General features: G+C 63.5%; 54 protein-coding genes and 2 pseudogenes (2 of these 56 cut by a window edge). 33 read left to right on the top strand and 23 right to left on the bottom strand.

Annotation, left to right across the window (positions count from 1 at the left end):
* The 4 genes in view from NKJ37_RS00535 to NKJ37_RS00520 are tightly spaced (at most 42 nt apart) and all read left to right on the top strand, a layout consistent with a single transcriptional unit that may run on beyond the window.
* On the top strand, positions 1–574 hold the 3' portion of the coding sequence (locus NKJ37_RS00535; protein WP_023808836.1) for a branched-chain amino acid ABC transporter permease. Its footprint begins 413 nt before the window's first position; only the last 574 of its 987 coding nucleotides appear in the window; its start codon lies off the left edge, out of view; it ends in the stop codon at positions 572–574.
* Complete coding sequence (locus NKJ37_RS00530; RefSeq protein WP_352772187.1) at positions 571–1,275, top strand: ATP-binding cassette domain-containing protein; 705 nt, start codon at positions 571–573, stop codon at positions 1,273–1,275. The genes NKJ37_RS00535 and NKJ37_RS00530 overlap by 4 nt, the downstream gene beginning before the upstream one ends.
* 2 nt (positions 1,276–1,277) lie before the next feature.
* Positions 1,278–1,979: an ABC transporter ATP-binding protein gene (locus tag NKJ37_RS00525; protein ID WP_023808838.1), complete on the top strand. Its 702-nt coding sequence runs from the start codon at positions 1,278–1,280 to the stop codon at positions 1,977–1,979.
* A gap of 42 nt (positions 1,980–2,021) precedes the next feature.
* Positions 2,022–3,191, top strand: coding sequence for a substrate-binding protein (locus tag NKJ37_RS00520; RefSeq protein WP_023808839.1), 1,170 nt, complete (start codon positions 2,022–2,024; stop codon positions 3,189–3,191).
* A gap of 44 nt (positions 3,192–3,235) precedes the next feature.
* Here NKJ37_RS00520 and NKJ37_RS00515 read toward each other — a convergent pair.
* A pseudogene (locus NKJ37_RS00515) lies at positions 3,236–4,880 on the bottom strand (acetolactate synthase large subunit).
* 86 nt (positions 4,881–4,966) lie between these two features.
* A complete protein-coding gene (locus tag NKJ37_RS00510) occupies positions 4,967–6,304 on the bottom strand; it encodes an aromatic ring-hydroxylating oxygenase subunit alpha (RefSeq protein WP_023808841.1) in 1,338 nt (445 codons plus the stop codon).
* A 128-nt stretch (positions 6,305–6,432) separates the two neighbouring features.
* On the opposite strand from NKJ37_RS00510, the gene NKJ37_RS00505 reads away from it, so the two are divergent.
* Positions 6,433–7,326: a LysR family transcriptional regulator gene (locus NKJ37_RS00505; protein WP_352440074.1), complete on the top strand. Its 894-nt coding sequence runs from the start codon at positions 6,433–6,435 to the stop codon at positions 7,324–7,326.
* 2 nt (positions 7,327–7,328) lie between these two features.
* Here NKJ37_RS00505 and NKJ37_RS00500 read toward each other — a convergent pair whose 3' ends face one another.
* Both NKJ37_RS00500 and NKJ37_RS00495 read right to left on the bottom strand, forming a co-directional pair.
* Complete coding sequence (locus NKJ37_RS00500; RefSeq protein ID WP_352772359.1) at positions 7,329–8,342, bottom strand: NAD(P)/FAD-dependent oxidoreductase; 1,014 nt, start codon at positions 8,340–8,342, stop codon at positions 7,329–7,331.
* Positions 8,294–8,599 carry an FAD-dependent oxidoreductase gene (locus NKJ37_RS00495; RefSeq protein WP_352772184.1) on the bottom strand — a complete coding sequence of 102 codons (306 nt, stop codon included), beginning with the start codon at positions 8,597–8,599 and terminating at the stop codon, positions 8,294–8,296. Before NKJ37_RS00495 ends, NKJ37_RS00500 begins: the two co-directional genes overlap by 49 nt.
* A 196-nt stretch (positions 8,600–8,795) precedes the next feature.
* On the opposite strand from NKJ37_RS00495, the gene NKJ37_RS00490 reads away from it, so the two are divergent.
* From NKJ37_RS00490 to NKJ37_RS00460, 7 genes are all read left to right on the top strand, one after another.
* Positions 8,796–9,788, top strand: a complete 993-nt coding sequence (locus tag NKJ37_RS00490) for a dipeptidase (RefSeq protein ID WP_023808844.1) — start codon at positions 8,796–8,798, stop codon at positions 9,786–9,788.
* 309 nt (positions 9,789–10,097) lie between these two features.
* Positions 10,098–11,657, top strand: coding sequence for an ABC transporter substrate-binding protein (locus NKJ37_RS00485; RefSeq protein WP_352440075.1), 1,560 nt, complete (start codon positions 10,098–10,100; stop codon positions 11,655–11,657).
* Positions 11,658–11,709: 52 nt separating this feature from the next.
* Positions 11,710–12,657, top strand: coding sequence for an ABC transporter permease (locus NKJ37_RS00480; protein WP_352440076.1), 948 nt, complete (start codon positions 11,710–11,712; stop codon positions 12,655–12,657).
* 28 nt (positions 12,658–12,685) lie between these two features.
* Positions 12,686–13,525: an ABC transporter permease gene (locus tag NKJ37_RS00475; protein WP_031212293.1), complete on the top strand. Its 840-nt coding sequence runs from the start codon at positions 12,686–12,688 to the stop codon at positions 13,523–13,525.
* The gene (locus NKJ37_RS00470) at positions 13,522–14,505 is read left to right on the top strand and encodes an ABC transporter ATP-binding protein (RefSeq protein WP_023808848.1); all 984 of its coding nucleotides are present in this window, start codon (positions 13,522–13,524) and stop codon (positions 14,503–14,505) included. The genes NKJ37_RS00475 and NKJ37_RS00470 overlap by 4 nt, the downstream gene beginning before the upstream one ends.
* Positions 14,502–15,479 (top strand): ABC transporter ATP-binding protein, encoded by a 978-nt coding sequence (locus tag NKJ37_RS00465; RefSeq protein WP_023808849.1) that lies wholly within the window; start codon positions 14,502–14,504, stop codon positions 15,477–15,479. Before NKJ37_RS00470 ends, NKJ37_RS00465 begins: the two co-directional genes overlap by 4 nt.
* A 49-nt stretch (positions 15,480–15,528) precedes the next feature.
* Positions 15,529–17,556 carry a CocE/NonD family hydrolase gene (locus tag NKJ37_RS00460; RefSeq protein ID WP_352440077.1) on the top strand — a complete coding sequence of 676 codons (2,028 nt, stop codon included), beginning with the start codon at positions 15,529–15,531 and terminating at the stop codon, positions 17,554–17,556.
* A gap of 19 nt (positions 17,557–17,575) precedes the next feature.
* On the opposite strand, the gene NKJ37_RS00455 is transcribed toward NKJ37_RS00460, so the two are convergent.
* Positions 17,576–18,478 (bottom strand): LysR family transcriptional regulator, encoded by a 903-nt coding sequence (locus NKJ37_RS00455; RefSeq protein WP_352440078.1) that lies wholly within the window; start codon positions 18,476–18,478, stop codon positions 17,576–17,578.
* Positions 18,479–18,580: 102 nt separating this feature from the next.
* Here NKJ37_RS00455 and NKJ37_RS00450 point away from each other — a divergent pair, with 102 nt between their 5' ends.
* The 3 genes from NKJ37_RS00450 (at position 18,581) to NKJ37_RS00440 (ending at position 21,119) form a co-directional block, all read left to right on the top strand.
* Entirely contained in the window at positions 18,581–19,570 is a 990-nt protein-coding gene (locus tag NKJ37_RS00450; protein WP_352440079.1) for a zinc-dependent alcohol dehydrogenase family protein, read from the top strand.
* Positions 19,571–19,764: 194 nt separating this feature from the next.
* Positions 19,765–20,064: a TFIIB-type zinc ribbon-containing protein gene (locus tag NKJ37_RS00445; protein ID WP_023808853.1), complete on the top strand. Its 300-nt coding sequence runs from the start codon at positions 19,765–19,767 to the stop codon at positions 20,062–20,064.
* A 68-nt stretch (positions 20,065–20,132) separates the two neighbouring features.
* Positions 20,133–21,119: a Tim44 domain-containing protein gene (locus NKJ37_RS00440; protein ID WP_023808854.1), complete on the top strand. Its 987-nt coding sequence runs from the start codon at positions 20,133–20,135 to the stop codon at positions 21,117–21,119.
* A gap of 41 nt (positions 21,120–21,160) precedes the next feature.
* On the opposite strand, the gene NKJ37_RS00435 is transcribed toward NKJ37_RS00440, so the two are convergent.
* Positions 21,161–22,261 carry a lactonase family protein gene (locus tag NKJ37_RS00435; protein WP_352722187.1) on the bottom strand — a complete coding sequence of 367 codons (1,101 nt, stop codon included), beginning with the start codon at positions 22,259–22,261 and terminating at the stop codon, positions 21,161–21,163.
* Between the two features lie 199 nt (positions 22,262–22,460).
* Between NKJ37_RS00435 and NKJ37_RS00430 the strand changes: the two genes are divergently transcribed.
* The 8 genes from NKJ37_RS00430 to NKJ37_RS00395 all read left to right on the top strand — a co-directional run bounded on the left by NKJ37_RS00430 (position 22,461) and on the right by NKJ37_RS00395 (position 30,029).
* A complete protein-coding gene (locus NKJ37_RS00430; protein ID WP_023808855.1) occupies positions 22,461–23,012 on the top strand; it encodes a MaoC family dehydratase in 552 nt (183 codons plus the stop codon).
* Between the two features lies 1 nt (position 23,013).
* On the top strand, positions 23,014–24,174 hold the full coding sequence (locus NKJ37_RS00425; protein WP_023808856.1) for a CaiB/BaiF CoA transferase family protein: 1,161 nt from the start codon (positions 23,014–23,016) through the stop codon (positions 24,172–24,174).
* Positions 24,171–25,340, top strand: coding sequence for an extracellular solute-binding protein (locus NKJ37_RS00420; protein WP_023808857.1), 1,170 nt, complete (start codon positions 24,171–24,173; stop codon positions 25,338–25,340). The genes NKJ37_RS00425 and NKJ37_RS00420 overlap by 4 nt, the downstream gene beginning before the upstream one ends.
* Before the next feature lie 26 nt (positions 25,341–25,366).
* Positions 25,367–26,554, top strand: coding sequence for an ABC transporter substrate-binding protein (locus NKJ37_RS00415; RefSeq protein ID WP_023808858.1), 1,188 nt, complete (start codon positions 25,367–25,369; stop codon positions 26,552–26,554).
* A gap of 66 nt (positions 26,555–26,620) precedes the next feature.
* Positions 26,621–27,358 (top strand): ATP-binding cassette domain-containing protein, encoded by a 738-nt coding sequence (locus NKJ37_RS00410; RefSeq protein WP_352440084.1) that lies wholly within the window; start codon positions 26,621–26,623, stop codon positions 27,356–27,358.
* Positions 27,351–28,109, top strand: coding sequence for an ATP-binding cassette domain-containing protein (locus tag NKJ37_RS00405; RefSeq protein ID WP_023808860.1), 759 nt, complete (start codon positions 27,351–27,353; stop codon positions 28,107–28,109). The genes NKJ37_RS00410 and NKJ37_RS00405 overlap by 8 nt, the downstream gene beginning before the upstream one ends.
* Positions 28,106–29,056, top strand: a complete 951-nt coding sequence (locus tag NKJ37_RS00400; RefSeq protein ID WP_023808861.1) for an ABC transporter permease — start codon at positions 28,106–28,108, stop codon at positions 29,054–29,056. Before NKJ37_RS00405 ends, NKJ37_RS00400 begins: the two co-directional genes overlap by 4 nt.
* A 1-nt stretch (position 29,057) precedes the next feature.
* Positions 29,058–30,029: an ABC transporter permease gene (locus NKJ37_RS00395; RefSeq protein WP_023808862.1), complete on the top strand. Its 972-nt coding sequence runs from the start codon at positions 29,058–29,060 to the stop codon at positions 30,027–30,029.
* Between the two features lie 9 nt (positions 30,030–30,038).
* Here NKJ37_RS00395 and NKJ37_RS00390 read toward each other — a convergent pair whose 3' ends face one another.
* Both NKJ37_RS00390 and NKJ37_RS00385 read right to left on the bottom strand, forming a co-directional pair.
* A complete protein-coding gene (locus NKJ37_RS00390; RefSeq protein WP_352609312.1) occupies positions 30,039–30,878 on the bottom strand; it encodes an amidohydrolase family protein in 840 nt (279 codons plus the stop codon).
* A gap of 65 nt (positions 30,879–30,943) precedes the next feature.
* On the bottom strand, positions 30,944–31,729 hold the full coding sequence (locus NKJ37_RS00385; RefSeq protein WP_023808863.1) for an IclR family transcriptional regulator: 786 nt from the start codon (positions 31,727–31,729) through the stop codon (positions 30,944–30,946).
* Positions 31,730–31,898: 169 nt separating this feature from the next.
* On the opposite strand from NKJ37_RS00385, the gene NKJ37_RS00380 reads away from it, so the two are divergent.
* The 8 genes from NKJ37_RS00380 (at position 31,899) to NKJ37_RS00345 (ending at position 39,194) form a co-directional block, all read left to right on the top strand.
* Positions 31,899–33,218, top strand: a complete 1,320-nt coding sequence (locus tag NKJ37_RS00380; protein ID WP_023808864.1) for an ABC transporter substrate-binding protein — start codon at positions 31,899–31,901, stop codon at positions 33,216–33,218.
* A gap of 133 nt (positions 33,219–33,351) precedes the next feature.
* Positions 33,352–34,248: a carbohydrate ABC transporter permease gene (locus tag NKJ37_RS00375; protein WP_023808865.1), complete on the top strand. Its 897-nt coding sequence runs from the start codon at positions 33,352–33,354 to the stop codon at positions 34,246–34,248.
* Complete coding sequence (locus NKJ37_RS00370; protein WP_023808866.1) at positions 34,248–35,114, top strand: carbohydrate ABC transporter permease; 867 nt, start codon at positions 34,248–34,250, stop codon at positions 35,112–35,114. Before NKJ37_RS00375 ends, NKJ37_RS00370 begins: the two co-directional genes overlap by 1 nt.
* Positions 35,115–35,118: 4 nt before the next feature.
* Positions 35,119–36,216, top strand: coding sequence for an ABC transporter ATP-binding protein (locus NKJ37_RS00365; protein ID WP_023808867.1), 1,098 nt, complete (start codon positions 35,119–35,121; stop codon positions 36,214–36,216).
* A 5-nt stretch (positions 36,217–36,221) separates the two neighbouring features.
* Positions 36,222–37,334: a mandelate racemase/muconate lactonizing enzyme family protein gene (locus tag NKJ37_RS00360; protein ID WP_023808868.1), complete on the top strand. Its 1,113-nt coding sequence runs from the start codon at positions 36,222–36,224 to the stop codon at positions 37,332–37,334.
* A gap of 9 nt (positions 37,335–37,343) precedes the next feature.
* The gene (locus tag NKJ37_RS00355; protein WP_023808869.1) at positions 37,344–37,673 is read left to right on the top strand and encodes an L-rhamnose mutarotase; all 330 of its coding nucleotides are present in this window, start codon (positions 37,344–37,346) and stop codon (positions 37,671–37,673) included.
* On the top strand, positions 37,666–38,742 hold the full coding sequence (locus NKJ37_RS00350; protein WP_023808870.1) for a Gfo/Idh/MocA family protein: 1,077 nt from the start codon (positions 37,666–37,668) through the stop codon (positions 38,740–38,742). Before NKJ37_RS00355 ends, NKJ37_RS00350 begins: the two co-directional genes overlap by 8 nt.
* Positions 38,742–39,194 carry a MaoC/PaaZ C-terminal domain-containing protein gene (locus NKJ37_RS00345; protein WP_128302349.1) on the top strand — a complete coding sequence of 151 codons (453 nt, stop codon included), beginning with the start codon at positions 38,742–38,744 and terminating at the stop codon, positions 39,192–39,194. The genes NKJ37_RS00350 and NKJ37_RS00345 overlap by 1 nt, the downstream gene beginning before the upstream one ends.
* Before the next feature lie 29 nt (positions 39,195–39,223).
* Here NKJ37_RS00345 and NKJ37_RS00340 read toward each other — a convergent pair whose 3' ends face one another.
* From NKJ37_RS00340 to NKJ37_RS00320, 5 genes and pseudogenes are all read right to left on the bottom strand, one after another.
* Positions 39,224–39,862, bottom strand: coding sequence for a GntR family transcriptional regulator (locus tag NKJ37_RS00340; protein WP_502895155.1), 639 nt, complete (start codon positions 39,860–39,862; stop codon positions 39,224–39,226).
* Between the two features lie 243 nt (positions 39,863–40,105).
* Positions 40,106–40,686: pseudogene (locus NKJ37_RS00335) on the bottom strand (hypothetical protein).
* A 1-nt stretch (position 40,687) separates the two neighbouring features.
* The gene (locus tag NKJ37_RS00330; protein ID WP_352772179.1) at positions 40,688–42,370 is read right to left on the bottom strand and encodes an SWIM zinc finger family protein; all 1,683 of its coding nucleotides are present in this window, start codon (positions 42,368–42,370) and stop codon (positions 40,688–40,690) included.
* A complete protein-coding gene (locus tag NKJ37_RS00325) occupies positions 42,367–42,771 on the bottom strand; it encodes a DUF3024 domain-containing protein (protein WP_245490483.1) in 405 nt (134 codons plus the stop codon). The genes NKJ37_RS00330 and NKJ37_RS00325 overlap by 4 nt, the downstream gene beginning before the upstream one ends.
* A 119-nt stretch (positions 42,772–42,890) precedes the next feature.
* A complete protein-coding gene (locus tag NKJ37_RS00320; RefSeq protein ID WP_245486006.1) occupies positions 42,891–44,321 on the bottom strand; it encodes a DHA2 family efflux MFS transporter permease subunit in 1,431 nt (476 codons plus the stop codon).
* Positions 44,322–44,716: 395 nt separating this feature from the next.
* On the opposite strand from NKJ37_RS00320, the gene NKJ37_RS00315 reads away from it, so the two are divergent.
* Positions 44,717–45,733, top strand: coding sequence for a Zn-dependent oxidoreductase (locus NKJ37_RS00315; protein ID WP_352772176.1), 1,017 nt, complete (start codon positions 44,717–44,719; stop codon positions 45,731–45,733).
* Positions 45,734–45,739: 6 nt separating this feature from the next.
* Here NKJ37_RS00315 and NKJ37_RS00310 read toward each other — a convergent pair whose 3' ends face one another.
* From NKJ37_RS00310 to NKJ37_RS00285, 6 genes are all read right to left on the bottom strand, one after another.
* The gene (locus tag NKJ37_RS00310; protein WP_023808878.1) at positions 45,740–46,444 is read right to left on the bottom strand and encodes a cyclase family protein; all 705 of its coding nucleotides are present in this window, start codon (positions 46,442–46,444) and stop codon (positions 45,740–45,742) included.
* The gene (locus NKJ37_RS00305; protein WP_352772173.1) at positions 46,441–47,379 is read right to left on the bottom strand and encodes an ABC transporter permease; all 939 of its coding nucleotides are present in this window, start codon (positions 47,377–47,379) and stop codon (positions 46,441–46,443) included. The genes NKJ37_RS00310 and NKJ37_RS00305 overlap by 4 nt, the downstream gene beginning before the upstream one ends.
* Complete coding sequence (locus tag NKJ37_RS00300; RefSeq protein ID WP_352440117.1) at positions 47,376–48,281, bottom strand: ABC transporter permease; 906 nt, start codon at positions 48,279–48,281, stop codon at positions 47,376–47,378. Before NKJ37_RS00300 ends, NKJ37_RS00305 begins: the two co-directional genes overlap by 4 nt.
* 61 nt (positions 48,282–48,342) lie before the next feature.
* Positions 48,343–49,833, bottom strand: a complete 1,491-nt coding sequence (locus NKJ37_RS00295) for a sugar ABC transporter ATP-binding protein (RefSeq protein WP_352772170.1) — start codon at positions 49,831–49,833, stop codon at positions 48,343–48,345.
* A gap of 13 nt (positions 49,834–49,846) precedes the next feature.
* Positions 49,847–50,923, bottom strand: a complete 1,077-nt coding sequence (locus NKJ37_RS00290; protein WP_352772168.1) for an ABC transporter substrate-binding protein — start codon at positions 50,921–50,923, stop codon at positions 49,847–49,849.
* A 62-nt stretch (positions 50,924–50,985) separates the two neighbouring features.
* On the bottom strand, positions 50,986–52,233 hold the full coding sequence (locus NKJ37_RS00285) for an enolase C-terminal domain-like protein (protein WP_352772165.1): 1,248 nt from the start codon (positions 52,231–52,233) through the stop codon (positions 50,986–50,988).
* A gap of 149 nt (positions 52,234–52,382) precedes the next feature.
* Between NKJ37_RS00285 and NKJ37_RS00280 the strand changes: the two genes are divergently transcribed.
* On the top strand, positions 52,383–53,144 hold the full coding sequence (locus tag NKJ37_RS00280) for a GntR family transcriptional regulator (protein ID WP_128302340.1): 762 nt from the start codon (positions 52,383–52,385) through the stop codon (positions 53,142–53,144).
* Positions 53,145–53,219: 75 nt separating this feature from the next.
* On the opposite strand, the gene NKJ37_RS00275 is transcribed toward NKJ37_RS00280, so the two are convergent.
* The 4 genes in view from NKJ37_RS00275 to NKJ37_RS00260 are tightly spaced (at most 34 nt apart) and all read right to left on the bottom strand, a layout consistent with a single transcriptional unit that may run on beyond the window.
* Positions 53,220–54,098, bottom strand: a complete 879-nt coding sequence (locus tag NKJ37_RS00275) for an SMP-30/gluconolactonase/LRE family protein (RefSeq protein WP_023808885.1) — start codon at positions 54,096–54,098, stop codon at positions 53,220–53,222.
* A 34-nt stretch (positions 54,099–54,132) separates the two neighbouring features.
* Positions 54,133–55,095, bottom strand: coding sequence for a 3,5-dioxohexanoate:acetyl-CoA acetone transferase (kce, locus tag NKJ37_RS00270; protein ID WP_023808886.1), 963 nt, complete (start codon positions 55,093–55,095; stop codon positions 54,133–54,135).
* Complete coding sequence (locus NKJ37_RS00265) at positions 55,092–56,039, bottom strand: 3-hydroxyacyl-CoA dehydrogenase (protein ID WP_023808887.1); 948 nt, start codon at positions 56,037–56,039, stop codon at positions 55,092–55,094. Before NKJ37_RS00265 ends, kce begins: the two co-directional genes overlap by 4 nt.
* A gap of 10 nt (positions 56,040–56,049) precedes the next feature.
* Positions 56,050–56,183: the final stretch of an SDR family oxidoreductase gene (locus NKJ37_RS00260; protein WP_292694483.1), read on the bottom strand. The gene runs 673 nt beyond the window's last position; the window shows 134 of its 807 coding nt (coding positions 674–807); its start codon lies beyond the right edge, outside the window — the gene reads right to left on this strand; its stop codon occupies positions 56,050–56,052.

Genomic DNA, 56,183 nt, shown 5'->3' with positions numbered 1-56,183 from the left:
CACCGGCGGCGACAGCGGCCTGATCGGCATTCCGCCGATCGAGTTCGATCTTGGCGGCCTGCATGTCGATCTGAGCCAGGATCTGCCCTCCTATATCTTCGTCTCGGCTATCGTCGCCGTGACGGTGCTGGCGCTGTGGTCGATCAGCCGCGGCCGCTGGGGCACGGTGCTGACCGCAATCCAGGACAATGAAGTCCGGGCGGCCGCGCTCGGCCACAATGCGCCGTTGCGGCTGCTCGTTACTTTCGTCTTGTCGGCGGCGATCGCCGGACTTGCCGGCGCGCTCTATGTCTGCATGGCAGGACTGGTGGCGCCCGACCTGTCCGGACTGCTCCTGTCGACGGAGGTGATCGTCTGGGTGGCGGTCGGCGGGCGCGGCACGCTGCTTGGGCCAGTACTGGGCGCCATCTTCATTCAGCGCGCGCAGCAGACGATCAGCAGCTTCAACCCGAGCCTGTGGCCCCTTCTGCTCGGCTGTGTCTTCGTCATCATCGTCTTCGTCCTGCCGGATGGCATCCTGTCGATCTACGCGCGGCTGAAAGGCCTGTTCAAGGGCGGGAGGCGCGCGCAATGAGCGACATCCTGCTGCAGGCCGAGAACGTCGGTATCCGCTTTGGCGGGCTGCAGGCGCTGGAGGCTCTGAACCTCACGGTGCGCGACAAGGAACTCTGCTGCATCATCGGGCCGAACGGCGCTGGCAAGAGCACCTTCCTCAACGTGCTGACCGGCACGCTGCGTCCGACCAGCGGCAGCGTGCGCTTCCTCGGCCACGACATAGCCGGCTTGCCGCTGCATCGCATCGCCCGGCTCGGCATTGCCCGCAAGTTCCAGATCCCCTCTGTCTTCCCGAGCCTCTCGGTGGAGGATAATCTCAAGGTCGCGCGCTGGGGGGCGCCTTCGCCTGCGCGCCCGGTTGGCGAACTCTTGGAGCTGGTCGCGCTGACCAACCGCGCCGCCACGTTGGCCGGCGAACTCGCGCATGGCCAGAAGCAATGGCTGGAGATCGGCATGGCGTTGGCGATAGAGCCGCGCCTGCTGTTGCTCGATGAACCCACTGCCGGCATGACGCCGCAGGAGACGCTGGCGACGGTGCAGATGCTGCTGCGACTCAAAGGTGAATTCTCGATCGTTGCCGTCGAGCACGACATCCGCTTCGTGCGGGCGCTGAACTGCGAGACGTTGGTGCTGCATCAGGGACGCCGGCTGCGCAGCGGTCCTTTCCATGACATCGAGACCGACGAGATGGTCCGCGATGTCTATCTGGGGAGGCGCTGATCATGCTGCGAACAATGGCGGTGTCGGCCGGCTACGGTCTGCTCCCCGTGCTGAACGGCATCGACCTCAGCGTCGCGCTGGGCGAAGTCGTGGGCTTGCTCGGCCGTAACGGCGCAGGCAAGACAACGCTGCTGCGCGTCATCTCCGGCGGCTTGCGGGCAAGCGGCGGGGCGGTGGTTCTCGGAGACAAGGATCTCACCAACGCGCCGGCTTTCCGCCGTGCGCGCGCAGGCATCGCGCATGTGCCGCAGGGGCGCGGGATCTTTAACCAGCTGACGGTGCGGCAAAACCTGGAGGTCGGCACCCGCGCTGCCAAGGACCGTGGCGACGGCGGCATTCCGGCCGACATCTTCGGCTATTTTCCAATCCTGCGCGAACGCGAAGCGCAGGTCGCCGGCACGCTTTCGGGCGGCCAGCAGCAAATGCTGGCGATCGGCCGCGCGCTCTGCGGCCTGCCCTCGGTGCTGCTGCTCGACGAGCCCTCGGAAGGCATCCAGCCGAACATCGTGCAGTCGATCGCCGAACTGGTGCCGCGCATCGCCCGCGAGCGCGGCATCGCGATCATTCTTGTCGAGCAGAATCTCGATCTCGTTCTCAAGGCATCGGACCGCTGCCTGGTGATGGAGAAGGGCAGGATCGTCCACGAAGGTGCGCCTGAGACCTTCGCCGACGAGACCCTGCTGAAGGACCTGTTGGCTTTGTAAGGCGTGCATGGGGCGCGCCTGGGACTGGAAGGGAACACAACAATGATAAGCAGAAGAACTGTCTTGAAATCGGGCGGCGCTGCCGCCGCCTTCGCCATAGTCGGCGCGCCGTCGATCCTGCGCGCCGCCGACACCGTCAAGGTCGGCCTGTCGATCCCGATCACCGGACTGCAGGCGATCCTCGGCGAGACGTTGCTCAATTGCTACAAGCTCGCCGCCGCCGAACTCAACGCCGCCAACGGCATTGGCGGGCGCCAGGTCGAACTCATCATCGAGGACAACCAGACCACGACCAAGGGCTCCATCGACAAGGCGCGCAAGCTCATCAACGAAGACAAGGTCGACGTGATCATGGGCACGATCATTTCGCCTGAGCGCAGCGCCACGCTGTCGGTCACCTCGAAGGCCAAGAAGCTGTTCTTCTACCCGACCAATTTCGAAGGCGGCGAATGCAACCGCTACTTCGTCGCCACCGGCCCGATCCCGATGCAGCAGGTCGACCCGATGATGCCATGGGTGGCAGAGAACCTCGGCAAGACGATCTATGTCATGGCTTCGGACTATGCCTGGCCGCAGAAGATGACCGAGGCGATCACGGCGGCCTATGAGAAGGCCGGCGGCAAGATCATCGGCGCCGATTACTATCCGTTCGGGACCACAGATTTCGGCCCGGCCTTCCAGAAGATCAAGTCGCTGAAGCCCGATGTCGTCTGGTCGATGGTGGTCGGCAACGACGCCGTCACCCAGCTCAAGCAGTATCGCAGCTTCGACATCAAGCAGCCGCTGATCGCCCCGCTCGACGAGGTCTTCAACAAGGACGCGCTGCCGCCCGGCGTTGCGGCCGGCACCTATGCGCCGCAGCCCTACTGGATGGCGCTGGACAATCCGGTCAACAAAAAGTTCATCTCCAGCTTCCGTGAGAAATTCGGCCAGGAGAAGATGGTCAACGGCATCGGGGAGGCCGGCTACAACGGCCTGCATCTCTACGCGCTGGCCGCGGAGAAGGCGGGATCGCTGAAGGACGACGATGTATTGGCCGCGCTGCCGTCGATCGAGTTCGACGCACCGCAAGGCAAGATCCGCGTCGACGCCACCAACAACCACACACTCTGCCATTCCTATGTAGGCAAGGCGGCGGCCGACGGCATCGGCTACGAGATCGCTAAGGATTTCGGCACCATCGCGCCGGTAACGCCTTACTGCAAGGTGTAGGGTCTTCCGCCCAAGCAATCCTGACGGCGGCTTTGTCGCTGCCGTCAGGGCGTCTGCGGCGCAGGCAGACGCTCGCGCAATTCGTCGACGAGCACCCTGGTGTTTTCGGAATAGTCGATAGGCACAACGACGAGATGCACGCCGCCGCCGGTGAAGGCCTGTTCCAGCGCCGGCCGCAAGTCGGCGATCTCTGCAACCCTGGTTCCCTTGGCGCCATAAGCCTCGGCATACTTGACGAAATCGGGATTTCCGAAGGTCATGCCGAAATCCGGAAATTCGTCAACCGCCTGCTTCCAGCGGATCATGCCATAGGCATGGTCCTCGAGCAGCAGGACGACGAGGTTGAGCTTGAGCCTGACGGCGGTCTCCAATTCCTGGCTGTTCATCATGAAGCCGCCATCGCCGCAGATGGCCATGACACGGCGCTGCGGATAGAGCAGTGCCGCCATCATCGCCGACGGCAAGCCCGCGCCCATGGTGGCCAGCGCATTGTCGAGCAGGATCGTGTTTGCCATGCGCGTCCGGTAGTTGCGCGCGAACCAGATCTTGTACATGCCGTTGTCGAGGGCGAGGATCCCGTCGGCCGGCATCACGGCGCGCACGTCGTGCACGATGCGCTGCGGCGTGAAGCGATCTTCGGTGGCCCGCGCGGCGATCCGGCTCAGAATGCCTTCCCGCAGCGGCAGCAGGACCTGCGCGTTGGGGATCTTGCCCTCGATGCGGTCGGCCAGCAGCGCCAGCGAAGGGCCGAGGTCGCCGACGATTTCGGCTTGCGGGAAATAGACCTGCTCGACATCGGCTGATTGGTAGCCGACATGAATGACCTTCGGCCCCTTCGCCCCCATGATGAAGGGCGGCTTCTCCACGGTGTCGTGACCGATGGTGATGATCAGATCGGCCTGCTCGATGGCCTCGTGCACGTAGTCGCGCTCCGAAAGGGCTGCCGTTCCCATATAGAGCTCCGTGCCGCCGGGCACGGTGCCCTTGCCCATCTGCGTGGTGAAATAGGGAATTTGCGTCCGCAGCACGAACTGCGCGACGTCGGGGGTCACGCGCGGTCGCGACGCCGCCGCGCCGAACATCAGCAGCGGGCGCCTGGCTTCCAGGATCATACGGGCGGCGCGATCAAGCGCGCCTGGACTGGCCAGCGGCAGTTCGACCGGGTGCGTCGGCACCAGCGCGATCGGTTCGCACTCGGCCGCCGCAATGTCTTCCGGCAGTTCCAGATGTACGGGACCGGGACGCTCTTCCTGGGCGACACGGAAAGCTTCGCGCACCAGCGAGGGGATCATCTTCGGCGAGACGATCTGGCGCGACAGCTTGGTCAGCGGCTTCATCGCCGCGACGATGTCGACGATCTGAAAGCGCGCCTGCCGGGATGACAGGATGCCCTTCTGGCCGGTGATCATGATCATCGGCATCGCGCCGAGCAGCGCATAGGCCGAACCGGTCGAAAGGTTGAGCGCCTGGGCCAAGCGTGGTGATACACACACCCGGCTTGCCGGTAAGCCTGCCATAGGTGGCGGCCATGAAAGCGGCTGCCTGCTCGTGACGGGTCAGGATCAACTGGATCGAGGAGCGGCGGATGGATTCGACGATATCGAGATTTTCTTCGCCCGGAATGCCGAAAATCCGTTCGACCCCTTCGTTCTCGAGGGCCGCGACGAACAGATCCGAACCTTTGGTCATAAACTGTCTCTCCCGCAACATTCCGTCGGCCCCCCTTCATATGGCATCGGAATGCGACGCCTCAAAGAGGCATCTTCGGCCGCGGGTCAGAGGCGCGTGTTGCAACTCGCCGCTTTCGGCGAAGCGAAAAGTTCCTTCGGCGCAGACCATTGGCTGACGGTCGCGCCGCGCGTGCCGGTGATCAGCGAGCGCAGTTCCGACAGATAGGTCTGCACGAAGAACGAGGTCTGGCTTTCCAGCGGCGTATAGGGCCCCGGCCGGTAGGCGCGCGACATGATGCCGTCGGCATTGTCTTCGGTGATCTTCTTGTCCTGCACCGTGGTGATGTCCCACATCCAGCTGATCGCATCGGCGTCGACGTCGTTATCGGCATCCTTGTCGACGAGCCAAGTCAGGATGACGTCTGTTTCCATGGCGTTGCGCGGTATCATCTGGAACAGCGTGACATAGTCATTGGCAGCACTTGCAAACGACAGGCGTCCGAGGCGAAAGCCGCTTTCGCCGCCATCATAGGCACGACGACCACCCATCAGGCACGAGACCCCCTCGCCCGTATTGGACAGCGTGTTACGGCCGGAGCCGATCGGCTTGCGGTGCATGGCGAACGGCATCGTGTCCAGGTCGCCAGCCTGCCACGCGCCCTTGTGGAACTCGGCATCGCCGATGACGCTGTGCCAGGCCTCGATTTCGTTCTGCCACTCGACCGCCTTGTCGGCATCGCGGGTCGCGGTCACTTTGACATGACCGTTGACGCGGTAATATTCGGGGTGAGCCGGACGGCAGTGATAGCATTCAAGGAAGTTCTCGAGCACCAGCTTCCAGTTCGCCTTGGTCAGGTAATTCCTGCGCGCAACGATGCGTGCGCGGTCGAGGCCGTTCTCGCGCAAGCCACCGGTCAGCCCGTCCGCGACAGGCTGGATGTCGGGCAACGACTTGGCATCGAGGCCGCAGAATACCAGGCCGCCGAAACTCTTGCAGGGCACCCGGTGCAGGCCGAGCGTTTCCGGATCGGCGCTTGTAGGAAGGTCCTGCCGCGACTGCAATTTGCCGGTCAGCCTGAACGACCAGGCATGATATGGGCAGACCAGAAGCTTGCCGCGACCATCCTTGGCGCAGAGCCGCGAGCCGCGATGGGTGCAGACATTGTAGTAGGCCGCGATGTCCTCCTCGCCATCGCCGAAGCGCACGACGATGATCTCTTCGTCGAACAGCTGGCGCACGATGTAGCGGCCCTTTTCAGGGACCTCGCTGGCATGGGCGACAAGCATCCATTGGCGCGGAAACCACAAGTCACGTTCCAGCGCGAAGATCGTAGGGTCGGCATAAAAGGCCTGTTCCAGCGACCAGTCCGGACGTTGCCGGTCGATCAGCCTGACGGTCTCGCTTCTGTCGATAGGCTGGCTGTTCGGTGTATAGGCCTGCACTGCAACACCTTTCTGCTCGCTGGCGTTAGGATGACGTTTCGATAGGAATGTGCGATGCGGAAAGGCTTGCGGCAAACACAGAAATGATAGACCTTCATATCGAAAAGGCATGAAGGCAGGTTTGGATTGTGAAAACCCTCAAGACATCGCTTCCCCTGCTGAACGCCATGGTCGTCTTCGAGGCTGCCGCCAGGCATGGCGGGCTGACGTTGGCCGCTCAGGAGCTGAACATCGCCCAATCGGCGGTCAGCAGGCACGTCGCCAATCTCGAGCGCCAGCTGTCGGTCGAGCTGTTCGCGCGCAAAGGCAACCGCGTCGCCGTCACCGGGGCCGGCAACACGCTAGCCGAAGCGATCCGCGAGGGTCTCGGCACCATCAGGCAAGCGGTCGAGGATTTGACCGCGCACGACAGCGATACATTCGTGGTCGGCTGCAGCCACGACTTCGCGCAGGCATGGCTGATGCCGCGCTTCGGCCTCATCACATCGCAGGTTGCCGATGGCCGGGTGCTGCTGCAGACATCCACCGACTACAGGGATTTCGACCAGCCTGAAGTGGCGCTGTCGATCCGCTTCGGCGAAGCCGGGCAATGGTCCGAATTCGTGACCGAAAAACTGCTCGACGGTGAATGGTTCCCGGTCTGCGCACCGGCGTTCCTGGCGCGTTATCCGGCGCTCGCCTCGGAAGACCCAGAGGCTTTCATAGCAGTGCCGCTGCTGCATCAGGTGACGCCGCCGGGCGCGATCGACAGCTGGCAATCGTGGATCGGAACCGACCGGAAACTCGATGGACCTCGGTTCACGGGCTACATGTCGATGATCCACGAAACCATCGCCGGGCGCGGCGCCGCGCTCGCCTGGGCCGGGTTTGCCGACGAGCATCTGCGCCGCGGCCAGCTCGTCCGGCTGACGAAGACCTCGCGTCGTCACGCCGGCTCCTTCCACATCGTCACGAGGAAGAATGCCGGCCCGGTGGTCAGGGCGGTGGCGCAGGCGCTGCTCGGCAGCGTCGACGACTGCTGACATCAAGCCTCGCGGCCAAATCGCGACGCCTCATGACGCGCGCCCCAGGCCGGCATGGCGGCCTCGATCTCTGCTTCCGACTTGAAGGCATCGGAGGCGTAGCGATCGACACGGAACCGCTCCGCGGAAACGAATGGGGTCTGCCCGAGGACCAGTTCGCAGGAGAGCCGGCCAAGACCCGGCCCATGGGTGACGCCGCTCTCATTATCGCCGCCGACGACCACGATATTGTCGCTGCCGGGGACCTTGCCGACGATAAGACCGTTGTCGGGCGTGTAGCACGGCACACCTTGCGCCCAACTCGCGATCGTCGAACCGCGCAGCGGCGGGAACACCGTCTGCAGCTCGGCAAGCTCCTGCTCGAATGTCTCCTGCATCAGTTCGAGATTGTGCGGTTGGCCGGGTTCGATTTCGCTGTCATTTGTTTTGTACAGGGGTTTGTAGTGCCGGCCGGTTCCCCACATGACGGCCCCGAATGTCTCGCGCAGCCACAGCCGCAATTCGCGGCACTGGACGGTGGGGATGGTCGACGGCAGCCCGCGATCATCGGTGACGATGCGTGTCGCGACGACCCGCAGCAGCGGCAACTTCCAGCCGAGGCCCGATATGATCTGGTTGTCCCATGCGCCAGCGGCAACGATCACGCCGTCAGCCTCAAGGCTGCCCTGATCGGTCTCGATCGCCACCCGGTCGTCGGCATCATGGACGGCCGTCACGCGTGTGTTGCTGCGGAATACGCCGCCCAGCTCGCTGATCTGGCCGGTCAGCACACCCATTGCCAGCTTGGTGTCGAGCTGGATGCCATGCGGATTGTAGGCCGCCGAATGGACCCGCGCCGGATCGATGAGACCTTGCATCTTCTGGCCGATCTGCGCGGCGTTCAGATCCTGCATTTCCGTCGGGGCATAGGAAGAGTCCAGCACCGGGCGGACAAAACGCTCGCGCCCGTCCTCGGTCAGCGCCATGATCAAGGTGCCGTTCGGCCGATAGCCGATCTCGACGCCGACCTCGTGCAGCCGGCGATAGAAATGAGGCCATATTGCTGCAGCTGAAGACCCTCTTCGCCAAGCGGAATCATGCCGGCGGACCAATGCGAGACAAATCCCGCGCCGGCGCTGGTGGTCGCGGCACCCGGCTGACCCGCATCGATGACCGTCACCCGGCGCACGCCGGACCGCAGCAGATGGAAAGCCGCGCTGCAGCCGATGATGCCGCCGCCGATTACCGCGATGTGCCTGCTATCGCTCCCGCCATGGCTTCCGTTTGAACTCATCTTTGTTCTCCCTTTTGCCGATGGTCCGATCGGAGCGACATGCAGCGACGGCGACCATACAGGCCCGTTCGGAGCTGTATAGACACATGTGTCTGTGGCCTGATACTTGATGCGTACTGCATCTGGATCACACGTCCGGAACGCCGCTTGATCCGGCCTTCCGTCGTGTTGGCGTTGCCAAGAGAGTGAGAAAAAAGTGAGCGTTTCGACTGCCGCCAAGGCCATTTTCGACAGTGAAATCATATGGGACGCGCATTCCGGCTTCATGCCGGACCCGGCTGCGGACCTGAACAATCTGCAGATCTGGCGCGACGCCGGCATCGACTATCTGTCGATTGATGTCGGCTTCGACCTGTTGCCCTGGGAGCAGACAGTGCGGACGCTCGCAAATTTCCGCCACTGGATCCTTGCCAATCCCGAGCACTACACGCTGGTCTCCTCGGTAGAGGAAATCCGCAAGGCAAAGCTTGAGGGCAAACTGGCAATCACCTTCGACGTCGAGGGCATGAACGCGCTCGACGGCCGCATCGAAATGGTGGAGTTCTATCACCATCTGGGTGTGCGCCAGATCTTGTTTGCCTACAACAGGAACAACCTCGCCGGCGGCGGTTGCCACGATGTCGAGACCAGCCTGACGGCGTTCGGCCGCCAGGTCATCGACGAGATGAACCGTCTCGGCATGTTCGTCGACGTCACCCACACCGGCTATCGCACCTCGATGGAGGTGATGGAATATTCCAACCGGCCGGTGATCTTCTCGCACTCCAACGCCAAGGCCTTGTGCGGCCATGGCCGCAACATCACCGACGAGCAGATAAAGGCCTGCGCGCGCACCGGCGGCATCGTCGCGATCGTCGGGCTCAATCGTTTCCTGGGAGAGGGACGCACGGACTCGGACAGGTTGGCCGACCACATCGAATATCTTGTCGATCTGGCTGGCCCAGATCATGTCGGCATCGGGCTGGACTACGCCTTCCCCGTCGACATCAAAGGCATCGACCGTATCATTTCCGACAACCCGCAATTCTGGCCCAGGAGCGAGTATCCGGAAGGGGCGACGACCTACGCGGCTCCCGGCCAGATGAGCGAACTGACCGATGTGCTTCTGCGCCGCGGCCAGTCCGAGCAGACCGTGCGCAACGTCCTGGGCGGCAATTTCGTGCGCCTGGCGGCCGAAATCTGGAAGTGATCGGCCGCGGAGAGGCGCATGTCCGCTACAGCTCTTGATCCAGGCCCCACCGAATGGCGGGCCAAGCCGCGCCGTGTGGGCGATCACATTTAGCCCGCGTAGGGCCCAAGCCGACGCGCTGGCGCGGTCGGAACAGATGTCGATATTTCCGCAAGATCGTCCGTATTCAAGATTCGGACATGCCGGCAAAATTTTCGCTAGACATACATGTCTATTATTAGCAGTTTTAGCTGACAGACACATTCGGCCCGGCTTGGAGAATGGCCAACGGCCGGAAACAAGACAACGAAAACAGCAGAGGGGTAGAGCATGTCCATTCTAGCCGACACCAGGGTTTCGCGCCGCAGCCTGCTCGCCGGAGCCGGCGCTTTCGGCCTCGCCTCAATGGTCAATCCAAAAGTTTCCTGGTCGAGCGACGGGCCGATCCTCAAGGTGCGCTCCTACGCCGACATCCAGACGCTCGACCCTTGCTTCCGGCTGGCGGCACCCGAAGGCGACATCACCAGCGTCATCTTCGCCGGCCTCGTCGTCACCACGCCGGGCGACAGCTGGGGCTGGCGGCCGATGGCGGCGGAGACGATCAAGCAGCTCGATCCGCTGACCGTCGCCTTCCAGCTGCGCGACAATATCGGCTTCACCGATGGCTACGGCCAGATGACGGCCGAAGACGTCAAGTTTTCGATCGAACGCATCGCCGATCCCGCCAACAAGAGCCCCTACTCCGGCGACTGGGCGACGCTCAAAGAGGTCGAAGTCAAGGACAAGCTGTCGGGGCTGATCCACCTGAAGCAGGCCTTCGCGCCGCTGTGGACGTCGACCTTGCCGACGCCTTCCGGCACCATCCTGTCGAAGCGCGCCATCACCGAGCTCGGTGGCAAGATGGGTGTCAAGCCGGTGGCCCAGTCGGGGCCCTACATCCTGAAGGAATGGCTGCCCAAGCAGCGCACGGTGCTGGTGCGCAATCCCGACTGGAAGTACGAGCAAGGTGCCTTCGCGGAGATCCACATCCATCCGATCGAGGATGAGAAGACCGCCGAACTCGGCTATGAGGCCGGCGACCTGGATTACACCTGGACCGCGGTCTCCTCGATCTCGCGCCTGAAGCAGACACCGCCGCCAAAGACGACCGTGGTCGAGAAGCCGTCGCTGGCCTTTGTCTGGCTTGGCATGAACCAGGATGTCGCGCCTTTCAACAATCCGAACATGCGCCGCGCGGTTCAGTACGCCGTGGACCGCAAGGCGGTGGTCGATGCCGCCTATTTCGGCGCCGCCGCCACCGCCACCGGCATCATCGCGCCCGGCCTGCCCGGCCATCGCGAGAAGAACCTGTTCGATTTCGATCCGGACCGCGCCCGCGACATGATCGCCAAGGAAGGACTGGCCGGCGCGACGATCACGCTCGACATCCTCAACAAGACCGAGCGCCTGACCGCGGCGCAGGTCGTGCAGTCGAACCTGCAGGATGTCGGCCTCACTGTGGAGATCAAGCAGAACGACAGCGGCACCTTCTGGACGCTGGGCGCCAAGGAAGGCGACTACTACAAAAAGCTGCAGATGATCATCAGCCGCTTCTCCATGCAGCCGGATCCGAGCTGGGCCACTGCCTGGTTTACCCGCGACCAGATCGGTGTCTGGAACTGGGAGCGGTTTTCCAGCGAGGAATTCGACAAGCTCAATGCCGAAGGCATGGTCGAGCTCGACCCGGCAAAACGCGATGTCATCTACAAGAAGCTGCAGGACCTGATGGAGGAGAACGGCAACTACGTTTTCCTGACGCATGAGGTCACCGGCATCATGAATCGATATACGCTTGTGGCCGGCCTGAAGCCGAACGGCGAACCCGTGTTCACCGACTTCAAACCCGCATGATATCGGCGGGCGGGGCTCGTCCCCGCCAAAGACCGTCCGACAGGTACTGGAAATGATCCGCTACGCCCTCAAGCGTCTGTGGCTTGGCGCCATCATCATCAGCGTGGCCATGATGATGATGTTCGCCATGGTTTACCTCATTCCCGGCGACCCGGCCTCCGTTGCGCTGGGGCCGCGCGCGACGCCGGAGATGATGGAGGCGCTGCGCGTACGCATGGGCCTCGATCAGCCGGTGTGGCGGCAGTTCCTACATTTCTACGGATCGGTCCTGCGCGGCGATCTCGGCACAGAGGTGCTGTCAGATCGGCCAGTTCTGGACGTGGTGATGGAACAGCTTCCGTTCACGCTGGCGCTGGTGGTCGGCGGCATCACGTGGTCGGTGGCGCTCGGCATTCCGCTTGGCTGCATCGCGGCGGTGCGGCGCGGCGGCTTTGTCGATCAGGTGATCGGGGTGCTGTCGGTGGCGATGATCGCCGTGCCGTCCTTCGTCGTCGCCATCTATTCGCTGCTGGTGTTTGCGGTCGCCCTGCAATGGCTGCCGGCGATCGGCGCCGGCGAACCGGGCGACCTCGCCAGCCAGCTCCAGCACCTCATCTTGCCGTCGCTGGCGGTTGGCCTTGGCTGGATCGGCTATATCTCGCGCATGGTGCGCGCCTCGATGCTGGAGACGCTGGAAGCCAGCCATATCCGCACGGCGCGCGCCTTCGGCCTGACCGAGCACAGGATCGTCTACACCTACGCCCTCCGCATCGCCGTGCTGCCGACGATCACCTTGCTCGGCGTCGGCATCGGCCACATGCTGTCGTCTTCCGTCTTCGCCGAAATCGTCTTTGCCCGTCCCGGCATCGGCAAGCTGGTCTATGAGGCGATCTCGGTGCGCAACTATCCCATCGTCTCCGGAGCCGTGCTGGTCACCACGGTCTTCTTCGTTCTCGTCAACGTAGCAGCCGACATCCTCGTCGGTATCTTGGATCCCCGTGTCAGATCAAGTTTCAACTGAGCTGCCATCCCGCAGCTTCCGTCTCGGCATGATATGGCGCACCTTGCGCCGCATCATGCGCGAGCCGCTCGGCGCGATCGGCCTGACGCTGGTGACGGTCGTGGTGCTGTCGGCGGTCTTCGCCAGCCTCCTGACCAGCTATGCGCCGAGCAAGATATCGCCGGCCGAACGCTTCGCTTCGCCGAGCCTCCTGCATCTGCTCGGCACCGACCATCTCGGCCGCGATCTTCTCACCCGGGTGCTCTATGGCGGACGCGTCGCGCTTTTGATCGCGCTGGGCGCGACAGCGGTGTCGCTGGTTGTCGGCGTCGTGCTAGGGCTGATCGCAGGCTATGGGCCGCGCTGGCTCGACAATGTGCTGCTGCTGATCTTCGACGCCGTGAAGAGCTTTCCCACCGTTATGCTGGCGCTGACGCTGGTCACCCTGTTCGGCCCCTCGCTCTACGCGGTGGTGCTGGTGGTGATGCTGGTCAATGTGCCGGGTTATGCGCGCATCATCCGAACCCAGACGCTGGTGCTCAAATCGGCCGAACACGTCATGGCGGCGCGCTCGATGGGGGCAAGCGCCGGCCGCATCCTGCGTGTCCATATCCTGCCCAACATCATCGGCCCGATCCTGATCCTGATCTCGATGGACATTCCCGTGGTGGTGGCGATCGAGGCGGGCATGAGCTTCCTCGGGCTCGGCGTGCGGCCGCCGACGCCGAGCTGGGGTGCGATCCTCAATGACGGCTTCGCCAACATCCGCGATTCCTACTGGATCGTGATTGCCGGCGGCCTGCCGATCGTGCTGACCACGCTCGGCTTCACCTTCTTCGGCGAGACGCTACGCGACCTCTTCGATCCCAGGCTGAAGGGACGCTCATGACGGTTCTCGAGGTCAAGGATCTGAGCGTCGCCTTCCACACCGAGGCCGGGCGACTGGAGGCGCTGAAGCAGGTGAGTTTTTGCGTGCCGGCCAACCGCAGCGTCGGCGTGGTCGGCGAATCCGGCTGCGGGAAATCGACGCTCATCAACGCCATTCTCGGCCTGCTCGCCGACAATGGTGAAATCACATCGGGCGAGATCATCTTCGAGGGCGACAAGGACCTTGCCCGGCTCGACCCGACCGCGATGCGCGGCCTGCGTGGCCTCAGGATCGCCACTGTGTTCCAGGATCCGATGGGCGCGCTCAACCCGGTGCTGTCGGTGGGGCGGCAGATGCGCGACATTCAGTATCGCTCGGGTCTGTCGAAGCGGGACAAGGATGCACGCTCCGTCGCCATGCTGCGCAAGGTTCGCATTCCCGATCCGGGAAGCCGGCTGACGCAGTTTCCACACGAGTTCTCCGGCGGCATGAAGCAGCGCATCGCCATTGCGATGGCGCTGATGATGGAGCCGGCGCTGCTGATCGCCGACGAGCCGACGACGGCACTCGATGCGACGCTGGAGGTGGCCACCATCGAACTGCTCAAGGATCTGCAGCGCGACATCGGCTGCTCGGTGCTGTTCATCTCGCATCATCTGGGCGTGATTGCCGAACTCTGCGACGAGATGATCGTGATGTATGCCGGCGAAGTAGTGGAGAGCGGCACGACCCGCGAGATATTCCACGATGCGCGTCATCCCTACACGCAGAAGCTTTTGGCTTGCGATCCCGCCCGGCTGTCGCAGCGGGTTGCTCGCCTGCCGACCATTGCCGGGACCTTGCCGGATTTGCGCCGCCGGCCGAGCGGCTGCGTCTTCCAGCCGCGCTGCGATCGCGCCGACGCCCAATGCCTGACGACGCCTCCCAGCGCAGTCCTCGGTGGGTCTCACATCGCCCACTGCTGGCATGCGGACATTCCCTTGGGAGCGATGAACGCATGAGCTCCGAAGACCTGCTCAGCGTCAATGATTTGCGCGTCGCGTTCCGCGCTGGCGGCCTGTCCGCCAGGCTCGCGGGGCGGGCCACCGAGATCGAAGCGGTCTCCGGCGTCAGCTTCACGCTTCAACGAGGCAGCACCTTCGCGCTGGTCGGCGAATCCGGCTCGGGCAAGACGACGCTGGCGCGCACGCTCAACGGTCTTCAGCCGGTGAAGGCGGGCACGATCCTGTTTGAAGGGCAGGAACTGCAAGGCCTGTCTAACACCGCCATGAAACCGGTGCGGCGGCGCATGCCGATGATGTTCCAGGATCCTGTGGGATCGCTGTCACCACGGCTCAGCGTGCGCTCGCTGCTGTCTGAGCCTTTCGTCATTCACGGCTTGTCCGATCGCGATCTCAACGCCGAAGTCACACGGCTTCTTGCGCTGGTCGGGCTGCCGCGCGATTTCGCCGACCGCTACCCGCACCAGCTTTCCGGCGGCCAAGCGCGCCGCGTCGGTGTGGCGCGGGCGATCGCTCTGGACCCGGTGCTGGTCGTCGCCGACGAGCCGACCGCCGGCCTCGACGTCTCCGTGCAGGGAGAGGTGCTGAACCTGCTCAACGACCTGCGCGACCGAATGGGCCTGTCGATGCTGATCATCACCCACAATCTGCATGTCGTGCGCCAGATCGCCGACCGCATGGCGGTGATGTATCTCGGGCGCTTCGTCGAGCAGGGTGAAACCGAAGCGATCTTCCGCGCGCCGCATCATCCCTATACGGCGGCCCTTCTGTCCGCCAATCCCGAGCCGGACCCAGATCGGGTGCACCAGCGCATCACGCTGCCGGCCGACGTTCCCTCCCTGCTGGCGCGCCCTTCAGGCTGCGAATTTCACACACGCTGTCCGCAGGCCCAGCGCTGCTGCGCGGTGGATGTCCCCATCCCGGTCGCGGTCGGAAACGGCCGCCTGACCTGCCATTTCCCGCTGAACACATAAGGATCGCCACCGGCGCAAGTTGTCGGCCGGGGCGTCGAGAGGAGCCGCCATGCAAGATATCCGCGTCGTCACCGATTTCCCGCGCAAAATCCGCGAGATCGAGAATTTGTGGATTCCGATGCCTGACGGCGTCAAGCTGGCGGCGCGTGTCTGGCTGCCGGAAGACGCGGAGGCCGATCCGGTGCCGGCGATCCTCGAATATTTGCCCTACCGCAAGCGCGACGGAACGGTGGAGCGCGATGCGCTGACGCATCCCTATTTTGCCGGTCACGGCTATGCCGGCGTGCGGGTCGACATGCGCGGCTCAGGCGACAGCGAGGGATTGTGCAAGGGTGAGTATCTGAAGCAGGAGCAGGATGACTGTCTGGCGGTCATCGAATGGCTGGCCCGGCAATCCTGGTGCTCGGGTAGTGTCGGCATGATCGGCATCAGCTGGGGCGGCTTCAACGGGCTTCAGGTCGCCGCGCGGCGACCGCCAGCATTGAAAGCGGTTGTCTCGCTGTGCTCCACGGATGATCGCTACAATGATGACGTGCATTATCTCGGCGGCGCCATGATGTGCGACAATCTGATGTGGGGAACCACCGCCTGGGCCATCGCCATGACCCCGCCCGACCCGTTCATTGTCGGCGATCGCTGGCGCGATCTTTGGGAGCAACGGCTGAACGGCAACGGCATCTGGATGCAGGACTGGTTCGAACACCAGCGCCGCGACGATTTCTACAAGCACGGCTCGATCTGCGAGGACTATTCCGATGTCGAAATCCCGGTCTATGCCGTCGGCGGCTGGGCCGACGGCTATCCCAATCCGATCTTCCGGATGCTGGAAAAACTGAGCGGTCCTCGCAAGGGCCTGATCGGACCCTGGGGCCACAAATATCCGCACTTCGCCATGCCCGGCCCGCGTATCGGCTTCCTGCAGGAGTGCCTGCGCTGGTGGGATCAATATCTCAAGGGCATCGACACCGGCATTGCCGACGAGCCGATGCTGCGCGCCTGGATTCAGGACCCCGCACGGCCGGCGGCGATCTATGACGAGCGGCCCGGCCGCTGGGTGGCGGAGCCGGCGTGGCCGGGACCAGGCGTTGGCGAAAAGGTGCTGAACCTTGCGCCGCATGTGCTGAGCGAGGCCAGGGGCGAAGATACGATCCTGGAGATTTCGTCGCCGCAGACGGCCGGCCTGTCGTCCGGCGCCTGGTGCGGTTATGGCGTCATGCCGACTTTGCCGGTCGACCAGCGCACGGAGGAAGGCAATGCCCTGATCTTCGAGACCGCGCCGTTGACCGAAGCCATCGAGATCCTTGGTTTCCCCGAATTCGAGGTCAGGCTCTCCTCTGACAAGCCCGTCGCCCTTCTGTCCGCCACGCTGTCGCAAGTGTTCCCTGAAGGTGCTGCCTCGCGCATCAGCTATGGCATCCTCAACCTGAGCCATCGCAACGATGATCTGGACATCGCACCCATGGTGCCGGGCCAGGCGGAAACGGTGCGCATCAAGCTGCGCTGCTGCGGGCAGCGTTTCGAGGTTGGCGAGCGTATCCGGCTGGCACTGGCGACATCGCATTGGCCCATCGTCTTCCCGACCGCCGAGCAGGCGACGCTGTCGATCCATTGCGGCGACAGCCGGCTGATCCTGCCGGTGCGCCCACCGCAGAAGCTGGACGACACGCTGGGGGCTTTCCTGGCTCCGGAAAGCGCTGTGCCGATGGAGCAGGAGGTTCTGGCCAAGGGCGACGGCTTCCGGCGCTCGGTTTCGACGGACCAGGACACCGGCGAGACCGTTTATCAGGTCGTCAATGATGGCGGCACGGTGCGGCATCCACATACGCAGATGACCGTTGCGGCGAGGCATGTCGACCGGTTCACCATCCACCCCGACGATCCGAACTCGGCGGTCGGCACCTGCACCTGGGAAAAGTCCTATGGCCGCGGCGACTGGCAGGCGCGCCTTTCGGTGAAAGCGACCGTGCGCGCGCTGCGCGATGTCTGGCGGATCGAGACCCACATCACTGCCCATGAGGGAGATGAAGTGGTCGTCGATCGCAGTGAGGTCAAGGAGTATCCGCGCGACCTCAACTGAAAGCGGCTGCGATTGGCAATCAGGCCATCGATCTCGGCAAGGCGGCAGCCAGCGCATCGACGGCCAGCCGCACCTTCAGCGGCAGATGCGGCGTCTGCAGCCAAAGGGCATGGCAGTCGTAGAGATATCGCGGCTGGTCCGGCAACAGTGCGACCAGCGCGCCGGCTTCAATGCGCTCGCGCACCAGCCACCAGGGCAGCCAGGCAAGCCCCATGCTCTCAACAGCCGCATCGGCGATGGCATCGAGATCGTCGAGCCGCAGCCGCCCGGTTGGCGTAATCTCCTGTACGGATTGCCCCTCGCGCGCAAACAGCCACGGCTGAACGACTTGGCCGAGCCGGCGGTAGACAATCGCCTGATGATCAGCGAAGTCTTCGATACGCTGCGGCTCGTCATGAATTCTGAGATAGGAGGGTGCGGCGCAGACGACCATGTCCTGGCGCGCGACGCGGCGTGCGATCAACCCCGCCTTGTCGCCCAGAGCACCGGTCCGAATGGCGAGATCGTATCCGTCTTCGGCAAGATCGGCGAAGCGGTCGGTGAGCGACAGGTCGAGCTCCAGCATCGGATATTGCCGCGCCAGCCGCAGCAGCACGGGTGCAACGCAATGGCGGCCGAAATGCGCCGGCATGGTGACCCGCAGTTTTCCACGTGGTTCGGAGAACTGGTCGGCGGCGAGCGCATCGGCGGCTTCGGCCTCGGCCAGCACCACCCGGCAGCGTTCATAGTAGGCGCGCCCGAAGTCGGTCAGGCTCTGCCGCCGCGTGGTCCGGTTGAGCAGCCGCACGCCCAGCCGCTCCTCGAGGAACCGCACATGCTTGCCAACCATTGGTCCGGACAGATCGAGTGCGACTGCGGCGGCTGCGAACGAGCCGAGGTCGACGGCCCTGACGAACACGGACATGCTCTCAAGCCGATCCATATTCAAAACTCCTGGTTTCTACTGTTCTTCCCTTACAGCCATTTATCCCCGGCAAGCCTAGCTGCATAGCTCATTCGGTTCAGATGATTTGGAGTATCCCGAATGACACGCGTAGTTCGCTTTCACCAGCATGGTGGCCCGGAGGTTCTGCGCATCGAGGATGTCGCGCTTTCCCCACCGGGGCCGGGCGAAGTTCAAATCCGGGTCAAGGCACTCGGCCTCAATCGCGCCGAAGCGCTGCTGCGCGCGGGCGCCTATATCGAGACGCCGACGCTCCCGGCGGGGCTTGGTCTTGAAGCGGCGGGTGTCGTCGAGACTATTGGCGACGGCGTGAAGGATTTCGCGCCAGGTGACAGCGTCAGTGTCATCCCGCCGCAATCGATGATCCGCTGGCCGGCCTATGGCGATCTTGCCACCTACCCCGCCCGACTTATCGTCAAGCATCCGCAGTCGCTTGACTGGCAAACGGCAGCGGCGGTCTGGATGCAATATCTCACCGCTTATGGCGCGCTGATCGACATCGCCGGGCTGCACAGCGGAGACGCCGTCGTCATCACAGCAGCATCGAGCAGTGTCGGGCTTGCGGCGATCCAGATCGCCAACAAGGTCGGCGCGACCGCGATCGCGGTGACGCGGACATCGGCGAAGATGCGGGCGCTGCTCGAGGCCGGCGCGGCCGACGTCGTGGCCTCGACGGAGGAGGATCTGGCGGCGCGATTGAACCAGATCGCCGGGCCGCGAGGCGTGCGCGTCGTGTTTGATGCGGTCGGCGGCCCGATCTTCGAGCCGCTGACGGCGGCCATGTCGCATAGCGGCATCCTCATCGAATATGGCGGACTGAGCCACGCGCCGACGCCATTCCCGCTGCCAGCGGTGCTGAGCAAGACGCTGACACTGCGCGGCTACCTCGTGCACCAGATCACCGGTAACCCGGTAAAGCTGGAGGCCGCCAAGGCGTTCATCGTCGAAGGCCTGCAGAGTGGGGCACTAAGACCGATCATCGACCGGACCTTTGCGTTCGACCAGATCGTCGAAGCGCATCGGCATCTGGAATCAAACGAGCAGTTCGGCAAAATCGTGGTGATGATTTGAGCGGAGTTGACAAACAAATCGTTCCTGGGGGCGATATCGCTCTTGAAGGCGCCGAGTTGCATTCCTAACTGTCTCACGCGGGCCGGGCCCCTCTGACTATCGCTTTTGGCGATCGTGATGTCGGACCGCTTTAACGGGCCCCTTTCCATGTTTTCGGTCAAGCGGGCTCAATCTTTTTCGGTTTGGAGCCCCGTATGACATCTTCTCTTCTTGGCATGACTTGCCCCTCCTGCCGCGTTGCGCTCGTGATGAGCGAACGCCAGGGTATCGAAATCGACTACTGTCCGCAGTGCCGCGGCGTCTGGCTTGATCGGGGAGAACTCGACAAAATCATCGAGCGTTCCGGCAGGGAAGCGGCGCCCGCGCCGCAGCCACAGCCGGCAGCATTCTCCCAGCCGCAACACGGCCAGGGCCGCGACGACGATTATTCCCGCTCCCACGGCCACCGCTATCCGAAGCGGAAGAAATCATTTTTCGAAGAGTTGTTCGATTGACCGCATGACGCCGGCACCCGGCGGCGGCTGAAAACTTCCGAAACCGCAGAGACAAAGGTTCATCTCCGATGACTTCCCGTACAAGCCGATTTGCAGCCCTCTTTGCAGGACTGTTCCTGGCGTTTTCGATGGTTGCGATAGACCATGCCGAGGCGCGCCGCGGCGGCAGTTTCGGCAGTCGTGGCATGCGCACGTTCCAATCGGCACCGCCGACCAGGACCGCACCGGCCCCGACCGCTCCAGTCGAGCGTTCGATGACGCCCAACACCGGTGCGAACAACGCGGCCCAGCAGCCGCAGGCCGGCCCGCAGAGGCCCGGCTTCATGAGCGGTTTCGGTGGAACGATGATGCGCGGCCTGCTGCTCGGCGGCCTGATCGGCCTGCTCGTCGGCCAAGGCTTCGGCGGCCTGGCCGGCATGTTCGGTTTCCTGCTTCAGGCCCTGCTCATCGGTGGCACGATCATGCTGGCTATCCGCTTCTTCCGCTCGCAATCGGCGCGTGGTCCTGCGCCAGCGCTCGCCGGTGTCGGCAATGCCCAGGCTTCGAGATTTGAGAACCGCGCAACGGCAGGGCAGCAGACTGCAGGCTCCTTCACAATTCCTGGCTTTGGCGGTGTTTCGGGCGGAAGCTCTCCGGCCATCGGTTCTGATGAGATCACGCTGGCTCAGACCGACCTCGACGCATTCCAGCAGCTGTTGACCGATGTCCAGGAAGCATTCGGGCGCGAAGACCATGCCGCTCTGCGCCGGGCTGTTACCCCCGAAATGGTGTCCTATCTGTCGGAAGAGCTGGCCGACAATGCCCAGAAAGGTCTCAGGAACGAGGTAACGGACGTCACGTTGCTGCAGGCCGACGTCGCTGAAAGCTGGCGTGAGGATGACCGCGACTACGCCACGGCCGCATTGCGCTACGAGTCTCGTGACGTGACGCGCGAACGGGCCAGCGGCAAGGTCGTCGCGGGCGACGATGATCATCCGACAGAGACGACCGAGCTGTGGACATTCGTGCGTGAGAATGGCTCGAACTGGAAGCTCTCGGCAATACAACAGGCTTGAGCCCAGGGCGATTTTGTCCAGGGCTTCACAGTTGTGGGCGTTCAGCGCACGATCTTGATGCACATCGGCGTGCCGATCTCGATGGCGCGCCCGGTGTCGCTGAGCATGCCGGTCTCGGCGTCGCGAGCGAAAATCGAGATGCGGTCGGCATTCTGGTTAGCCGAGAACAGATGGCCGCCTGAAGGCGTCAGCGCCAGGTTGCGCGGCGTCGCACCGCCGCAAGGGACATAGCCGACGAGGGCCAGCGAACCTGTCTGCTGATCGACCGCCATGATGACGACGCTGTCGTGGCCACGGTTGGAGCCGTAGACAAAACGGCCATCCGGCGAAATCTGGATATCGGCGCAATGGTTGCTGTCGCGCGCCTCGGCCGGCACCGCCGGCTTTGCGTCGATGATGGACAGCTTGCCTGATGCCTCGTCCAGCGCCATCGAGACAATTGTCGAATCCAGCTCGTTCATGACAAAGACGAAGCGTCCGTTCGGATGCAACGCAAGATGGCGCGGACCGGCGCCCGGCGGCAGAGCGGATTCAGCGAGCTTGCTGAGCTCGCCATCTCGCCCGATGCGGTAGGACACCAGCCGGTCGATGCCGAGGTCGGCGACGATAGCCATGCCACCACCGGCAATGGTTTCGGTGACGCTGTGGGCATGCGAGCGTTCCTGCCGCGCCGCATTCGGGCCGGTGCCGGAATGCGATACGCTGGCCAGCGGCGCCGACAGCGCGCCGTCCTTTTCGAAACCATAAACCGCCACGGCACAATCCGGACCGCCCTCGCCCATGCCATAGTTGGCGACCAGCAGCCTCGTCCCGTCGCGGGTGATGGTGTTGTGGGCGGTGATGCTGCCGAGCGACGGCTGCTTGTTCAGATAAATGAGCGTACCAGAAGCTCGATCGAAGCTGTAGGCGGAGACGGTGCCCTCGCGCCAGGTGAAGACTTCCGAATTGGCATAGATGTGCGAGCCGTCTGGCGTCACCGACAGGAATGTCGGATTGTCGACATCGTTGGTCTCGGCCAGTTTTCGTGTTTCCAGCGTCGTCTCGTCAAAGCTGTAGACGCCGAGACCGACGCCCCGAGCGCCCTGAAAATACGGCGCCTCGCGGTTCAGGCTGCCGACAAAGACCAGACAATCCTTGCGCATGATTTCCTCCCCTGCCCGCCTGCGCTTCGGCGCGCGGGAGCAGCCAAAATTTCGCCTGTTCACGCTTGCAACGCAACCCCATATGTGAAAATACTATTTACAAAAGAAGATTGACGGGAGGAGACGTCTTGCATTTCGACGCCTTGATGCGTTTTCCGGCAGCTGTGACGTGCCCCATACAAGGCTGGCGGTGCCGGCCATGAACGATTTCGCGCCCACCGTCGGTGTCGCCTCGACGCATCCCAAGAACATGCCTGGGGATCACGCCGCGCTGCCGGTGTGGAACGCCGAAAACTGGTTCTATGAGGATTGGCCGGTCGGGCAGAAGATCCGCTCGTTGCGACGGACCATGGCCGAAGGCGATAGCCATTTGTTCAACACGCTGGTGCTCGACATCCACCCCTATGTGCAGGACCAGATATTTGCCGAGAGCGAAGGCGTTTTCGGCAAGCGGCTGATCGCCGGCGCCTTTGTCTTCTCGGCTGGCCTCGGCCTGGTCGCCACCAATTGCGTCAACGCCTTTTCCTATGGCTACGACAAGCTCCGTTTCATAAAGCCTGTCTTCATTGGCGACACGATCTATTCGATCCGCTCCAACCTCGACAAGAAGCCCCGCTACAAGGAGATGGGGCTGATCCGCGCCAGCTATGAGGTTTTCAAGGGCGAAGGCGAGCTCGTTCTCTATTGCGAGCATCTGCAGACGGTGAAGTACCGCAACCCGGCCGACTTCGTCGGCAAGACGGAGAAATAGCATGCCGGCAGCAGCCGAATTGCCGCTCGCCGGTCTCGTCGTCGTCGACATGAGCCAGTTCCTGTCGGGCCCGTACTGCTCACTCAGGCTGCTCGATCTCGGCGCCCGCGTGATCAAGATCGAGCGTCCGGATGGCGGCGACCTGTCGCGCCGGCTCTATCTCAGCGACACCGAGATCGGCGGCGATTCCACCATCTTCCACGCCATCAACCGGGCCAAGGAAAGTCTTGCCATCGACCTCAAGAACGAGGCCGATCTCGAAGCGTTGCGCGGCCTCCTGGCCAGGGCTGACGTGCTGATCCAGAATTTCCGGCCGGGCGTCATCGAACGGCTCGGCCTGGACTATGAAGCGGTCCGCAAGATCAACCCGCGGCTGGTCTATGCTTCGATCAGCGGCTATGGCGAGGATGGGCCATGGGTCAAACGGCCCGGCCAGGATCTCTTGGCGCAGGCGCGTTCCGGCGTGATGTGGCTGAACGGCGACGAGGATCAGGGACCGGTGCCGTTCGGCCTCGCCATCGGCGACATGCTGGCTGGTGCCGCCTGTGCGCAGGGCATTCTGGCCGCACTGGTGCGGCGCGGCATCACCGGTCAGGGCAGCCATATCGAAACCAGCCTGCTGGAAGCGCTGGTCGATTTCCAGTTCGAGGTGCTGACGACGCATCTCAATGACGGCCGCCGGCTGCCCAGGCGCTCCAGCTTCCGCAGCGCGCATGCCTATCTGTCGGCGCCTTACGGTGTCTACCCGGCCAAGGACGGCTATCTCGCCATCGCTATGACGCCGATCCCCAAGCTGGCCGACCTCTTGTCGCTCAGCGAGTTGGCACCCTATCGCGACAAGCCTGCATCGTGGTTCACCGCGCGCGACGACATCAAGGCGATCATCGCGCAGCGGATCGCCACCAAAACCATCGACGAATGGCTTGATATCCTCGAGCCGGCCGACATCTGGTGCGCCAAGGTACTGACCTGGCCCGAGATGCTGGCAAGCGAGGGGTTTCAATCGCTCGATATGCTGCAGACGGTGACGCGCGAGGATGACGTCTCGATCCTCACGACGAGTTCGCCGCTCCGGGTCGATGGCATCAGGGCCAAGGTCGATCGGGCGGCGCCGCGCATCGGCGAGCACAGTGCCGCCATCCGCGCGGAGTTCGGCCTGTGAGCGTGCCCAAGCTCAAAGGCATGACCTGGAGCCATCCGCGTGGCTACGATCCGATGGTCGCCTGCTCGGCGCTGTGGCAGCAGAAGACCGGTATTGCCATCGAATGGGACAAGCGCTCGCTGCAGGATTTCGAATCCTTCCCGGTCGAGGAACTGGCGCGCGCCTATGATCTCATCGTCATCGACCATCCGCATGTCGGCCAGATCACGGCCGAAGGCTGCCTGGAGCCGCTGGATGTCGCCGGACGCGAGGCGGAACGCACGGCCCTTGCCTCGGGCAGCGTCGGCCAGTCCTATCCGAGCTACAACTGGCAAGGACGGCAATGGGCTTTCCCGATCGATGCGGCAACCCAGGTCCAGGCATGGCGGCCGGATGCGATCGAGGCGCCACCGGCGCGCTGGAGCGAGGTGCTCGATCTCGCCCGGCAAGGCCGTGTGCTGCTGCCGCTGCGGCCGCCTCACGTGTTGATGGTGTTTTACACATTCGCAGGCAATCTCGGCCGTCCTTGCACCACCGATCCATCCCACGATCTCATCGATGTTGACGCCGGTAGCGAAGTGTTTGAAGCAATGCGCGAGATTGCAGCGCTCGTTGATCCGGCTTGCTTGGAGATGGATCCGATTGCCGTCTCGGAGCGCATGGCGGAGGCCGGTTCCAGGTTCGTCTGCGCGCCACTGATCTATGGCTATGTTTCCTATGCGACGACTGGCTTTCGGGCGAACCGGCTGGCCTTTGCCGATGTTCCGGTCATCGGTTCCGGCGGCCCGATCGGTTCGGCGCTCGGCGGCACCGGCATAGCCGTATCAGCCTTTTCCAAAGCCAGGGATGCCGCGATCAACTTTGCCTATTGGGTCTCGAGCGGCGATGTCCAGCGCGGCGCCTATGCCGCCGCCGGCGGCCAGCCCGGCCATGCAGCGGCCTGGGAAGATCAGGCCGTCAATGAAGCGACCGGCAATTTCTACCGGGACACGCGCGCGACACTGGCGGGTGCATGGGTGCGGCCGCGCCATGACGGCTACATGGCGTTCCAGCAGGCCGCGTCCGAACGCATCCTTTCCGGCATGACCTTCCGGCATCAAGCCCGACAGGTCGTTGCCGATCTCAATCGCCTGTTTCGGGAGAGTTCCCCGGTGCAGGTGTCCGGCGCTGCCGGTGGAGGAGCCTGAACCAAACCGAACGGAGGAGAACAAGAATGACAGGAATGATCCGCGGCCTGCTGGCCGCAACGGCGCTTGCCTCGCTTGCAACGGCCGCCTTTGCACAGGATGTGCAAGGCGTCATCGGTGGACTGCCGACCGAACTCAAGGCGCAGTATGACGGAGCGCCCCAGAAGGTATTGCCTTCGGCCTGGGAGAATTTCAACGCGCCGCCAAAGCCGTGGAAATGGTGCCACTCGGAATCCTACCAGGGCAACCCGTGGCGGGTCACGGTGACCAAGGAGTTGAAGCGTCTTGTCGACGGGCTGATCGCCGACGGCACCGTCTCCAGCTTCGAGGTGTCGGATTCCAACAATGATGCCAGCCAGCAGATCAACCAGATCCGCGCCTTCATCGACAAGAAATGCTCTATCATCACGTCGGTGCCGGGCTCGGCGACGGCGCTCGACGATGCCATCGACGCTGCCGCCAAGGCCGGCATTCCGTTCATCACCGCCGCCGGCTCGGTGACCAGCCCGAACGCCATCAATGTCGATTCCAACTATGCGCGCTGGGGCTATGACATGATGACGGCGATCGGCAAGGCGCAGCCGGACGGCGCCAGCATCCTTCTGGTCGAAGGCATCGCCGGCCACCCGATCGTGGTCCAGGAACGCCAGGGCGCGGACAAGGCGCTGGCGGAAAATCCGAAGCTGAAGATCTCGCGCAACGTCAACGGCAACTGGACAGCCAACGTCACCAAGACCGTGGTGCTGCAGGCGATCGCCACCAACCCGGCGCCGATCGATGCGGTGTGGACGACAGGCAGCGAAAGCCGCGTCGTCGCCGAAGCCTTCGCGGAAGCCGGCCGGCCGGCGCCATTGATCACCGGCTCGATCACCGGGGACGCGCTGGGCTACTGGAAGGCCAACCCCGACAAGTACCGCTTCGAAGGCCATGCGGTGCTGCCGCACTGGACCGCGCAAACACTGTTCCGCGTCGGCGAGCGCATGCTCGACGGCCAGAAGCCGAAGCTGAACACGCTGCTGATCCCGATCCCGCCTGTCCACACCGCCGATCTCGGTGCCTGGTACAAGGACTGCATGACGACGGATGCCGTGTCGATCTTCCCGATCCCGCCGAAAGATCCGATGCCGGAGGAATGGCTCGACGCCTATTTCTCGAACCCGGCGCCGACCAAGGGCTGGGATTATTCGAAGGTGCCCGATGCCTGTGCAAAGTGACGCCTGCTAGTCTCTCAGCAGGCCGGCTCCTTTCAGGGAGCCGGCCTGCCAGCATCGAAACGCGACATGCTTGAAATCAAAACCATATCCAAACGCTATGGCGAGACGATCGCGCTCGCGGACGCATCGATCGCGTTTCGGGCGGGAACCATCCACACCATCCTGGGCGAGAACGGTTCGGGCAAGAGCACGATGGTCAAGCTGCTGTCCGGCATCGTCCAGCCGGACAATGGCGCGATCCTGCTGCACGGCAAGCCGTTTTCGGGTGCCAAGCCCTCGGCCTTCCAGGCGCAAGGTTTTGCCACGGTGTTCCAGGAGGTGCTGATCGCGCCGGACTGCAGCGTCATCGATAACATCCTGCTCGGCCTCGACGGGCTGGTCCGGCGCGCTGTTCCCCGCAACGAGCGCCGTGACCGGGCGAAAGCCGCGCTGAAGCGCTTCGCGGTTACCGACGTCCCCCTCGACAAGCCAGCCGGCCTGCTGCCGCTTGCCGCGCAGCAATTGGTCGTTCTCGCCCGCGCGATCGTGCGCAACCCAAAGATCCTGATCCTCGACGAGGTCACCGCCGCGCTCGACTTCGCCGATCGCGAATCCGTCTTTTCCCTGATGCGCGCGCTGGCCGGCGAAGGCTGCCTGATCCTGTTCATCACCCACCGCATGGACGAGGTGATGTCGCTGTCGGATCGCATCTCGATCCTGCGCGGCGGCAGCGTCGTGCGCACCGAGGAGCGCGGCGCTTCGACGCCGGCTGAACTTCTCAAGGCGATGGCGCCACGCACGGCGGCGGAGCTGCAGCATGGCTGATCGCGCCGCCCTCGATTTTGGTGGTCTTGCCGTTCGGGACCTTGTCATCGCGCCCGGCGCCAGCCCGATCACGCAGGCAATCGCTCCGGGTGAGATCGTCGGGCTTGCCGGTCTCGATGGTCATGGCCAGGAGCTGTTTCTCAAGATGCTTGCCGGCCTGGAACCGCCCCATGGCGGCTCGATCGAACTCGGTTCATCGGATGCCTCCCGAAAGATTACCGGCTTTCGCAAGGCTGTCGCCAGCGGCATCGCCTATTTGCCGCGCGACCGACGCGCCAACGGCATTTTCCCGACACAGTCGGTGCTCGACAATTTCGCCGTCTCGACCTTGTCGCGCGACACGCGGCTCGGGCTAATCAGCCCGTCGGCACGCAAGGCGCGCTACGACTTCTATCGCGAAAAACTCTCGATAGTGGCGCCCCGGCCCGATGCGCCGATCACCACTCTTTCGGGCGGCAACCAGCAGAAGGTGCTGTTGGCGCGTGCCTTGGCGCTGGAGCCCGCGATCCTGCTCCTCAACGATCCGACGCGTGGCGTCGACGTGGCGACGCGGCATGTGCTCTACGACGTGTTTCGCGGGCTGGCGTCCGACGGCATGGGGCTCGTCATCCTATCCAGTGAAATCGAGGAGATTCTTCTCCTGTGCCAGCGCGTGCTGGTGTTCCGTGAGAATGAAGTCGCGGCCGAGATCTCTGGCGACGCGCTCACCACCGACAGCGTGATATCAGCCATGTTCGGACGTGCGGCATGAACCCTGTTGCGCGCCTCCTGTCCCTTGGGCGAAATTTCGGCTTCGCGGTGGTGCTGCTGGTCGTGCTGCTTGCGATCAATCTTATCCTCAGCCCCGGGCGGTTCCAGCCGGGTTCCTGGGGCGCGCTGGTCGGATTGGCGGCGCCCTTGATCGGTGCGGCCATTGCGTCCACGCCTGTCATCCTCGCCGGGCGTGGCGGAATCGACATCTCGGTCGGGCCATTGATGGGCTTCGTCAACGCTTTGACGATCCAGGTGCTGTTCCTCGGCACCGGCATCTCATCGCCCCCGGTGCTCGTTCCGGCTGCATTGCTCGTCGGGGCGCTGGTGGGTGCTGCGAACGGCTTTCTGGCGACAATCGTGCGCATTCAGCCGATCGTCGCGACGCTCGGCACCTATCTGATCCTCACCGGCGTGACGTTAACAATCCTGCCGGCGCCGATCGGTCCCGCACCGGCCTGGCTCAAGGCACTGTCCGGTCCGCTGTCGATGCTGCCGCTGGCGGCGATGTTCATCGTCTGGTGGCTGGTGCGGCGCACCCCTTACTACGACCAGCTTATGGCGGTGGGCAGCGACGACCGTGCCGCCTACACCGCCGGCGTCGATGTCACGCGCGTGCGCTTCATCGCCTATATCATGACCGGCATCCTTGGCGGCTGCGCCGGATTGATGCTGACCGCGCTGATCGGCTCCGCCGATCCGAACATCGGGCCAACTTACACACTGATCGCCATCGCCGCGGTAGCGCTCGGCGGCGTCAGCCTTGCAGGCGGCCGTGGTGGGGTGGCGGGTGCCGCCATCGGCGCCATCGACATCTTCCTGCTGCAAAGCGTGCTGACGACGTTCAACGTCTCGACCTTCGTGCTGCAGATCGCCTACGGCGCGATCCTGGTGCTGGCCGTGATGCTGACAGCGCTGCAGGAACGTCTTGCTATGGGGAGACGCTGACATGGTTTTGCGCCAAAACCTCTTCGCCACAACCAACGCTCGCGTCGTCGGCGCCTTCTGCGTCGCCGCCCTTCTGCATCTCGCCGGCACGATCCTCATTCCTGGCTACTCCGCGCCGTTTGCCATACGCGCCATGCTGGTGCTCGCCTCGCTGCTCGCCGTGGCCTCGATCGGGCAGACGCTGGTCGTCATCATGGGCGGCATCGACCTGTCGATCCCTTTCGTCATTGGCTTTGCCAATGTCGTGGCGGCGCAGCTTTATGGCGATGGCTGGCATTTTGTCCTGGTCTGCGGCCTCGTCGGCGTACTGGCGATCATCATCGGCGGGCTGAACGGGCTGATCTCGCGCAGCCTCGACATCCAGCCGCTCATCGTCACGCTCGGCATCGGCATGGTCGTGCAAGGGCTGGTGCTGTTGTGGACGGCGGGTTTCCCGTCAGGCTCCGCACCGCAAGCGGTATCCAGCTTCGTCTCGATCGGCGGATCGGCCGGACCGCTGCCGGTGCCGTGGCTGGTGCCGAGCCTTGTCGTGCTGGCGGCACTCGTCGTCCTGGTGCTGGAGCGAACGCCCTATGGCCGCCGGCTTTACGCGCTGGGCAGCAATCCGGGCGCGGCGCCGCTGGCGCTGATTGACCCGGTTCGCATGTGGGTCATCACCTATGCGGCAAGCGCTTTCTTCGCCGCCGTGGCAGGAGTGCTGCTGCTCGGCTTCACCGGTTCGGCCTATGGCGATGTCGGCCAGCCCTATCTGTTCCAGACCATCGCAGCCGTTGTCGTAGGAGGTGCAGCACTTGTCGGCGGCCGGGGAAGCTATCTCGGCACGATCGCCGGCGTGCTGGTGCTGACCGAGATCAACACGCTGCTGATCGGCCTCGGCTTCCAGCCCGCAGCGGTGCAGGCCGCGCTCGGCTTCGTCATCGTGCTGCTGGTTTCGCTCTATGGCCGCGAACGGCACGTCTCGACAACCATCTGAAAGGACCAGTCAGTCGAGCCGCCACAGCTTGCGGGCATTGCCGGACAACAGCCTGTCGCGCTCGGAGATGCTGCAGCCCGAGAGCAATGCATGGGTCGCCGCCACCCAGGTCGACAGACCGCCGCCTAGCGTGCAGACCGGCCAGTCGCTGCCCCAGACGACACGGTCCCAGCCGAATGAATTGATGGTGTGCTCGACGTACGGCCGCAACGTCTCAACCGTCCAGCTGCCGGCATCGGCATAGGCGACGACACCGGAGATTTTGGCCATGACATTCGGGCGCCGGGCGATGTCGCTCATATGCTCGCGCCATGGATGTTCGCTCTTGCCTTTGATGTCGGGGACGCCGCAATGGTCGAGGACGAACGTCACATCGGGTGCCAGGTCGGCAAGCACGATCGCCCTGGGGATCTGGTGCGGCAGCACGACGAGATCGAAGGTCAGGCCGGTGCCGCCAAGCCGCTTTATGCTGGCGCGAAACACCGCACCTTCCGAGAGCTCGTCGGGCACGACGTGGAGGACGCGGCGAAAGCCTTTTACGAACGGGTTTGCCCGCTGCCGTTCGAGATAGGCCGCGAAGTCCCCTTCCTCAGGACGGCAGGACGCGATCACCCCGGCCAGCATGCTGCTGGGCTGCCGTGACAGGCCTTCGACCCGAGCGGTTTCAGCCTCGATGTCGGCCGCATCGACATCGACCTCCATATGCAGCACGCGCTCGACGCCGACACGCTGCGCCTCCACGGCGTAGTCCTCATAGGAGAAATCGCGGTTGAGCGCCGGCACGCCGGCGAGCCAGGGATAGCGCAGGGCCGAGCGATCGATGAGATGCAGATGGGTATCGATGATCATGGTGAGGCTCCTCCCTCTGGCTTTTCAAATCATCTCACCGGGGAATTCTTCATTCAAATAAGAATTCACACCGATGAGCCTACTGCTGATCCAGCAAGGTGCGACAGCTTTTCACACGTTGCCAGCAACAGTTCGATCGTCCTGGTGATGTCGGGCGCGGAAGGCGCGTTGACCACCGTGATGTAGGGAATCGACAGCGCGGCGATCGCCTTGCCGTCGGAACTGCGCACCGGGGCGGACAGGTTGAAGACGCCGGCTGTCTGCATCGAGGCCATCATCTCGTAGCCACGGTCGCGGATCTGGTCGAGACGGGTGAAGAACTCGGTCGATTGCGCCGTCTTGTCGGTGCTGCGGACGTGTTCGGAAATCATCATCTGGCGCTCTTCCGGTGAGCGGAAAGCGAGCAGCACATGTCCCGAGCCGGTGTCGAACAGACTGATATGGGAGCCGACCCGGATCGATATGCCCCAGTAGTTCGGTGCTTCTTGCTGGCCGATGACGACGGCAGAACCGCGATCAAAAACAACGAGTTGGTTGGCCTGCTGCGATGTCTCGGCAAGCTCACGCATCAGCGGCGTCGCATAGGAGACCAGCCGCCGAACCGGCGCGTGCAACTGTGCCAGACCGAACAGCTTGAGCGTCAGCGAATAGCGGTCGCCGTCGAGCCTGGTGACATAGCCGCGCCGCACCAGCCGGTCGAGCATACGGTAGAATTCGTTGGGGCTGCGGTCGAGTTTCTTGGCGATTTCTGCCTGGGTCAGGCCGCCGTCGACGCCCGCCAGCAGTTCAAGGATATCGAGCCCCTTGTCGAGCGCCGGCGCGCGATAGCGCTCGTCTTCGCTGTCGTCCATGGGCTCATCCTCCAGTGAATTTCACCCTTCATATATGCAGGAACGTGCGCGGCGGAAACAAATTTCGCCTTGACGTGTCTATGAATGTTTTGTTTGTATATGAATGTAGCACTTCTTGTCATCAGACGAGTTGCGGTCGCCGCGGAGGCGGCACCAAGGGAGGATACCGATGAACAGACTGCTGTCCGGCGTGTGCGCCGGTGCATTGTTGCTCGCGTCAGGTGCGGGCGCTGCCCTTGCCGGCGACCTGCCCGGCAAGTTCGAAGGCGTGACCGTCGACGTGAAGCTGATCGGCGGCCAGCAATATGAAAAGCTCTACGAGCGCATTCCCGAATGGGAGAAGGCGACCGGCGCCAAGGTCAACATCCTGACCAAGAAGAACGGCTTCGACATCGACAAGGAGCTCAAGTCCGACATCGCCTCGGGCAGCACCAACTGGTGCGTCGGCTGGAACCATTCGTCCTTTGCGCCGCAATATACGGGCCTTTACACCGACCTCAGCAAATTGCTGCCCAAGGAAGAGATCGACGCTTTCGTGCCGTCGACGATCACGTCCGCAACCATCGACGGCAAGCTGGAGATGCTGCCGCGTGCGCAGTTCGACGTTTCGGCGCTCTACTACCAGAAGAGCCTGTACGAGAACGCCGACAACAAGACCAAGTTCAAGGCGAAGTACGGCTATGATTTGGTGCCGCCGGACACCTGGAAGGAAGTGACCGACCAGGCCCAGTTCTTCGCCAACCCACCCAATTTCTACGGCACGCAGTTCGCCGGCAAGGAAGAGGCGATCAACGGCCGCTTCTACGAGATGGTTGTCGCTGAAGGCGGCGAGTATCTCGACAAGGACGGCAAGCTGGTCTTCAATTCCGAGGCCGGCATCCGGGCGCTCGACTGGTTCGTCAACCTCTACAAGGCCAAGGCCGTACCGGCCGGAACCACCAACTATCTCTGGGACGATCTCGGCCAGGGCTTTGCGTCCGGCACCGTCGCCATCAACCTGGACTGGCCGGGCTGGGCTGGCTTCTTCAACGATCCGAAGTCGTCGAAGGTCGCCGGCAATGTCGGCGTGAAAGTCGCGCCGAAGGGCTCGTCCGGCAAACGCACCGGCTGGTCGGGTTTCCATGGCTTCTCGGTGACCGAGAATTGCCCCAACAAGGAGGCCGCGGCTTCCCTGGTGTGGTGGCTGACCAACGAAGACAGCCAGAAGCTCGAGGCCGCCGCAGGCCCGCTGCCGACCCGCACCGCGGTGTGGGACTGGGATTTGAAGCAGGCCGAAAACGATCCTTACAAGAAGGAGGTTCTTACCGCCTTCCAGGAAGAGGCCAAGCACGCGTTTGCCGTGCCGCAGACGCCTGAATGGATCGAGATCTCGAACGCCGTCTATCCCGAATTGCAGGCGGCGATCCTCGGTGACAAGACCTCCAAGCAGGCACTGGACGATGCGGCCGCCAAGGCGACGCAAATCCTCCAGGACGCCGGCAAGCTCTAGAAACGGGCTCCCAAGGCTGCCTCCCCCATCGGAAATGGGGGAGGCGATCGTGTTTCGCGGCCAGCGATTTACGCTAACCCATCGCCCCCGGCCCACTCACGGCCGTCCAAATGCAAACACCTCAAGGATTCTGATGAAGGGCTTCAAGCCATCCGCGCCATTCCTGCTGCTGCTTCCGGCCATGATCGTGCTGGCGGCGGTTGTCGTTGTGCCGTTGCTGTTGTCCCTTTACTCCAGCTTCACGCCGTTCCGCCTGACGCGGCCCGAAACGTTCTACGTCTTCATCGGCATCCGGAACTATCTTTCGATCCTGTCCAACACTGATTTCTGGTGGGCGTTCGGTCGCACGGTGCTGCTGCTGACCATCGCGCTCAATCTCGAAATGCTGCTTGGCCTTGGGCTTGCCATGCTGGTCGAGAAAGCGACACGCGGCCAGCGCATCCTGCGCACGCTGATGATGTTTCCGATGATGTTTTCGCCGATCCTGGTCGGCTTTCAGTTCAAGTTTATGTTCAACGACAATATCGGCCTGGTGAACAATGCGCTGCAGTCGCTCGGCATCACGCAAGACGCCATACCGTGGCTGATCGAGGGCCATCTCGCCTTCATCGCCATCTCGATCGCCGAGATCTGGTCGTCGACGGCGATCTTCGCCATCCTGATCCTCGCCGGCCTGCTCGCCATGCCCAAGGAGCCGATCGAGGCGGCGCGGGTCGACGGCTGCACGCCGTGGCAGACATTCCGCTATGTGACGTGGCCGTTCGTCATGCCTTTCGCGTACATCGCCATGACCATTCGCTCGCTCGACGTCGCGCGCGCCTATGACATCGTCAAGATCATGACCGATGGCGGACCGGCGGGCCGCACCGAACTGCTATGGACCCTGGTGGCCCGCACCGCCTACAGCGACGGGCGCATGGGCATGGCCAACGCCATGGCCTATTTCTCGATCCTGCTGTCGATCGCCTTCACTGTCTACTTCTTCAACAAGCTCGCCGCGGCGCGCACGCAGATCGGTGCGGAGTGGTGATGGACGAGAATTCTTCCGCCCGCCTGAAGCGCCGGCTGCTGGGCGTCGTCTATCGCATCGGCCTGTTCCTGGCGATGCTGACCATCTGCCTGCCGGGCCTGTGGATCGTCATCTCGTCGCTGCGGCCGGCGGTCGAGATCATGGCCAAGCCACCGGTGTGGATCCCTCAGGAGATCTCGTTCGACGCTTATGTCGCCATGTTCTCAGGCATCGGCAAGGGCGGCATCCCTGTCATCGAATATTTCCGCAACTCGCTGATCATCTCGGTGACCTCGACAGTCATTGCGGTGGCCATCGGCATGGCCGGCGGCTATGCCTTCGCGCGCTACCGCTTCCGCGGCAAATCCAGCGTCTTCCTCAGCCTGATGCTGACGCGCACCGTGCCGGGCATTGCGCTCTCGCTACCGCTGTTCTTCCTCTATGTGCGGCTTGGCATCATCGACACGCATTTCGGGCTGATCCTTGCCTATGTCGCGCTCAACGTGCCGTTCACCATCTGGCTGATCGACGGCTTCTTCCGCCAGGTGCCCAAGGACCTCGCGGAGGCGGCGCAGATCGATGGCTGCACGCGCTGGCAGGCGTTCTGGCAGGTCGAGTTCCCGCTTGCCGGACCGGGCATCGCTTCGGCCGCCATCTTCGCCTTCCTGACCTGCTGGAACGAGTTCGCGCTGGCCTCGCAGCTGACCCGCTCGGTGAGCGCCAAGACGCTGCCGGTCGGCCTGCTCGATTACACGGCCGAGTTCACCATCGATTGGCGTGGCATGTGCGCGCTGGCCGTGGTGATGATCATTCCGGCGCTCACCCTCACCTACGTCGTCCAGAAACACCTTGTCGGCGGCCTGACCTCCGGCGCGGTGAAAGGCTGATACCATGGCAACCGTTACCCTCACCAAGCTGACCAAGCGCTACGGCAACATCGGGATCGTGCACGGCATCGATCTCGACATCGCCGACCGCGAATTCATCGCGCTGGTCGGCCCGTCCGGCTGCGGCAAGTCGACGACGCTGCGCATGATCGCCGGGCTGGAAGAGATCAGTGCCGGCTCGATCGAGATCGGCGGGCGCGTCGTCAACGACCTGCCGCCGCGCTCGCGCAACATCTCGATGGTGTTCCAGTCCTATGCGCTCTATCCGCACATGACGGTGCGCGAGAATCTCGGCTTCTCGCTGAAGATCGCCGGTGCCGCCAAGGAAGACATGGACCGCCGTGTCGCCGAGGCCTCGGCCATTCTTGGCCTCGACACACTGCTGGACCGACGCCCCTCGCAACTCTCCGGCGGTCAGCGCCAGCGCGTCGCCATGGGCCGCGCCATCGTGCGCGATCCTGACGTCTTCCTGTTCGACGAGCCGCTTTCCAATCTCGACGCCAAATTACGCACGCAGATGCGCACCGAGATCAAGAAGCTTCATGCCAAGGTGCAATCGACGGTGATCTACGTCACCCATGATCAGGTCGAGGCGATGACGCTTGCCGACCGCATCGTCATCATGCGCGACGGCCATATCGAACAAGTCGGCACGCCCGACGAGGTGTTCCGGCAGCCGGCGACGCGCTTCGTCGCAGGCTTCATCGGCTCGCCGCCGATGAACCTGCATGAAGCCACGATCGATGATGGCCAGATGGTTTTCGCCAGCGGCGAAAAGCTGCCGCTGCCCGCCCAGTTCAAGACCAACGTCGCCACCGGCGACAAGGTCGTGTTCGGGCTGCGGCCGGACGACATCTATCCGACCGGCCATGGCATCAGCTCCGGTGGTGCGGCCGATGTCCACCAGATCGAACTGCCGATCACGGTCACCGAACCGCTCGGCAACGAGACACTGGTGTTCGTCGAATTCAACGGTACGGACTGGGTGTCGCGCATGCTGAACCCGAGGCCACTGCGGCCGGGCGAGCGGGTCGCCATGAGCCTCGACATGTCGCAGGCGCACCTGTTTGCCACCGAGACCGGAAAGACATTGCGGAGCTGATCGGCATGGCCAAAATTGAGAAAGTCGACCTTCGGATGGTGGACCTTGTGCCCAAGGTCAAGCGCACCGACGCCATCCAGAGCTTCGTCAGCCAGGAAACGCCTATCGTCACCATCACCGATTCCGACGGTGCGGTCGGCACCGGCTACAGCTACACGATCGGCACCGGCGGCTCGTCGGTGATGCGGCTTTTGTCCGACCATCTGGTGCCGCGCCTGATCGGCCGCGACCCCGACATGATCGAGGCAATCTGGCACGATCTCGAATTCGCCACGCATGCCACGACCATCGGCGCCATCACCGCCATCGCCATCGCGGCCATCGATACAGCACTGTGGGACCTACGGGCAAAGAAGCAGAACCTGCCTTTGTGGAAGCTGGCCGGCGGCGCCAAGGACCGCTGCCCGCTGTACACGACCGAAGGCGGCTGGCTGCACATCGAGACGCAGGCGCTGGTCGACGATGCGCTGGCCGCCAAGGCCAAGGGCTTTCGCGGCTCGAAGGTGAAGATCGGCAGGCCGCACGGCTCGGAAGATCTGGCGCGCCTGTCGGCGGTGCGCAAGGCGGTCGGCGACGGCTACGAGATCATGACCGACGCCAATCAGGGCTTTTCGGTCGACGAGGCGATCCGGCGCGCGGCAAGATTACGCGACCTCGACCTCGCCTGGATCGAGGAGCCACTGCCGGCCGACGACATTGACGGGCATGTGCGGTTGTCGAACTCGACGCCGACGCCGATTGCCATCGGCGAGTCGCTCTACTCCATTCGCCATTTTCGCGAGTACATGCAGAAAGGCGCCTGCTCGATCGTGCAGGTCGATGTCGGCCGCATCGGCGGCATCACGCCCTGGCTCAAGATCGCGCACGCGGCGGAGGCCTTCGACATTCCGGTCTGCCCGCATTTCCTGATGGAGCTGCATGTCAGCCTGACCTGCGCTGTTCAGAACGGCCGATATGTCGAGTACATTCCGCAACTCGACCAGTTGACCGGCAAGCGCCTCCGCATCGAGGATGGCCAGGCGCTGGCGCCCGACGAACCCGGCATCGGCATCGATTGGGACTGGGACGCGGTCAAGGCCATGAGCATCGCCGAATTCACCACGGCGATCACGAAATAGGAGAATGATATGCAGCGGATGGGAATGGTTCTGGGGCTGAAGCCGGAAAAGGTCGAGGAGTATGTCCGCCTCCATGCCGCCGTCTGGCCCGACGTGCTGGCCATGATCTCCGCCTGCAACATCAAGAACTACTCGATCTACCTGAAGCGGCCGGAGAACGTGCTGTTCAGCACCTTCGAATACCACGGCAGCGACTACGAGGCCGACATGGCGAAGATGGCGGCCGATCCGAAGACGCAGGAATGGTGGGCGGTCTGCATGCCGTGCCAGGAGCCGCTGGCGACGCGCAAAGAGGGCGAGTGGTGGGCCGAGATGGATGAGGTCTTCCATCATGACTGAAGGCGGTTTCGACCCTGCCTTGCTCGTTCAATCCTGGCCAAAACCCTCCAAGCCCCGGCAGATCGTCACCTTCGGCGCCGGATCGATCGTCGGCGACGCGCATTTCCCGGCCTACCGGAAGGCCGGCTTTCCGGTTGCCGGGCTTTATGATCCTGATCATACCAGGGCCGAAAAGCTGGCCAGCCAATGGGGCGTGACGGCCTTTGGGTCGGTCGAAGAAGCTGCTGCCGTCGAGGGCGCGATCTTCGACCTTGCCACCCCGCCGTCGCGTCATGCCGATGTGCTGAAGTCCTTGCCTGATGGCGCGGTGGCGCTGATCCAGAAGCCGATGGGCAGCAATCTTGCCGAGGCGACCGCGATCCTCGAGATCTGCCGCGCCCGGAAGCTGCACGCAGCGGTGAACTTCCAATTGCGCTTCGCGCCGATGATGCTGGCGCTCAAAGATGCCGTCGGCAAGGGCTGGCTCGGCGAGATCGTCGACTTCGATGCCTGGCTGGCGCTGGCGACACCGTGGCAGCTTTGGGAATTCCTGCTCAAGGCGCCGCGCGTCGAGATCGCCATGCATTCGATCCACTATCTCGACCTGATCAGGCAATTGCTCGGCGACCCCAAGGGCGTGCACGCTAAGACGCTCGGCCATCCCAATCATGCCGTGGCGCAGACGCGCACCAGCGCCATTCTCGACTATGGCAACACCATGCGCTGCGCGCTGTCGATCAACCACGACCACAAGTTCGGCCGCCGGCACCAAGCCTGCGAGTTCCGCATCTGCGGCACCGAGGGAGCAGCCTATCTCAAGTTGGGTCTCAACCTCGATTATCCCACAGGTGAGCCGGATGTGCTGGAAATCTATCCGAAAGGCGGGACGGACTGGATCGCAGTGCCCTTGGCCGGCGAGTGGTTTCCCGACGCCTTCGTCGGCCGCATGGCCAATGTCCAGCGTTTTGCCACCGGAGAAGATGCTACGCTGATCAGCCCGGTCGAGGACGCGTGGAGCACGATGGCGCTGGTCGAGGCGGCGTATCAGTCGAGTGCGGCACCGGCGACGCCGATTGCGGAAAGACCCTGATGGAACGGATTCAGTATTTCGAAGACTATGAGATTGGCGCGTCGCGCCTGACCAGCGGCCGCACCATCACCGAGACCGACTTCATCGTCCATGCCGGCCACACCGGCGATTTCTTCCCGCACCACATGGACGCCGAGTTCATGAAGACGACGCCATTCGGCCAGCGCATCGCGCACGGCACGCTGGTGTTCTCGGTCGGCATCGGGCTGACGGCAACCGTCATCAATCCTGTTGCCTTTTCCTATGGCTATGACCGGCTGCGCTTCATCAAGCCGGTGTTCATCGGCGACACGATCCGGACGCGCACGACAATTACGGCCAGGGAAGACGACCCGAAGAGGCCGGGGGCGGGACGGGTGATCGAACGCTGCGAGGTGATCAACCAGCGCGGCGAAGTGGTGCTGGCGGCCGACCACATCTACATCGTCGAACGCAGGCCGGCGCAGGGCTGAAGCCCATCGCATGCCCATGAGCCACGCCGTCAGGATTCTCGCGACAGGCCATCTTCCCTGATCGCGCGGACCAGCGTCTCGCTTCCTTCGCGAAGATGCTGCCTCAGAATGCTTATGGCCCTGTCGCCGTCGCGCCGCCGGCAGGCGGCCAGCAGCTCGCGATGCTCCGTCTGCGAGCGGCTGCGATAGTCCAGGTTCGACAGCAGGATGCGGACGTAGCGATCGGCGGCATTGTGGTGCGCCTCGATCAGGCCGAGCAATCGATGGTTGCCACAGGCATCGTAGAGAGCCAGATGAAAGGCACGGTTCAGCGCACCCCATCGGCCGACATTGCGCTCCGCGTCGATCTGGTCGAGCACCTGTTCGGCCTCGTCGAACTTCGCGCCGGAGAGGCTGGGTACCGAAAGCCGGAGCGCCTCGCTTTCGAGCAGCTCGCGTAGCGCGTAGATTTCACTGATCTCGGCGCCGTCCATCCGGGCGACCTGCGCGCCTTTTGTGGGATGAATGGAAACAATACCTTCGGCTTCCAATTGGCGAAGGGCGTCACGAATTGGCATGCGGCTGAAGCCAAACTGCTCGGCCAATTCATCCTGGCGCAGCGGCGTGCCCGCCCTGATGGTTCCACTGGCAATCGCTTCGCGCAGGACATTGGCGACCTGTTCGGCCACGGTCCGCGGCCCCTGCATCACGCTTTCCGCAAATCCTCGCAATCGATGCTCCCCGTTTTCACACAGCATCGAGCCTAATTGAAAAACCCATGCGGATATAGGTATGCCCGTATACACACTGCCCGCGCCAAGCAGACTTCCTCCGCAAGACGCCACCCGCCTCCGCAAGGCAACGTCCCGATTCGCGCATATGAGACGATCGTCTGAAGCACTGAAGGCGCGGCTCGCCCAGCCCTGCGGCTTTCAGCCAGTCTGCGGCAGGTCAAGCGCGGAGCGCATCCGCCCGACACCACGCTTGTAGAGCATCGCGCCTTGAGCTGGGGCGAGCAGATCAGCATGCGGCGTGAAGTCGGCAACGCACTTGTTGAAGGCGATCTCGCCACACCCGGGAACCAGGCAGTCGAGCTTTCCCTTCGGACACTGACTGAACTTGCAGAGCCGGCCCAGATATCTGTCGCTGCCGGGTTCGATCAGAAAAACGTCTAGCTGGTGATCGGCAACGCTGATCCCTGTTCCCTTCTCAAACGCCTCACGCAGGGCAAGAGCGGCGGCGCGACGCAGTTCGCCTAGACGAGCCTGCGAGTCAAGCCAAAGCGCTAGGTCGAGATCGCTACATTCATGCCAGACCTCGATCCGACGCGCCGGAATTCGCTGAAGCGCGGCACCTCTTTCCAAAGCGGCTTCGCGACAGAGCCGATAACGGCCACCGCCCCCACCTCTCGAAAACGCGTCCAAGCATCGGTGACGACATCCGCCGCCGCGCGGAACTGCTGCTGGCGTTCCAGCATGTAGCGATTTTGCTCGTCAATCGCCGCGCGCCGCATGTCAGGCCAACAGTTTCATGAAATTGCGCTTGCGGCCGAAGCGGTCTTTCACATCCGCCAGATACGCGGCATGTTCGGACGCGCCGCGCAGGCCGGCCATACGGCCGATCAGGGTTGACGCTTCTGCATAGGCGCCGTTACCGCCAAACTGGGCCAGTTGGTTTACGCGTTCCGCATAGATCTTCAGTGCCTCGCGCGGATGCGTGGCTTCACTGACCTGCGCGAGCTTTTCCTTCAGTCCTTCGGAAGCGCCATGTGCGCGCGTGTTCGCCCACGCCAGATCAAACTGCTTCTCCTCAATCAAGATGCTGATGAGCAGATCGGCCGGATAATGCCAGGCGGACGGCTTCTCGCGCGCTAGCCTGGACTGGAGGCGCTCGATTACTCGATCGCGCGTCGCCGTGCCCGTCTTGCACAGCCGTTGATACAGTCCGAAGCTCGGTGCCTTCTCGAATGCGCGCCACAGATGCGCTTCGGCGTCCGCATCGCGACCGGCCGTGGTCAGCAGGTCGACTACAAAGGAAATGAGCCGCTCGTCGGGTCGATCATCCTCGAACACCCACAGGCCGTCCTCGGCCCTGCGCAAAGCCTCTTCGGCGCGACCGTGCGAGAGGCAGAATTTGGCGACTTGCAGATAGGCTTGCTGTGAGGACAGATGCTTGGCGCGAAGGGCGATGCGTGCCTCGAGGTCGCCATCGCGGTCAGCAAAGAAGTCGAGGATTTCCTGCAGCCTGAAATGGTCGCCGGACAGTCCGTGACCTATCCGATTCTTGCCGGCGGTTGCGGGCAGTTCATTCCAGGCTTCGTTGGCCAGGCGACGGTATTCGGCCAATCCTTCCTCGCCGAGGATATCGCCATAGCGCTCAGCCGCGCCACCGAAGGTGTCGTAGCCACCATTCATCTCGCGCGCGAACAGGTCACGCGCCAGGGACAAGGGTTCGCAAGGCGCCTCCGAGACAGCGTTGCAGTGAATTTCGCATGCCCGGTCGAGAAGTGGGGCGCAATGGCCATCGGAATCGTCCACGACCTCGATGGCAGCCTCGATCCGATCGATGGCTCGCATAGCGGGCCGTATAACGATGCCCGCATGCTTGCTCGAGACCGAGGCGATCACATCGAGCGCCTCGTCCACACCTTGGGCCCAGTCGGGCGCCTCGCGGTAATCTATGAAGCCATTCGTGGCGGTTGCGCCGTCGATCATCTTGCCGAGACGCGCCTCGATGGCCGCCTCGTCGCCGTCTTGCGTAGTCAGCGTGGCCATTTCCAGCCTACGCAACAGGATAGGATCGCGCTCGACGACATCCATGATCATATCGACAAGCGCCGCCTTGTTCTTGCCTTCCAGATGTTCGCGTATACGCGTGAACACATCGATGCTTTGCGCTTCCGTGTCGCTGCCCATCGCGTTTGCCGCCAGCGCCGTCGCCACCAAATGCTTGCAATAGCCCCAGTCGCCGAAGGCGCGGCAGGAACACGAACCGTCGACCGACTCGCCACGCCCCGTCAGTTCAACACGGTAGTCCTCCGTGCCGGCAACCTGCGCCAGCACGCGCTTGGGCCCAACGGTCAGCAGTTGCACCAGCCCGTCACGCCAGTAGGCCTCGCCGCGCGAGTACACCTTGGTGCCGACAAGATCGCGCAGGGCATCGACATCGAAACGGGGTCGGCTGTTCTTGCGGTTCATAGTGGCGGCTGGAGCCTCGAGTCAGCCGAGATGAGACGCAGGGCTTCGTCCAACGTAACGGTCGCATGCAGCCGCCCCCATGCTCCGGTGTGCCTGTGCCACATGAGGTCGAACCGGGTCTCGGCGAGATGCTCCTCCACATGATCGAGCCGGGCGAAGGGAGCGTTGAATTCTTCACCGTCATCCGAACGGTAGCGCGCTGAGAAACCGTATTTGCTTCCTCGCCACTTGCCGAAAATGTCTAGCGGATGGTCGAGCCGATTCGGCTGGCCGTGGATGAACCGAGGCTTCAGAACCTCGGCGATGAAACGCTCGCAAGTGGCAGCCATGGCCAGCTTCTCGTCAGCCGAAGGCTTCTTAACCCACACCATCGCGTTTTCCCGTTTCGCCAGCGCGATCATTTCCCACTATCCGCCGCCAAGAGCGCTGTGGGGCTGCCCTCAGCCATACGGTATCGCCGTTCATGATAATCGACCGACCCGGCGAGGCAATCCTTTTTGAACGCAGAATGCATCTGGCATCATTTGCGAGAATTACCCGATCGAACATGACCGCTGACCTGCACGCCGTCCTCGGCACGCAGGTACAGGAAGCCGGGGACGGACAGCAACGGGATGACCGCGGTCAGCAGGAACACCTGGTGGAAGCGTTCCGCTGTCACGATGTGGGTTTCTCCTGCGACAAGGCCCAGCACCATGGCGGCGATCGAAACGCCCAGGGAAACGCTGAGTTGCTGCAGGACGCCGCCGAGACTGGTGGCGCGGCTGAGCTTGTCGGCCGGCAGGTCGGCGTAGGAAAGCGTGTTGGAGGTCATGAACTGCGCCGACCGGATGACCCCGAAGACAAAGGCGTAAAGGCCGATCATCCAGTGCGGCGTATCGGCTTCGATCAAGGCGAAGCCCCCGACAGCGGCGGAACCAACCACCGCGCTGCCGATCAGCACGACATTGAAACCGAAGCGCCGCAACAGCGGCGACAGCAGCGGCCGAATGAGCAAGGCGCCGAAGCTGCCGACGAATGTCAGCGAGCCGGAGGTGACCGGGCTCATGCCAAAGCCGACCTGCAGCATCAGCGGCAACAGGAAAGGCACGCCATTGAGGCCAACGCGGCACAGGCCGCCTGCGAGCGTACCGACCCAGAACGAGCGAAATCGAAACAGTGTCAGATCGACTGCCGGTGCAACGACGCGGCGCGCATAGCGCCCGAAGGCGAGCAGCAGCAGGATCGCCGCGGCCAACACCAACGCTGTCGCCGAAACGGAGATGATTGGCCTACCGATGCTTTCCAGTCCGAACTGCAGCAGCGCGACTCCGCATCCGACCATCAGGAACCCGGCAAAGTCGAAGCGTTGCACCGCTTCCTCGCGGAAATCGTCGACGAAGCGCAGCGCCGCCAGAATGCCGAGGCAACCGAATGGCACGTTGACATAGAATATCCAGCGCCATGAGGCATAAGTGGTCAACAGGCCGCCGAGCAGCGGCCCGATCACAGGCCCCATGATGGCGGGCAAGGTCGTGTAGGTCATGGCGGTGATCAGCCCGCTGCGTGGGAAGCTGCGCAGCAGGATCAGCCGCCCGACCGGCGTCATCATGGCGCCGCCCAGCCCCTGCAGGGCGCGCATCGCCAGCAGCATGCCGAAACTGTTGGCCATGCCGCACAGCGCCGAGCCGAGGGTGAAGGTGAAAAGCGCCAGCGCGAACACTTTTCGCGCACCGAACCTGTCGGCGAACCAGCCGCTGACGGGAATGAATACGGCCAGCGTCAGAATGTAGGTGGTGATCGCCAGGTTCAGCCTGACGGGCGTCGTGTCGAGACTGCGTGCGATGGCGGGGATCGCGGTGGTGATGATGGTGGAATCGAGCTGCTCCATCAGAAAGGCGATGGCGACGATGATTGGGATGATCAATCTCAGCCTCGGGTCGCGCTCGGTGGCAAATTGAGGCTGTTCCAATTCTATTGCCAATTCCGTCATGCAAGCGGCTGCTCTATTCCAGGTGGCGCGTCCGCGTTCAAAGGCAAGGTCGCCTTCCGTGCGGCAAGCCAGCCGAGGCCCGATCACACGGCCTGTCTTATGGTCCGACAAGCAGGCAAGCGGTAGTCATTTCCTCTTTGATGGAAGTCAACAAATTTTGACTGCCGACCCCTTCGAGAGGAGATCGGCAGGACAGCGCATTGGGAGTCCGAACTGCCGTCGCCAGGCACATTTGCGTTTCAGCGGACGCCCGTCCCGATTTCGTGAAGGAACGTGTCAGGTAGGAGGCCGTCTTACCGCCGCCATGAGCGCTTGCGTCTTGACGGCACAGCGAGATTGAGCCACTTGTCGACTAGTATACAACTGGTGAGGCCATGCTTGAAGTTCTCGTTCGCGCACCGCAGTCGCTGGAAGTCCGGCAGGGCGCCATGCCAGAGCCCGGCACTGGCGAAGTCGTCGTTCATGTCAGCCGTGCCGGCATCTGCGGCTCCGACATTCACATATTGCACGGCTCCAATCCGTTCGCCGTCTATCCGCGCATCATCGGCCATGAATTCGCCGGCACCGTAACAGCGCTCGGACGCAATGTGACCGGCATAGCGGTGGGAGACCGCGTGGTGGTCGATCCCGTGGTGTCGTGCGGCCACTGCTATCCCTGCCGGGTCGGCCGCTCCAATGTCTGCGCCAACCTCGAAGTGATGGGCGTTCACCGCGACGGCGGTTTTCGCGCCTTCGTGGCGGTGCCGGCGGCAAATGTCATACCGGTTCCAAGGGATATGCCGTTTGGGCTGGCGGCACTGGCCGAGCCGTTTTCCATCGCCGCCAATGTGCTTGATCGTACCGGTTGCGGACCCGAGGACACGGTGCTGATCTATGGCGCCGGCACGGTCGGCGTCACTGTCCTGCAGGTCGCCAAGCTCAAGGGCGCACGCTGCATCGTTGCCGATATCGACGAAGCCCGCCTAGAGCGAGCGCTCCGCTTCGGCGCCGACAGGGTGATTCACTCCGTGCGCGATCCCGTGCCGGCCGCGGTGCGCGGTGAAAATGACGGTCTTGGCCCGACGCTGGTCATTGACGGCGCCGGCATTCCCGCACTTCTTGACGAGGCTTGCCGGCTGGCCAGCCCGGCGGGCCGCATCGGCCTGCTCGGCTTTTCGGACGCCCCATCCAACCTCAGCCAGCAGGAAGTGGTGCGCAAGGAACTGACCATCGTCGGCTCGCGCCTGAACCGCCGGCTGTTGCCGCGCGTCGTCGAATGGCTGGCCGACAAGCGGCTCGATCCGCAAGGCATGATCACACAGGTCTTCGCGGCGACGGAGGCGCGCGCCGCCTTCGACCTGATCGAGAAGGAACCTCAGCGCACGCTCAAGGTCCAGCTGGATTTCTCTTGAGCCGGTTTAGCCCTCGACCAGCGCGATGGCGCGCAGCGGTGATCCGGTGCCGCCTTCGATCGCCAGCGGCAAGCTGATCAGGAAGCACCGAGGCGGCAAGTCACCAAGCCGTGCGAAATTCTCGCCGATCAGGATGCCGGCTGAAAGCAACGTATTGTGCGCCGGGAAATCCTCGCTGCCGAAACAATCGATCGACAGGCAGTCCGAACCGACGATGCGCGCACCGCGCTCGACCAGCAATTCGCTTGCTTGCCGCGACAGGCCGGGCCAGTCGGCGAGAAACGCGGCCGGATCGTCCCAGAACCGGTCCCAGCCGAAACGGAAGAACACGGCGTCGCCCTGCCGTACGCAGCCCTGTTCGGCCTCGAAAGCGAAGATAGAATCCGGCTCGACCGCCTGCCGGGGCGCGCAGTCCCGCGCATCGATCGTCACCATGCGGCCGAAGAAACGCTCGACCGGAATGTCCGAGATGGCAGCACCGCCGCGGATGAAATGGACCGGCGCGTCGAAATGCGTGCCGGTGTGCTCGCTCATAGCCAACGCATGGTTGCAGGCGACGTCGCCGCGGTCATAGGATTCCACCATCTCCTGGCAGTAATGCGGGTGCGTCGGCCACACCGGCATGCCGGGCTTCATCGGATGCGTCAGGTCGACGAAGGAAACTGCCTTTGTTTCGAACAGCCCGGCGAGCGTATCGGTGGCGGGTGTCATCTGACGCGAGGCCTCGGCACGAGAGCGACGATCAGGATGATCAGCACGCCGGTCAAAAGGAAGCGCACGCCTGCCTGGATGCCAAAGGTGTTGAGCATGGTGGACATCAGGTTGAAGAACAGCGCAGCCCCCCATATGCCTACCGCGTTGGCCTGTCCACCGGCGACGCTGGTGCCGCCAAGCACCACCACGGCGATCGATTCCATCAGATAGGCGTCACCCATGTTGAGTGCTGCCCCGCCGCTGAAGCCGGCAAGCAGGAAGCCGGCGAGCGCTGCCGCCGTGCCGCACAGCATATAGGCAATCAACCGCACCCGGGCGACGTTGATGCCGGCGAGCCGCGCCGCCGGTTCGCTCTGGCCGGTGGCCAGCAATTGCCGGCCCCAGACCGTGCGTTTGAGGACGACCATGGCGACCAGCGTCAGCACCATCACCGCGATCGGCATGAATTGGACGCCGCCAAGGTTCATCAAGGTAAACCGGGAAAGGCCGGCCGGCGGCTTCAGTGTCGCCTGGCCGCCGAGATTAAAGGCAAGCGACTGGAAGACGAAGCTCCAGGCGAGCGTTGCGATGATCGGCGGCAGCCTGAGCGCGACGATGGCAAGGAAGTTAGCGGCACCCGCGACGGCGCCGACGGCAAGTGCTGCAAGCAGGCCAGGCAGCAGCATGCCGTCGGACCCTTGCATGACCGTTATCGATACATAGGCGGCCAGCGTCAGCACGGATGGCACGGACAGGTCGATATTGCCCGGCCCGGAGGCGACGACGAACATCTGCCCGGTTCCCACCACAACGCTGAAGGCACCGAAGGCGAGCGCCCCCGAGAGCGTGGCGCCGGCGCTGCCGATACCGGAATAGGCTGATGTCACCACCCACATTGCGAGCGCCACGATTAAGCCGTAGGTCCACGGCGCGAGGCTCAATCTTCGGGTCATCGCGCCCGCTCCGACAAAAGCACGCGCCCGGCCAGCACGAGAAACAGGATAACGCCCTGGGCACCGATCTGCCATGTCGGCGGCACCTGCAGGAAAGACAAAAGCGAGCCCGCGAGCGACAGCGTCAGAGCGCCGACCACCGTGCCGACCGGCGAGACGACGCCACCGGTGAAAGCGCCACCGCCGAGGATCACCGCGCCGACGCCGAGCAGCGTATAGGCCGGCGCGACATTGGCGTCGCCCGATGTGGTGAGGCCGGTCAGCGTCAGCCCGGCCAGACAGGCGAGCAGGCCGGCGGCGGCATAGACAGCGACGCGGATGCCGACAACGGACCAGCCGGCGCGCTGGACGGCGCGCGGATTGCCGCCTGCGCCGCGCAACACCACGCCATAGGAGGAGCGTGAGATGACGAGATGGCCGGCAAGCGCCGCCAGTGCCGCCAGCCAGATCGACAGCGGCATCAAAGGCGGCTGCCAGCTCATGAAGGCGGCGAGCCATGCGGGTGCCGAGCCACCCGGTGCCGGCAGTAGGATGACGGCGATGCCGAGCCAGATGAAGGACATGCCCAGCGTCACGATGATCGAGGGCAATTGCCGTGCATGAATAAGCAGGCCGAAGCCGGCATAGGCGGCGATCAGGACCAGGTAGCACAGCGCCGCAATTGCCGGCGCATCCCCGAGATAGAGCGCCGTGATGCAGGTGATCAGCCCGACAAAGGCGCCGTTTGACAGGTCGATGTCGCCCAGCATGATCACCATCATCTGCGCCAGCGCGGCAAAGACCAGCGGCACCGAGAGCTTGAACAGCAGATGGAAGCCGAAATAGCTCATCGCCGCCGGGCGGATGCTGAAGATGATGGCCAGCATGACCAGCAGCGCGATAGCCGGCAGGCCGACCTGCATAGCATTGAGCAAGGCCGAGCGCGGATTGGAAGGAGAACGGGCCGGAACTCGGGCAGGCGCGTCAGACATGGTCGCCTCCGAACGACGCCTGCAGGATACGGCCGGTCTCGATGGCCTCGCCTTCCAGCCTGCTCACGGCGCGGCCCTCGCGGAAGACATAGATGCGCTCGCAATTGGTCAGCTCTTCGAGCTCGGTCGTGTACCAGACGAAGGCGCGTCCGTTCTCGGCCTCGGCGCGGATCAGCCGGTAGACCTCCTGCTTGGTGCCGACATCGACGCCGCGCATCGGGTCGTCGAGGAAGATCACCTCGGCATCCGACGCCAGCGCGCGGGCGAACAGCACCTTCTGCTGGTTGCCGCCGGACAGCGACAAGATCGGCGTGTCGATCGAAGGCGCCTTGACGTTGAGCCTGTCCGACCAGGTCTCGGCCAGCTTGCGGGCGGCGGCGCCTGAAATCATGCCGCCCCGCGTCAGTGCATTCAGGCTGCGGATGGTCAGATTGTCGGCGATAGACCACAGCGAAAACACGCCTTCCGAGCCGCGGTCGCCGGCGACATAGGCACCCGGCAAGGCCTCGCGTTGCCGGCGCGCGGCATAAAACATCGCGCGCAGCCGCTCGCGCTGGCCGTGGCCGTCGAGCCCGGCGAAGCCGATGACCTCACCCTTGCCGACGTCGATGGTCAGATCTGTGGTGTCGCGACCCGCATGCCGGATAACCGGAGCTTGCACCGAGGCCACCTTGCCGGCCGTGCGCTCACGCGGCCGTTCGATGCTTCCCATCAACTCGACCAGCGCGGCGCGTGACAGGCCGGCGGTCGGCCGCTCGGCGACGACCTTGCCGTCGACCATGACGACGGTGCGGTCGCAGACGGCGAGGATCTCGTTGAGGCGATGGGTGATCAGGATGCAGGCGATGCCACGCCCTGCGGCACGAGGAATGTGGGCGAGCAGTTGTTCCGTCGCCTCATGGCCGAGCGCCGAGGTCGGCTCATCGAGAATGACGGCGCGCAATTTGATGCTGGTCTGCGTGAAGGCGCGGGCGATCTCGACCATCTGTCGCTCGCCGATCGGCAGGTCGGCGACCTTCCTGTCGAGATCGATGCCGTGGCCAGGGAAGATCTCGTCCAGCACCGGACCGATCACCTGGCGCGCGCGCCGGCGCCAGCCCAACCCACGCAAAGACCTGTGCACGATCCGGGCATTTTCCGCCGACGTCAAATTGGCGCAGAGCGACAGTTCCTGGAAGATACAGCGCAGACCGGCCTGCTGGGCACTGGCCGCACTCCAGGCACCGATCTCACGTCCGCCGAGGCGAAAGCTGCCACTGCTGCGCTCGACCGTGCCGGCAAGCACGTTCATCAGCGTCGACTTGCCGGCGCCATTGTGACCGACGAGGCCGACGACCTCGCCGGGTTTGAGATGAAAATCCACGCCGCCCAGGGCATGCACGGCATCATAGTGCTTGCGGACATCGCGCACCTCGATGAGGAGGCCGCCGGCATTGACCGTCTCTGCTGCGTCCCTTTTGGGCGACGTGGGATCGTTCATCATTCGGCCATGCTGCTCATTTCGGCGCGGGAACGCCCGGCAGAGGCTCCTTCTTTACGTTGGCGTCGATGATCTTGGCCACCAGCTCCTGCGGGTATTCGGCATTGACCACGCCGCCTGCGGGAACCGTCTTCAGCCAGGCGTCGAGGTCAGGCTGATTGATCTGCAGGAGCGGCACCTCGACGAATTTCGGCACCTGCTTGCCGGCCAGGATCTGCTGCGCGACCCAGAACGCGACCTGCGAGACGCTGGGCGTGGCGCCCAGCGAGAAGGTTTCGTAGCCGCCGGCATCATGCTCCTGCTTCCACAGCGCCAATTCGTCCTGGCGGTTGCCCATGATGATGATCGGCAGCGGCCGGCTGGCGGCCTTGAATGCCTGCGCCGCGCCATAGCCGTCGCCGCCCTGCGTCAGCACCGCATCGACCTGAGGCAACGACGGCAGGATGCCCGACACTTCCTTTTGTGCCACGGTGGCCGTCCACTGACCATAGACCTCGCCGACAGCCTTGTAGCTGGCGTGCGCCTTCATCGCCTTCTCGACGCCCTCATGCAGGCGCTTGTCGAAACCGTCGCCGGCCATACCGCGGATCTCGAGGATGTTGGCCGGCTTGTCGCCGAGCTTGCTGGAGATGAAATCCAGTTCGGCCTTGGCATAGGAATCGAGGTTGTAGTCGACGACATAGGCGCAAGGCTCGGTGACGCCGCTGGCGAAGGCGACGACCGTGATACCGGCATTGCAGGCATCCTTGATGGCGCCATTGAGTGCGGTGTCGGAGCCGGCAAGGACGATGATCGCATCGTAGCCCTGCAGGATCAGGTTCTCGATCTGGCTCGCCTGTTCGGTCACCGAATTGTTCGAGCTGACGACGGCTGTTGCGGCGATCTGCTTGTCGGCCACGGCCTTGGCGCCCATTTCCTCGAAGCTCTTGATCATCACCTGGCGGAAGGAATTGCCGGCGTAGGAATTGCTGAAGGCGATCTTCTTGGCCGAAGTGTCGCCCTTGGCGACGCCTTCATCGGCGCGCGCGTCCAGCGCTGCAAAGCTGGTGCAGCCGAGCATGGCTGCAATGAATAAGGCTGTGGTCTTGCTCATTGTTGTTCTCCTCCGGTTGAAAGTCATAGCGTCCTCCCGACGATCCTTTCGAACGGAAAATGTCAGCCCAGCCCGAGATCAGGCACGGCATCGTTCAAATGGTCGGCGAAATTAGTGTTGGGCAGCAGCGGATACCAGCCCGGACGGCCGGGATCGCGGTCGTAGGCATAGCCGCCCAGCGAGCGATAGAGTTCGGAATAGGTGGCGAGTTTGTCACGATCGAGTTCGACGCCGAGGCCCGGTGCCTCCGGCACCGCGATCGCACCATTCTCGTAGAGCATCTTGCCGCCGACGATGATGTCGTCGGCAAGGTGGTGATAATGCGCGTCGGCGGTGAAGACGAGGTTGGGCAGCACTGCGCCAAGATGCAGCATGGTGGCGAGCTGGATGCCGAGTTCGCCAGAGGAATGCACCGCAATACCGAGACCGAACGTGTCGCAGATCTGCGCCGCGCGCACGCAGGCGCGGATGCCGCCCCAGAAGGTGGTGTCGAGCAGGATCACGTCAACCGCAGGGTCGCGCACATTGGTGGCGAGCTGTTCGAAATCGATGACGATGGTGTTGGTGGCCAGCGGGATGGAGAGCTTCTCGCGCAAGCGGCGCATGCCGGCCAGGCCCCAGGTCGGGTCCTCGAAATAGTCGTTCCTGAGATCGGAGATGGCTTGGCCGAAACGCAGCGCCTCTTCGACCGACAGGGCTGCGTTCGGATCGTAGCGCAGCGTATCGGCAGGAAATTCGGCGGCGAGCGCCCTGAAACATTCCAACTCATAGTCGGGGTGAAACACGCCGGCCTTGAGCTTGTGGGCGTGAAAACCATGTTCGGCCTTGAGCGCGCGGGCATGCTCGAGCAATTGATCGATGGTGCGGACTTCGCCCTTGCCGCTGCGGCGGTCGGCATAACGGAAGAACAGATAGGAGGCGAAGCCGATCCGGTCGCGCACGCGCCCGCCAAGCAATTGGTAGACCGGCACGCCGAGCTTCTTGCCGATGATGTCGAGACAGGCGAATTCCAGCGCTGCGTGCAGCTGCGTGCGGTTGTTGTAGAGCGACGCCGTCGGATTGCAGATGGCGTAGCGCATCCGGTTGAGATCGAAAGGGTCATGGCCGACCAGGTAGGATTTCAGGCCGGCGAAAGCGAGTTCGGCGCCGGCGCCACCACCGCCCATCTCGCCGAGCCCAACAATGCCTTCGTCGGTCTCGACCTCGACCACGGTGCGGACAAAGCGTCCCCAATGCGTACCGTTGCTGTGCCGCAATGCTGCTTCCAGCGGAACGGTGATGGTGGTCGCCTTGATGTCCGTGATCTTCATGCCGGCTCCTCTCCCCTAGCCTGCTGGCGTCATACACACTACCATGGTAGTATGTCAATACAGCTTCAATCCTGCTTGCCGCTTGAGTTGGGACGTGCGCGGTGTCATGACCGGAGCAGTGCAGCGCCATTCACAGCAACGGATTCGTCATGGGGACCAAGCTTTCGGGGGCGACCAGATTTTCAGGCAGTGCTGCCAGGCTGAAAACCGCCGGTCAGCGCGAACCCTCGCGGGTGCTGGAGCCGGTCAACAATCGCATGCCGATCTCACCGCAGATCTACGAGCGCCTGCGCCGCGCCATCACGACGCTGGCGATGTTGCCGTCGGAAGCGCTCAGCGAACAGGACCTAGCCCAGCAGCTCGGTGTCAGCCGGACACCCGTGCGGGAGGCGCTGATCCGGCTTGCCGATGAAGGGCTGATCGACATCCTGCCGCAACGCGGCAGCTTCGTCGCGCCGATCCGGCTAAGTGACGTCGAGGAAGCGCAGTTCATTCGCGAGGCACTCGAGGTCTCCGTCGTGCAGAAGCTGGCCGGACACGGTTCGAGCGCCTTCATCGCGGCAGGCAGGGTGAATCTTGCCCAGCAGGCCAAGGCAGTGGCCGAGGGCGACCGCGAGCTGTTTCTTGAGCTCGACGAGGGTTTCCATCGTAGCCTTTGCGAAGAGGCCGGCCTGCCCAAGAGCTGGCGGGTGATCCAAGTGGTCAAGCTGCAGATGGACCGTGTGCGCTATCTGAGCCTGCCCGAGCCGGGTCACCTCGAAACGCTGCTCGCTCAGCATGTGGCGATCTTCGAGGCCGTGGAGACCGGCGAGGCAAAGCAGGCAGGCGCGCGTATGGCGGCGCATCTGCGCGAAGTGCTGCGCACGGTGCAACGGCTCAACGTGGCTCGCCCGGACCTGTTTGGCCAATGATCCGTTGACCGCTCATTGGGATGCCTGCGCGAAGGCCTGATCCGCGTATGCTACGGGCGCTTCGCTTGTCTGGCGTCAGCTGCCGAAGCGGGGCTCCGCAACGCCTTTGACGCCAAGGCCCGTGATGGCGAACAGGCTGCCGCGCAAAACGCCGTCGCCGGGAAAACGCGGCAACGGCGGCTTGGCCATCGAGGTGACGTAAAGGATATCTAGCTTCGGTCCGCCGAACATGACGCTGGTGATCTTCTTGACCGGCATGTCGATGATGCGATCGATGCTGCCATCGGGCGCATAGCGCACCAGTCTTCCGTCATAGACCAGCGCATTCCACAGATAGCCCTCGGCATCGACGGTCGAGCCGTCCGCCGCACCGCCCCGGCTGGTGTCGACGCGCACGAAGGTACGCCTGTTGGTGGCGGCACCGGTGGCGATGTCGTAGTCGTAGGCCCATATCTCGCCGGTCCAAGTGTCGGCGAAATAGAAGGTGCGGTCGTCGGGGCTCCAGCATGGACCGTTGGAACAGATGATGCCGGAATCGATCCGGGTGACGGAGAAATCCGGATCCAGCCTGTAGAGACCGCCGGACGGCCCCTCTTCCATCGTGTCCATCGAGCCGGCGAAGAAGCGGCCGCGCCGGTCGACCTTGCCGTCGTTGAGCCGGTTCATTGGCCTGTCCGGCTCGGGATCGTGGATCAGCGTCACATCGCCGGAGGCGAAATCGAGCAGATGGAAACCGCGCTGCAGCGACACCACGGCGCCGCTACCGTCCTTGCGCAGCGCCATTGAGCCGATCTTCATCGGCACGTCCCATGACCGGATCTCGCGTCCGTCGGCGGTCGCCCGAAACACGCGCCCGTCGAAGCTGTCGATCCAGTAGAGTCGTTCCTGTTCGACGTCCCACAGCGGTCCTTCGCCCAGTGTGGTCTTCACGTCCACCACGACTTCGATCTTCATGCCGTCCTCCTCGGAATTGGCGCCACGCAACGATTTAGAAAGCGACCTTGTCGCCGCCCTTCAATGACAGGATTTCGCGCGCCTCGTCGGGCGTCGCCACCTCCATGCCGAGCCCCTCGATGATCTTGCGTGCCAGCAAGACCTGTTCGGCGTTCGATTTGGCAAGCTTGCCCTTGCCCGCCCAGAGACTGTCCTCCAGCCCGACGCGGATGTTGCCGCCAAGTGCGGCCGATTGCGCGGCGATGCGCAGCTGGCTGGCGCCGGCGCCGAGGACCGACCAGCGGAACTGGTCGCCGAACAGCCGGTCGGCGGTGCGCTTCATATGGGCGACGTCTTCCGGGTGCGTGCCGATGCCGCCAAGCAGCCCGAACACCGACTGCACGAAGAAAGGCGGCTTCACCAGCCCGCGGTCGGCGAAGTGCGAGAGGTTGTAGAGATGGGCGATGTCGTAGCACTCGAACTCGAAGCGCGTGCCGTTGTCGTAGCAGGTCGCCAGAATGTACTCGATGTCCTTGAACGAGTTGCGAAAGACGAGGTCGCGGGTCGCTTCCAGATGCGGCTTTTCCCAGTCGAACTTGAAGGTCTCGTATTTGTCGGCGAGGTGATAGAGCCCGAAATTGATCGAGCCCATGTTGAGCGAGGCGACTTCCGGTTTGAACTTGGCGGCCGGGCGCACGCGCTCCTCGACCTTCATGTACGGGCTGCCACCGGTGGTGATGTTGATGGCGGCGTTGGTGCCTTGCTTGACGCGCGGCAGGAAGCGAGCGAAGGCCTCCGGCGTCTGGTCGGGCTTGCCGGTTTCCGGATCTCGCGCATGCAGATGCAGGATTGCGGCACCGGCTTCGGCAGCCGCGATCGCCTCAGAAGCGATCTGGTCAGGCGTGATCGGCAGATAGGGCGACATGGTCGGCGTGTGGATGGCGCCCGTCACCGCGCAGGTGATGATGACCTTGCCCCTGGTCTGCGCAGCACTTGGCTTGCGGCTCGTTTCGATCATTGTCCGTACTCCTGGTCCGATTTTTTCTTGTGTGCCGCCAGCGCCATCAGCCGACGATCGCGCCATACCTGCCGTTCGCCGAGGTTTTCGCGTGGCAGGCGCTCGCGGCGGTCGGCTTCGACGGTTTTCATCACCTCGCCCGCCCAGTCGACGCGCCGCAGCATCTGCGGGAAAATGTTCGAATAGATCGACTGATAACGCTCGACATAGTCGCGCACGCCGCCAGGTGCATTGAGATCGATGGTCTCGAACGGACCCATGAACGACCAGCGCAGCGCCAGTCCGTCACGGATACCGATATCGACATCCTCGACGCTGGCGTAGCCGTCGGCGACAAGCCGGAAAGCCTCCTCAAGCAATGCGCCTTGCAGGCGGTTCATGATGAAGCCGTCGAGCTCGCGCTTCATCACCAGGGGCGCATGACCGGCGTCGATGAGGAAGGCGCAGGTTCTCTCGACCGTCTCGGCGGACGTCCATGGCGCCGGCACGATTTCGGCCGCCGGAATGAGATAGGGCGGATTGATCGGGTGCACGACCAGACAGCGATGCCGTCCTTGCAGATGGTCGGTGAATTTCGACGGCAACAGCGCCGAGGTGGAACTGGCGATGACTGTCCGCGGATCGGCAAGCGTGTCGATCAGCGAGAATACCTCCCGCTTCACCTCGAGGTTTTCAGGCGTGTTCTCCTGGATATGGACCGCACCCGCCAGCGCCTTTGCCAGCTCCGCGACAATGGTGATCCGGCCAAGCACAGTGTCGACGGACTGACCGCGCAGCAGGTCGTTTGCGGCAAGGTCACCGAGCACGCCGGCAATGTAGTCGCGGGCGCCGCCGGTCGCAGCGGGCGACTGATCCCACATCCGCACGTCATGGCCGGCACGGGCAAAGCTGATTGCCCAGGCCCGCCCGATAAACCCGCTTCCGACGATCGCGACATTAGCCATGGCTTGTTCCTCAAAGTGTTTCGACGTTGCCGTCGACGCCGAGCGACTGGCCGGAAATGTTGATCCCCGCATCGGAGAGCAGGAAGGCGACCATCGACGCCACATCATAGGGGCTGGTCATGCGGCGCAGCGAGATGTTCTGCA

The sequence above is a fragment of the Mesorhizobium sp. M0140 genome (genome assembly GCF_040322475.1).
Taxonomy (GTDB): domain Bacteria; phylum Pseudomonadota; class Alphaproteobacteria; order Rhizobiales; family Rhizobiaceae; genus Mesorhizobium.
The sequence above is the reverse complement of the archived record's forward strand: the minus strand, read 5'-3'. Positions and strand labels throughout refer to the sequence as shown.

Bases quoted from the DNA above. Each gene is read 5' to 3' on its own strand.
- NKJ37_RS00470 (WP_023808848.1), top strand. From the start codon at position 13,522: ATGACGGTTCTCGAGGTCAAGGATCTGAGCGTCGCCTTCCACACCGAG.
- NKJ37_RS00530 (WP_352772187.1), top strand. From the start codon at position 571: ATGAGCGACATCCTGCTGCAGGCCGAGAACGTCGGTATCCGCTTTGGC.
- NKJ37_RS00345 (WP_128302349.1), top strand. From the start codon at position 38,742: ATGGAACGGATTCAGTATTTCGAAGACTATGAGATTGGCGCGTCGCGC.
- NKJ37_RS00315 (WP_352772176.1), top strand. From the start codon at position 44,717: ATGCTTGAAGTTCTCGTTCGCGCACCGCAGTCGCTGGAAGTCCGGCAG.
- NKJ37_RS00370 (WP_023808866.1), top strand. From the start codon at position 34,248: ATGGACGAGAATTCTTCCGCCCGCCTGAAGCGCCGGCTGCTGGGCGTC.
- NKJ37_RS00415 (WP_023808858.1), top strand. From the start codon at position 25,367: ATGACAGGAATGATCCGCGGCCTGCTGGCCGCAACGGCGCTTGCCTCG.
- NKJ37_RS00475 (WP_031212293.1), top strand. From the start codon at position 12,686: ATGATATGGCGCACCTTGCGCCGCATCATGCGCGAGCCGCTCGGCGCG.
- NKJ37_RS00290 (WP_352772168.1), bottom strand. From the start codon at position 50,923: ATGAGCAAGACCACAGCCTTATTCATTGCAGCCATGCTCGGCTGCACC.
- NKJ37_RS00520 (WP_023808839.1), top strand. From the start codon at position 2,022: ATGATAAGCAGAAGAACTGTCTTGAAATCGGGCGGCGCTGCCGCCGCC.
- NKJ37_RS00435 (WP_352722187.1), bottom strand. From the start codon at position 22,261: ATGCGCAAGGATTGTCTGGTCTTTGTCGGCAGCCTGAACCGCGAGGCG.
- NKJ37_RS00365 (WP_023808867.1), top strand. From the start codon at position 35,119: ATGGCAACCGTTACCCTCACCAAGCTGACCAAGCGCTACGGCAACATC.
- NKJ37_RS00280 (WP_128302340.1), top strand. From the start codon at position 52,383: ATGGGGACCAAGCTTTCGGGGGCGACCAGATTTTCAGGCAGTGCTGCC.
- NKJ37_RS00310 (WP_023808878.1), bottom strand. From the start codon at position 46,444: ATGACACCCGCCACCGATACGCTCGCCGGGCTGTTCGAAACAAAGGCA.
- kce (WP_023808886.1), bottom strand. From the start codon at position 55,095: ATGATCGAAACGAGCCGCAAGCCAAGTGCTGCGCAGACCAGGGGCAAG.
- NKJ37_RS00465 (WP_023808849.1), top strand. From the start codon at position 14,502: ATGAGCTCCGAAGACCTGCTCAGCGTCAATGATTTGCGCGTCGCGTTC.
- NKJ37_RS00385 (WP_023808863.1), bottom strand. From the start codon at position 31,729: ATGGACGACAGCGAAGACGAGCGCTATCGCGCGCCGGCGCTCGACAAG.
- NKJ37_RS00480 (WP_352440076.1), top strand. From the start codon at position 11,710: ATGATCCGCTACGCCCTCAAGCGTCTGTGGCTTGGCGCCATCATCATC.
- NKJ37_RS00380 (WP_023808864.1), top strand. From the start codon at position 31,899: ATGAACAGACTGCTGTCCGGCGTGTGCGCCGGTGCATTGTTGCTCGCG.
- NKJ37_RS00495 (WP_352772184.1), bottom strand. From the start codon at position 8,599: ATGAGTTCAAACGGAAGCCATGGCGGGAGCGATAGCAGGCACATCGCG.
- NKJ37_RS00450 (WP_352440079.1), top strand. From the start codon at position 18,581: ATGACACGCGTAGTTCGCTTTCACCAGCATGGTGGCCCGGAGGTTCTG.
- NKJ37_RS00400 (WP_023808861.1), top strand. From the start codon at position 28,106: ATGAACCCTGTTGCGCGCCTCCTGTCCCTTGGGCGAAATTTCGGCTTC.
- NKJ37_RS00410 (WP_352440084.1), top strand. From the start codon at position 26,621: ATGCTTGAAATCAAAACCATATCCAAACGCTATGGCGAGACGATCGCG.
- NKJ37_RS00305 (WP_352772173.1), bottom strand. From the start codon at position 47,379: ATGACCCGAAGATTGAGCCTCGCGCCGTGGACCTACGGCTTAATCGTG.
- NKJ37_RS00460 (WP_352440077.1), top strand. From the start codon at position 15,529: ATGCAAGATATCCGCGTCGTCACCGATTTCCCGCGCAAAATCCGCGAG.
- NKJ37_RS00325 (WP_245490483.1), bottom strand. From the start codon at position 42,771: ATGATCGCGCTGGCGAAACGGGAAAACGCGATGGTGTGGGTTAAGAAG.
- NKJ37_RS00525 (WP_023808838.1), top strand. From the start codon at position 1,278: ATGCTGCGAACAATGGCGGTGTCGGCCGGCTACGGTCTGCTCCCCGTG.
- NKJ37_RS00265 (WP_023808887.1), bottom strand. From the start codon at position 56,039: ATGGCTAATGTCGCGATCGTCGGAAGCGGGTTTATCGGGCGGGCCTGG.
- NKJ37_RS00350 (WP_023808870.1), top strand. From the start codon at position 37,666: ATGACTGAAGGCGGTTTCGACCCTGCCTTGCTCGTTCAATCCTGGCCA.
- NKJ37_RS00300 (WP_352440117.1), bottom strand. From the start codon at position 48,281: ATGCAGGTCGGCCTGCCGGCTATCGCGCTGCTGGTCATGCTGGCCATC.
- NKJ37_RS00440 (WP_023808854.1), top strand. From the start codon at position 20,133: ATGACTTCCCGTACAAGCCGATTTGCAGCCCTCTTTGCAGGACTGTTC.
- NKJ37_RS00455 (WP_352440078.1), bottom strand. From the start codon at position 18,478: ATGGATCGGCTTGAGAGCATGTCCGTGTTCGTCAGGGCCGTCGACCTC.
- NKJ37_RS00430 (WP_023808855.1), top strand. From the start codon at position 22,461: ATGAACGATTTCGCGCCCACCGTCGGTGTCGCCTCGACGCATCCCAAG.
- NKJ37_RS00285 (WP_352772165.1), bottom strand. From the start codon at position 52,233: ATGAAGATCACGGACATCAAGGCGACCACCATCACCGTTCCGCTGGAA.
- NKJ37_RS00275 (WP_023808885.1), bottom strand. From the start codon at position 54,098: ATGAAGATCGAAGTCGTGGTGGACGTGAAGACCACACTGGGCGAAGGA.
- NKJ37_RS00360 (WP_023808868.1), top strand. From the start codon at position 36,222: ATGGCCAAAATTGAGAAAGTCGACCTTCGGATGGTGGACCTTGTGCCC.
- NKJ37_RS00295 (WP_352772170.1), bottom strand. From the start codon at position 49,833: ATGATGAACGATCCCACGTCGCCCAAAAGGGACGCAGCAGAGACGGTC.
- NKJ37_RS00395 (WP_023808862.1), top strand. From the start codon at position 29,058: ATGGTTTTGCGCCAAAACCTCTTCGCCACAACCAACGCTCGCGTCGTC.
- NKJ37_RS00355 (WP_023808869.1), top strand. From the start codon at position 37,344: ATGCAGCGGATGGGAATGGTTCTGGGGCTGAAGCCGGAAAAGGTCGAG.
- NKJ37_RS00445 (WP_023808853.1), top strand. From the start codon at position 19,765: ATGACATCTTCTCTTCTTGGCATGACTTGCCCCTCCTGCCGCGTTGCG.
- NKJ37_RS00375 (WP_023808865.1), top strand. From the start codon at position 33,352: ATGAAGGGCTTCAAGCCATCCGCGCCATTCCTGCTGCTGCTTCCGGCC.
- NKJ37_RS00425 (WP_023808856.1), top strand. From the start codon at position 23,014: ATGCCGGCAGCAGCCGAATTGCCGCTCGCCGGTCTCGTCGTCGTCGAC.
- NKJ37_RS00405 (WP_023808860.1), top strand. From the start codon at position 27,351: ATGGCTGATCGCGCCGCCCTCGATTTTGGTGGTCTTGCCGTTCGGGAC.
- NKJ37_RS00485 (WP_352440075.1), top strand. From the start codon at position 10,098: ATGTCCATTCTAGCCGACACCAGGGTTTCGCGCCGCAGCCTGCTCGCC.
- NKJ37_RS00390 (WP_352609312.1), bottom strand. From the start codon at position 30,878: ATGATCATCGATACCCATCTGCATCTCATCGATCGCTCGGCCCTGCGC.
- NKJ37_RS00330 (WP_352772179.1), bottom strand. From the start codon at position 42,370: ATGAACCGCAAGAACAGCCGACCCCGTTTCGATGTCGATGCCCTGCGC.